The 57,671-nt window shown below is 29.9% G+C and carries 39 protein-coding genes, 1 other RNA gene and 1 other annotated feature (1 of these 41 running past the window's edge); of the genes, 5 read left to right on the forward strand and 35 right to left on the reverse strand.

Features of this window, described 5'->3' with window-relative positions; translation table 11 throughout:
- Positions 1 to 56: 56 nt before the first annotated feature.
- The 4 genes from ACX6CF_RS03695 to ACX6CF_RS03710 form a co-directional block, all read right to left on the reverse strand.
- Positions 57 to 1,004: a DnaJ C-terminal domain-containing protein gene (locus tag ACX6CF_RS03695; RefSeq protein WP_458783952.1), complete on the reverse strand. Its 948-nt coding sequence runs from the start codon at positions 1,002 to 1,004 to the stop codon at positions 57 to 59.
- A gap of 35 nt (positions 1,005 to 1,039) precedes the next feature.
- Positions 1,040 to 1,711: a hypothetical protein gene (locus tag ACX6CF_RS03700; RefSeq protein ID WP_458783953.1), complete on the reverse strand. Its 672-nt coding sequence runs from the start codon at positions 1,709 to 1,711 to the stop codon at positions 1,040 to 1,042.
- A 245-nt stretch (positions 1,712 to 1,956) separates the two neighbouring features.
- Positions 1,957 to 3,447, reverse strand: a complete 1,491-nt coding sequence (thrC, locus tag ACX6CF_RS03705) for a threonine synthase (protein ID WP_458783954.1) — start codon at positions 3,445 to 3,447, stop codon at positions 1,957 to 1,959.
- A gap of 126 nt (positions 3,448 to 3,573) precedes the next feature.
- Complete coding sequence (locus ACX6CF_RS03710; protein WP_458783955.1) at positions 3,574 to 4,401, reverse strand: cell wall hydrolase; 828 nt, start codon at positions 4,399 to 4,401, stop codon at positions 3,574 to 3,576.
- 566 nt (positions 4,402 to 4,967) lie between these two features.
- Here ACX6CF_RS03710 and ACX6CF_RS03715 point away from each other — a divergent pair.
- The gene (locus tag ACX6CF_RS03715) at positions 4,968 to 5,762 is read left to right on the forward strand and encodes a hypothetical protein (protein ID WP_458783956.1); all 795 of its coding nucleotides are present in this window, start codon (positions 4,968 to 4,970) and stop codon (positions 5,760 to 5,762) included.
- Positions 5,763 to 5,840: 78 nt separating this feature from the next.
- Here ACX6CF_RS03715 and ACX6CF_RS03720 read toward each other — a convergent pair whose 3' ends face one another.
- The 11 genes from ACX6CF_RS03720 to rnpB all read right to left on the reverse strand — a co-directional run bounded on the left by ACX6CF_RS03720 (position 5,841) and on the right by rnpB (position 20,628).
- Positions 5,841 to 6,800, reverse strand: coding sequence for a D-2-hydroxyacid dehydrogenase (locus ACX6CF_RS03720; protein WP_458783957.1), 960 nt, complete (start codon positions 6,798 to 6,800; stop codon positions 5,841 to 5,843).
- A gap of 346 nt (positions 6,801 to 7,146) precedes the next feature.
- Complete coding sequence (locus ACX6CF_RS03725) at positions 7,147 to 8,919, reverse strand: NADH-dependent [FeFe] hydrogenase, group A6 (protein ID WP_458783958.1); 1,773 nt, start codon at positions 8,917 to 8,919, stop codon at positions 7,147 to 7,149.
- Between the two features lie 11 nt (positions 8,920 to 8,930).
- On the reverse strand, positions 8,931 to 12,017 hold the full coding sequence (gene nuoF / locus ACX6CF_RS03730) for an NADH-quinone oxidoreductase subunit NuoF (RefSeq protein WP_458783959.1): 3,087 nt from the start codon (positions 12,015 to 12,017) through the stop codon (positions 8,931 to 8,933).
- Between the two features lie 17 nt (positions 12,018 to 12,034).
- Positions 12,035 to 12,529, reverse strand: a complete 495-nt coding sequence (locus tag ACX6CF_RS03735; RefSeq protein WP_458783960.1) for an NADH-quinone oxidoreductase subunit NuoE family protein — start codon at positions 12,527 to 12,529, stop codon at positions 12,035 to 12,037.
- A gap of 42 nt (positions 12,530 to 12,571) precedes the next feature.
- A complete protein-coding gene (locus ACX6CF_RS03740) occupies positions 12,572 to 12,877 on the reverse strand; it encodes a hypothetical protein (RefSeq protein ID WP_458783961.1) in 306 nt (101 codons plus the stop codon).
- Positions 12,878 to 13,519: 642 nt separating this feature from the next.
- On the reverse strand, positions 13,520 to 14,638 hold the full coding sequence (locus ACX6CF_RS03745; RefSeq protein WP_458783962.1) for a GerAB/ArcD/ProY family transporter: 1,119 nt from the start codon (positions 14,636 to 14,638) through the stop codon (positions 13,520 to 13,522).
- Entirely contained in the window at positions 14,625 to 15,800 is a 1,176-nt protein-coding gene (locus ACX6CF_RS03750) for a Ger(x)C family spore germination protein (protein WP_458783963.1), read from the reverse strand. Before ACX6CF_RS03750 ends, ACX6CF_RS03745 begins: the two co-directional genes overlap by 14 nt.
- Positions 15,790 to 16,887, reverse strand: a complete 1,098-nt coding sequence (locus tag ACX6CF_RS03755) for a GerAB/ArcD/ProY family transporter (protein WP_458783964.1) — start codon at positions 16,885 to 16,887, stop codon at positions 15,790 to 15,792. The genes ACX6CF_RS03750 and ACX6CF_RS03755 overlap by 11 nt, the downstream gene beginning before the upstream one ends.
- Before the next feature lie 23 nt (positions 16,888 to 16,910).
- On the reverse strand, positions 16,911 to 18,470 hold the full coding sequence (locus tag ACX6CF_RS03760; protein ID WP_458783965.1) for a spore germination protein: 1,560 nt from the start codon (positions 18,468 to 18,470) through the stop codon (positions 16,911 to 16,913).
- A gap of 171 nt (positions 18,471 to 18,641) precedes the next feature.
- On the reverse strand, positions 18,642 to 20,135 hold the full coding sequence (locus ACX6CF_RS03765) for a polysaccharide deacetylase family protein (protein WP_458783966.1): 1,494 nt from the start codon (positions 20,133 to 20,135) through the stop codon (positions 18,642 to 18,644).
- A 139-nt stretch (positions 20,136 to 20,274) separates the two neighbouring features.
- Positions 20,275 to 20,628: RNase P RNA component class A (rnpB, locus tag ACX6CF_RS03770), an RNA gene on the reverse strand.
- Between the two features lie 359 nt (positions 20,629 to 20,987).
- Here rnpB and ACX6CF_RS03775 point away from each other — a divergent pair.
- Genes ACX6CF_RS03775 through ACX6CF_RS03785 form a run of 3 tightly spaced genes read left to right on the forward strand, consistent with a single transcriptional unit; the run spans position 20,988 to position 23,625 of the window.
- Positions 20,988 to 21,479 carry a huntingtin-interacting protein K gene (locus tag ACX6CF_RS03775; protein ID WP_458783967.1) on the forward strand — a complete coding sequence of 164 codons (492 nt, stop codon included), beginning with the start codon at positions 20,988 to 20,990 and terminating at the stop codon, positions 21,477 to 21,479.
- 12 nt (positions 21,480 to 21,491) lie between these two features.
- On the forward strand, positions 21,492 to 22,178 hold the full coding sequence (locus tag ACX6CF_RS03780) for a response regulator transcription factor (RefSeq protein ID WP_458783968.1): 687 nt from the start codon (positions 21,492 to 21,494) through the stop codon (positions 22,176 to 22,178).
- Entirely contained in the window at positions 22,168 to 23,625 is a 1,458-nt protein-coding gene (locus ACX6CF_RS03785; RefSeq protein WP_458783969.1) for a sensor histidine kinase, read from the forward strand. The genes ACX6CF_RS03780 and ACX6CF_RS03785 overlap by 11 nt, the downstream gene beginning before the upstream one ends.
- Before the next feature lie 58 nt (positions 23,626 to 23,683).
- Here ACX6CF_RS03785 and ACX6CF_RS03790 read toward each other — a convergent pair whose 3' ends face one another.
- The 11 genes from ACX6CF_RS03790 to ACX6CF_RS03840 form a co-directional block, all read right to left on the reverse strand.
- Positions 23,684 to 25,348: a uridine kinase family protein gene (locus ACX6CF_RS03790; RefSeq protein ID WP_458783970.1), complete on the reverse strand. Its 1,665-nt coding sequence runs from the start codon at positions 25,346 to 25,348 to the stop codon at positions 23,684 to 23,686.
- A 47-nt stretch (positions 25,349 to 25,395) separates the two neighbouring features.
- Positions 25,396 to 26,196, reverse strand: a complete 801-nt coding sequence (locus ACX6CF_RS03795) for a Nif3-like dinuclear metal center hexameric protein (protein WP_458783971.1) — start codon at positions 26,194 to 26,196, stop codon at positions 25,396 to 25,398.
- On the reverse strand, positions 26,187 to 26,876 hold the full coding sequence (locus ACX6CF_RS03800; RefSeq protein ID WP_458783972.1) for a tRNA (adenine(22)-N(1))-methyltransferase: 690 nt from the start codon (positions 26,874 to 26,876) through the stop codon (positions 26,187 to 26,189). Before ACX6CF_RS03800 ends, ACX6CF_RS03795 begins: the two co-directional genes overlap by 10 nt.
- A 75-nt stretch (positions 26,877 to 26,951) precedes the next feature.
- The gene (rpoD, locus tag ACX6CF_RS03805) at positions 26,952 to 28,028 is read right to left on the reverse strand and encodes an RNA polymerase sigma factor RpoD (RefSeq protein ID WP_458783973.1); all 1,077 of its coding nucleotides are present in this window, start codon (positions 28,026 to 28,028) and stop codon (positions 26,952 to 26,954) included.
- A 35-nt stretch (positions 28,029 to 28,063) separates the two neighbouring features.
- Complete coding sequence (gene dnaG, locus ACX6CF_RS03810; RefSeq protein ID WP_458783974.1) at positions 28,064 to 29,836, reverse strand: DNA primase; 1,773 nt, start codon at positions 29,834 to 29,836, stop codon at positions 28,064 to 28,066.
- 245 nt (positions 29,837 to 30,081) lie between these two features.
- Positions 30,082 to 31,128, reverse strand: coding sequence for a deoxyguanosinetriphosphate triphosphohydrolase (locus tag ACX6CF_RS03815; protein WP_458783975.1), 1,047 nt, complete (start codon positions 31,126 to 31,128; stop codon positions 30,082 to 30,084).
- A 197-nt stretch (positions 31,129 to 31,325) separates the two neighbouring features.
- On the reverse strand, positions 31,326 to 33,305 hold the full coding sequence (gene feoB / locus ACX6CF_RS03820) for a ferrous iron transport protein B (RefSeq protein ID WP_458783976.1): 1,980 nt from the start codon (positions 33,303 to 33,305) through the stop codon (positions 31,326 to 31,328).
- Between the two features lie 120 nt (positions 33,306 to 33,425).
- Positions 33,426 to 33,689, reverse strand: coding sequence for a FeoA family protein (locus ACX6CF_RS03825; protein WP_458783977.1), 264 nt, complete (start codon positions 33,687 to 33,689; stop codon positions 33,426 to 33,428).
- Positions 33,690 to 33,779: 90 nt separating this feature from the next.
- Positions 33,780 to 35,207 (reverse strand): DUF445 family protein, encoded by a 1,428-nt coding sequence (locus tag ACX6CF_RS03830; RefSeq protein ID WP_458783978.1) that lies wholly within the window; start codon positions 35,205 to 35,207, stop codon positions 33,780 to 33,782.
- 113 nt (positions 35,208 to 35,320) lie between these two features.
- Complete coding sequence (gene ppdK, locus ACX6CF_RS03835) at positions 35,321 to 37,942, reverse strand: pyruvate, phosphate dikinase (RefSeq protein ID WP_458783979.1); 2,622 nt, start codon at positions 37,940 to 37,942, stop codon at positions 35,321 to 35,323.
- 345 nt (positions 37,943 to 38,287) lie between these two features.
- On the reverse strand, positions 38,288 to 39,676 hold the full coding sequence (locus ACX6CF_RS03840; protein WP_458783980.1) for a glycine--tRNA ligase: 1,389 nt from the start codon (positions 39,674 to 39,676) through the stop codon (positions 38,288 to 38,290).
- 70 nt (positions 39,677 to 39,746) lie between these two features.
- Positions 39,747 to 39,923 (reverse strand) — a binding site (T-box leader).
- A gap of 242 nt (positions 39,924 to 40,165) precedes the next feature.
- Between ACX6CF_RS03840 and ACX6CF_RS03845 the strand changes: the two genes are divergently transcribed.
- A complete protein-coding gene (locus ACX6CF_RS03845) occupies positions 40,166 to 42,397 on the forward strand; it encodes a glycoside hydrolase family 3 N-terminal domain-containing protein (RefSeq protein WP_458783981.1) in 2,232 nt (743 codons plus the stop codon).
- Positions 42,398 to 42,504: 107 nt separating this feature from the next.
- Here the strand turns inward: ACX6CF_RS03845 and ACX6CF_RS03850 are convergent, their stop codons facing one another.
- The 9 genes from ACX6CF_RS03850 to recO all read right to left on the reverse strand — a co-directional run.
- Positions 42,505 to 46,944 (reverse strand): LamG-like jellyroll fold domain-containing protein, encoded by a 4,440-nt coding sequence (locus tag ACX6CF_RS03850; protein WP_458783982.1) that lies wholly within the window; start codon positions 46,942 to 46,944, stop codon positions 42,505 to 42,507.
- A 292-nt stretch (positions 46,945 to 47,236) separates the two neighbouring features.
- On the reverse strand, positions 47,237 to 48,997 hold the full coding sequence (locus ACX6CF_RS03855) for a sensor histidine kinase (protein ID WP_458783983.1): 1,761 nt from the start codon (positions 48,995 to 48,997) through the stop codon (positions 47,237 to 47,239).
- Between the two features lie 119 nt (positions 48,998 to 49,116).
- Positions 49,117 to 51,399 carry a glycosyl hydrolase family 95 catalytic domain-containing protein gene (locus ACX6CF_RS03860; protein WP_458783984.1) on the reverse strand — a complete coding sequence of 761 codons (2,283 nt, stop codon included), beginning with the start codon at positions 51,397 to 51,399 and terminating at the stop codon, positions 49,117 to 49,119.
- Positions 51,400 to 51,423: 24 nt separating this feature from the next.
- A complete protein-coding gene (locus tag ACX6CF_RS03865; RefSeq protein ID WP_458783985.1) occupies positions 51,424 to 52,278 on the reverse strand; it encodes a carbohydrate ABC transporter permease in 855 nt (284 codons plus the stop codon).
- Positions 52,279 to 53,157: a carbohydrate ABC transporter permease gene (locus ACX6CF_RS03870; protein WP_458783986.1), complete on the reverse strand. Its 879-nt coding sequence runs from the start codon at positions 53,155 to 53,157 to the stop codon at positions 52,279 to 52,281.
- A 93-nt stretch (positions 53,158 to 53,250) separates the two neighbouring features.
- Positions 53,251 to 54,675: a carbohydrate ABC transporter substrate-binding protein gene (locus ACX6CF_RS03875; RefSeq protein ID WP_458783987.1), complete on the reverse strand. Its 1,425-nt coding sequence runs from the start codon at positions 54,673 to 54,675 to the stop codon at positions 53,251 to 53,253.
- 233 nt (positions 54,676 to 54,908) lie between these two features.
- Entirely contained in the window at positions 54,909 to 56,501 is a 1,593-nt protein-coding gene (locus ACX6CF_RS03880) for a response regulator transcription factor (protein ID WP_458783988.1), read from the reverse strand.
- An 84-nt stretch (positions 56,502 to 56,585) separates the two neighbouring features.
- Positions 56,586 to 57,374 carry a hypothetical protein gene (locus tag ACX6CF_RS03885; RefSeq protein ID WP_458783989.1) on the reverse strand — a complete coding sequence of 263 codons (789 nt, stop codon included), beginning with the start codon at positions 57,372 to 57,374 and terminating at the stop codon, positions 56,586 to 56,588.
- Positions 57,375 to 57,406: 32 nt separating this feature from the next.
- Positions 57,407 to 57,671, reverse strand: partial view of a DNA repair protein RecO gene (gene recO, locus ACX6CF_RS03890; RefSeq protein WP_458783990.1) — the final stretch only. Its footprint extends 476 nt past the window's final position; only the last 265 of its 741 coding nucleotides appear in the window; the start codon falls outside the window, past its right edge — the gene reads right to left on this strand; the stop codon is at positions 57,407 to 57,409.

A 57,671-nucleotide genomic window follows, 5' to 3' on the forward strand; every position in this document is an offset into this window, starting at 1 on the left:
AGATTATACAATTAGATGAGCGCTCGTAAAAGGGTGCTCATCTAATTGTATAATCTTTATCTAATTTCCCATTCAGATATTTCTTTCCATTTCTTAAGCAATTTAATTTCTTCTCTGTTTAACTTCTCTGGTATTACTATTTTAGCTACGAAATAAAAATCTCCTGTCTTTTTCTTGCCTTTTAGCCCTTTATTCTTTAATCTGAATTTTTTTCCTGATTGTGTTCCCTTAGGTATTTTAATTTCTAATTTTTTATCTAAAGTACTAATCTCTATTTCCGCTCCAAAAGCAGCCTCCCATGGAGCGATATTCAGATCTTTATATATATCGTACTCAATAAGTTTGTAGTCCTCATCATCTACGATATGGACTTTTATTAATAAATCACCCTTAGGTCCTCCACTATAACCACCATTACCTTGACCTTTTAATCTTATTTTTTGCCCTTCAATAATACCCTTAGGAATTGTGACATCCAATTGATGTCTATTGCCCTTATCATCTCCTATAGTAATCTTCTTAGTTGAACCATGATAACTATCTGATATGGATATATCAAGTTCTGCCTCAGCATTCTGACCTTTTACTGCCCTTGTCTGTTGTTGCCTAAATCCACCTCTACCGGATGTAAAACCTCCAAAATTACTAAATCCTTTAAAAGAACCTCTACCACTATTACCAAATCCATTTGCTCTAAATATAGAGTCAAAAACAGATTTCAATATATCTTCATCACCTGTCCATGAACTAGTATCACCTGAATAATATCCACCACCATTTTCCCATTGGCTTCCGAATTGATCATATGCTTTTTTCTTTTCAGGGTCCTTCAATACATTATATGCTTCATTAATCTTCTTGAATTTTTCTTCTGCTTCTTTTGATGTATTAGAATCCGGATGATATTTGTGAGCTAATTTTCTATATGCCTTCTGTATATCTTTATCTGTTGCTTCTTTTGAAACACCCAGTGTTTTATAATAATCCTCTACGCTATTTGGCATAACACGCACCTCCTATTAATAATAACCATACTTCTTTATAAAAACAAATTAAGATTATTCAAATGTTGACAATATATTTTATCAATGTTATAAAAAACATCTTCTTGGTTATAATTATTAAAATAATAATTAAGAGAATCGTCAATCATTAATAAATAACAACTTAAATACTCTGCTATAGATTCATCATCCAATTTTTCTAAAGGTATTCCCCTTAAAAACTCTCTGATAAATCTATTATTAGAATTAGTATATGTCCTATTGATTATCTCCCTCTTGTATATCTCAGGAAATCTTTTCTTATCAATACTGCATATACCTTTAAAAAACCTTTCCAGATGCTCATTAAGGTCTTCTGACTTGGATCTTGAGTTAATCTTAAGAACAACATATCTTTCCTCATTATTACCAACATAGAACTCAAAACTGTATCTGATACTAGGTTTATATTTATACTTTATAAAAGTACCGAATTGTAAACTCCCGTAATCATTTTTGGACTTCACTTGAATACTTTCCGTCTCAACTAATCTAGATATCTTATTCATAATATTAGTTACCTTTTGTTGGGGAGTCAATAATCCAATCTTTTCAGCTAACATATCATTGATTAATTGCGATCTATTGGTATTCTTAATATATGCCAATCTATCAATAGCCTCAACAATCTCATCAAACATAACTATGCTATAAATACTTTTCTTCATATTAATCAAACCCTTCTAATAGCATTATAATATGCTATCATGTTTTTATAGTATACCATGTTAAATAAATTGTCAACCGTTTTACACAAACTAACCAACAACTTTTATTACCTTACATGTACCACCGAAGGGTATAAGTGTTATTAATCATGCAGACCGACCGCTTCTCAGGGTAAGGCAAGTGATTATTAACACTTATACCCTGACCTACACATTGCCCAATAATAGAAAAAAGCTAGCATACGCTAGCTTAAACCCAATATCTCTTTTACAGTTTCTTTCATCTTATCTTTATCACATATTCCCTTATGCCTTACCTCGGCACCTATGATATCCTTAATAGCTTTCGGAATCTCTACTCCTGTAAGCTCATTCATCTTTTCAATCAACTCAAAATCATCATACTTCTCATAGCTTTCATCAACAGCCTTCATTACACTACGAGTAAATTTATAAGGACTTGCTGTTGACGCAATAACAGCTTTTCTATTATCACCAGTATCAATTTTGTATTTTTTATAAACCGAACTACCAACTGCCGTATGTGAATCAATCAAATATCCTGACTTATCAAAGACTTCCTTAATTGCATCATACGTCTCATCTATAGTAGCATAATTTCCATAAAAATCCTTTAATCCTTTTTTCATATCATCAGATATTTCATATTCCCCTTTACTTGATAAAGAAGTCATAAGATTATTAATGATACTTTCCCTGTTACCAGATATTTTATATAATAACCTCTCTAAGTTACTAGATATTAAGATATCCATGGAAGGTGAGATAGTCAATACAAATTCTCTTTTCCTATTATATACCCCTGTATTCATGAAGTCATACAACACTTTATTATCATTGGATGCACATATTAATTGGTGAATTGGCAATCCCATATTCTTAGCATAATACGCAGCTAATATATTACCAAAATTTCCAGTTGGAACAACAACATTAATATCCTCACCCATACTAATATCTCCATTAGATACCATTTTGGTATAAGCATAGAAATAATAAACTATCTGTGGGATTAATCTACCTATGTTAATTGAATTGGCTGATGAAAATCTATACCCATTACTATCCATTAATTGGGCAAACTCAGTATTATTAAATATTTCCTTAACTCCATTTTGGGCATCGTCAAAGTTTCCTTCTATTCCTACTACATATGTATTGTCTCCTTTTTGGGTAACCATCTGTTGCTTTTGAATAGGACTAACCCCATCTTTAGGATAAAATACAATAATTTTAATTCCTTCCACATCAGCAAAACCCGCTAAAGCAGCTTTACCAGTATCTCCCGATGTAGCTGTAAGAATAACTATTTCATTATCAATATTCTGCTTCTTGGCAGAAACCTTCATTAAATAAGGTAAAATAGATAATGCCATATCTTTAAATGCTATGGTAGATCCATGAAACAACTCTAAGTAATGAGCTCTGTTTTTTTTAACTATTGGAGCAATCTCTTTTGAGTCAAACTTATCATCATAAGCATTGTTAATACAATATTTCAGCTCTTCTTCAGTAAAATCAGTAAGATATAACTTCATTATTTCATAGGCTAATTCTTTATACTCAAGACCTAACAAATCTTCTAAAGGTTTATCTAATTTAGGAATCTCATCAGGTACAAATAGCCCTCCGTCACATGCTAACCCTTTAATAATAGCTAATGATGATTGTATATTACTTTCACCACCACGTGTGCTTTTATATAATGTATTCATTAGTTTCATTCCTTTTTATGATGTTTTTTAAGATTATATCATACTATTTACTTTAACACAATACAATAAAAGAGACAAAAAATAGGCAATCCATGGATTGCCTATTTTATATATATAAATATTTATCTACTTAAAAAATTCGTGAACTCCATGTTTGTATACTTTGGTAAGATTATTATCAAACCAACTCATAGCTTTTTCTGAAGCAAAACATCTTGCAGCAAAGTATAATGCACCTTGTGAGTAATCTTCACCACTAAAAGCACTCTCAACAGCTTTTTTTGTCTTGTCAGAGACTTTTACAGAGAAGTATCTACCATCAGTAATAGGTGAAAACTGTGCTCTACCATTACTACTTTGATGTACAACATCATAAATGTTATTTGGGAAGTTCGAACTTTTTACTCGATTCATTACAACATTTACTATTAATATTCTTCCAATTAAATCCTCACCAGTAGCTTCTGCTTCAACAATCCTTGTCAAAGCTTCATAGTCTTTGGCAGAAATATTTACTAATTGATTTTCTTGTTCCTTTGGTTTATAACTTGCTGTATGTAGCTCTTTTCTATCGCTACTTTCCTCTGGCTCTTTCATAGGTAAAACTTTTTGTTTATTACTACTTTCTAGTTTTTCTTTGTTATTTTTCTCTTGTTGCTCTTTTAATAATTTACCAAGACTAATGACAAACTGGTCAGTCCCTAAATCAAGCTCAACAACAGATTCCTCATCTTCAATAGACTTAGCATCCGAAACATCTGTTTCTTCTTCAACATTTCCTTCTAAAGCAGCTACTACATTAGTATGCGATCCAAAAAACCCATTAACTCCTAGATATAATACAGTTATCATAACACAACCTGTAATTATAATTAATCCATTGGTATATGCTTTTTTTGGTATATGCTTTATCGAGGAAAACATGTCCTTAAGAAGATTCTTTACTTTAAACATAATTTTTCTCCTTTTTAACTATAGACAATTTCATAAATTTAAGACTGTCTTGCATGCATATGAAATTGAATTTTTTAACAAGCTCGTAATAATTTCTTAACATTTTGCTTGTCATAGCGATTATAGTAAAACTTACATAATGTGTCAACTAACATCTATATAATTTGGTACATTTTACGTTTGTTCAGAATATTCAGTTATTATTTTCATGCACTTTTTCTTTATTTACTATTTTTTCCAATTATTTTTTTGTTGATTTTAACACACTTTAAATTTTTTTTGTGTAAAATATCAAATTCAATTTTGTTACTAATTATATGTATATTTTTATGACTTCCAATATTTGCTACCTATTTTAGGCAATTCATTATTGTATTATTTTGTATTTTATTAATATAATATAATAACAGTCTTCATCCGATATATATTTTAATAAGTTGATTAATTATATATGGATTTTTACATGCAAAACATCTTATTATTTGTATTATTTACATTATTTATTATTTTATACATCAATAGTCAAACAAATATATATTTTTGTTATAAGAAAGGATTAATAATTCATGTCATTATTGAAAGGTGTTTATACAGCAACTAAAAAAAACGGAACTATTTATTATAGATCTTCCATAACTCATCAAAACAAACATATTAGTCTGGGAAGTTTTCCTACAGAATTATCTGCACATAAAGCTTATTTAGAAGCTTGGAACCTAATTAATGGTAAAATGGATATCTATGATTACACCGATTCAAATTTGTTAACATATCATAAGTTTATTGTTTTAATTAATTTTAGAGATAATAAATACTACGTTAAAAACCCTATTTATCTTCACAAATATTATTTTTCTTACTTTCTTGACCAGTCAACAGAGTTAATTTTTGACGTAGATGATTTATTTTATTACTCTAATCATAAAATTTTTAAGAAGAATGGGTATTTATTCGTTAACGACTATGGAATGCAAATAAATATTCTTTCCAGATATGGTATAAAAAATTTCGCAGTTAATCAAAAAGATTACTACTTTAAAGACAGTGATAGTAATAATCTTAGATATCATAATATAATAGTAATCAATAAATACTATGGGGTAGAAAAGATAATTAAAAATGACAAGGTAACTTACCTATCTAAGATACATATTAATGGATATACCAAAATCGGTACATTCAAGACAGATATTGAAGCTGCCATAGCATACAACAAAGCTGTTGATTTTATTATTGCTAACAATATATCATCAAAAAACTATAGCAAGAACTATATATCAGAAATTAATTCCAAAGAAGATTATCTTGAATTATATGATTCTATTAGACTCCCTAAAAACATTGTATCTCTAAGGAAGTAAATTATTGACGCTAAAAAGGAGCTTATTAAACATTAATATTTACTAATCACCAATGTTTAATAAGCCCCTTTATGTTAATTAATCAGTTACAATATTTCTTGGTGTTCCTTTTTGAAATGATTCAATGTTCTCTTTAACTTCAACAACTACTCTTTTTCTTGCTTCTACACTTGCCCAAGCAATATGTGGTGTTATTAATAGTTTCGTACTATCTTGTATACCTAATAATGGATTATCTTTATTGATAGGCTCATGTTCTAATACATCAAGCCCTGCACCAGCTATCAAGTCTTCATCAAGTGCTTTTGTAAGATCAAGTTCATTAACAATTTTTCCTCTACCTAGATTAAGAATTATTGCTGAATCTTTCATCTTATCAAATTCATCATAACTTATAAGATTATCCGTATTCTCATTAAGGGGCGCATGTATTGATATAATATCTGAAGAAATCAGTAAATCATCTAAATCAACTCTTTCATATTCTTCATTATCATTCTTACCAGATGTAGAATAATATATTACTTTACACCCAAAACATTCAGCTATAGTTGCAACTTTTTTACCAATAGTACCAAGACCAATAATTCCCCACGTTTTACCAACTAATTCATTATATTTTTTATCATAATGAGTAAAAATCTTATCATTAACATACGTACCTGATTTTACATATTTATCATAATAGGATAACTTCTCATAGAGATAAAATAATAATGCGAAAGTATGTTGTGCCACACTATCGGTAGAATAGCCTACCACATTAGATACAACTATTCCATGAGCATTAGTATAGCTTTTATCAACATTATTTGTTCCAGTTGCAGTCAAGCAGATTAATTGCAGATTCTTAGCATGTTGTAGATTCTTTTCATTAAGAATTGATTTATTAGCTATAATAACATTTGCCTCTTTAATCCTATCTATAACTTGATCCTTAGAAGTAAATCCATATATATCTACTTCCCCTAGATCATCAAAAACTGTTAAATCCAAATCATCACCAAGTGTATTAGCATCCAAAATAACTATTTTCATAATATACTCCTTTTCATAGTTTTTAATTACTTCATTATATTTACCATGATACTATTTAAAATTCTATAAATCAATAATTATTAATTATAAATTCAACTACCTATGATGGATATTAAATATCTTATTGACATATATAATAGATTATCTATATATGAGGTGAGAAACAAACTTCTTAATCATTTAAATGATCAAATTGACACTTATATCTTGAAAGGGGTATCACTAGCGAGCAGGCATTAGAAATGGCAATAAAAGAAATGGGTAATCCAACTTAAATCGGGAACGAACTAAATAAGACTTTGTATTAAAAACAGGCACTTTATCGTCACAAGTACCTGTTTTTTATTTATTTGACTAACTCATTATACAAACCACGTGTCACATAATGAGTATGTAATAATTCATGGGACTTATGTCCAAGTGGTTTACCAAGATAATCTTCATACAGCTTAACAATAAAAGGATTCTCATGAGACTTTCTCAAATTCTTGCCTTCGTCCTCTCGATAAATTGCTTCCATCCTTTTTTCTCTTACATCTTTAGTTGTTGGTCTAGGTTGCCCTCCACCACTAAGACATCCACCAGGACAAGCCATGATTTCTATGAAATGGTAAGGAGATACACCATCTTTTATCTGCTGAAGAAGTATTTTTGCAGCAGATAATCCACTTGCAACAGCTACTTTTACTGTTTGACCTTCAAATGGCTTATACTCTTTTGTAGCTTTCTCAATAAATAATTCTCCTTCTTTTATAGATGAAAGACCCATTACCTCTTTTACATGTAAATTTTCAAATGGCAATTCATTACCAGTCAAAATCTCAAAAACTGTTCTTATAGCAGCTTCCATAACTCCACCAGTAGTACCAAATATATCTGCTGCTCCAGTTGAAATCCCAAAAGGATTATCAAATTCTTCATCTGGAAGATTATTAAAATCTATGCCTGCACTTTTTATCATTTTTGCACATTCTCTTGTTGTAAGTACAGCATCAACATCCTTTTCCATCTCTTCTCTAGTTATTTCATATTTCTTAGCAGTACAAGGCATTATTGATACTACATAAATATCTTCAGGATCTACATTTATCTTCTCAGCGTAATATGACTTTGCAAGAGCTCCTAACATCATATGCGGTGATTTACATGATGATAGATGAGCTAATTGTTCTGGGAACCTGTTTTCAATATATTTGATCCAACCTGGACTACAACTTGTTATCATAGGAAGAGCTACTTCTTCCCTATTAACGAATTTTCCAAGTCGTTGTAATAACTCGTTACCTTCTTCTATTATAGTAAGGTCAGCAGCAAAATTAGTATCAAATATATCATCAAATCCTAATTCTCGAAGTGCTGAAGCCATTTTACCAGTAACTAATGTTCCTGGTTCATAACCAAATTCTTCACCAAGAGAAGCTCTTACAGCAGGTGCTGTCTGAACAATAACTCTCTTCCCCTCTTCGTTCAACATTTTCCATACATCTTTAATAGAATCTCTTTCACTAAGAGCATCTACTGGACAGACCGTAGTACACTGTCCACAATATGTACAATTGATATCATTAAGATTCAATCCTTCAGTAGGACCAACAAATGTATTGAATCCTCTGTTTTGATTGTTAAGAATTCCAACCCCTTGAACTTCATTACATATAGTTACACAACGCCTACATAAAACACATTTTGACAAATCTCTCACTATACAAGGATTATTGTCATCTATGTAACATCCTGACATTTCACCTTCATAACTATTATCTGTAATACCTAATAATTCTCCTAACTCCTGAAACTCACAATGTCTGTTTCTATCACAACTTAGACAATCTTTTGGATGATCTGACAGCATTAACTCATAGATAATTTTTCTAGCTTGTCTTACTTTCTTAGTATTAGTATGAACTACCATACCATCTGTGACTTTGGTCATGCATGATGCTTGAAGAGTTTTTGCTCCTTCTACTTCTACAGAACATATTCTACATGAACCATTCTTATGAACATTTTCAAGGTAACAAAAATTAGGAATTAGAATACCATTCATTTTGGCAGCTTCTAAAATTGTAATATCCTCAGGTACTTCAAATTCTTTATTATTTATTGTTATTCTTACCATTACTACTCCTCCTATCTTTTGTCACATCTTAAACATCTCATGGATTCTGCAATAGCATTAAGTCTATGGAATCCTTTTGATATTTCTTTAAAGTTATTTTTTCTTTCTTCTGATGATGCATTATCCATCTCAAATCTCATATGCTCAGAAACCCTTACATCAGCGTCTGGTTTTGGAATCTCTATATCCTTTCCAGTGTTAAGAACTCCATCTCCACCTAAAAACTTATCTATAGAGATAGCAGCTTCTTTACCATCAGTTATTGCCCATATGACAGTATCTGGTCCTCTTACTACGTCACCACCTGCAAATACACCATCTATATTAGTCATCTTACTCTTATTATCTACAACAAATGTACCCCATTTAGTCATTTCTACTTCATCTTTATTAATGAAAGGAAGATCTGAATGTTGACTGACAGCAGGAATAATCATATCAAATTCCATATCAAAAGCTGAACCCTCAATTATTGTAGGTCTCCTTCTTCCAGTTACATCAAAATTACCTTGCTCTAATCTGACCAATTTTATTTTCTCCACATGGTCTTCTCCTATAATCTCTATAGGTGATACAAGTGTATGAATAATAATACCTTCTTCAAGAGCTTCTTCTACCTCTCTTCTCTCGGCTGGCATATCCTCAATATTTCTTCTGTATAGAATATGTATCTCAGGTGCACCTAATCTAAGAGCAACCCTTGCAGCATCAATTGCAGTGTTACCTCCACCGATTATTGCCACTTTCTTACCAACCTTGACATCTTTACCTTTATTGACATCTTTTAGAAAATCAAGTCCATGATATACTCCGTTCAGGTTTTCGCCTTTAACATTAATTTTATTAGAGTATTGTGTACCAGTTGCCACATATATTGCATGGTGTTCTTGTCTCAATTTATCAAAATCCACATCAATACCGACTTCAATATTAAGTTCTATTTTGACGCCAGCTTGTTCAATGGTCTTTATCTCTTTTTGCAATATATCTCTTGGTAAACGATATTCTGGAATACCATATCTCAATATACCACCTGCTGTATCATGAGATTCATATACAGTAACATCATAACCTAATCTTGATAGATAATAACCACAAGTAAGACCAGATGGTCCTGCTCCAATGATTCCTATTGATTTCCCTTTTGGTGGGAATTTCAAATCGTCAAAAGGTTCATCAGATTCAAGAATAGTATCTGCTATATACCTTTTGAGATCTCTTATTGCAAGTGATTCATCTAATTGCTCACGCCGGCATTTACTTTCACAAGGATGTGTACATACTCTACCACAAACAGCTGGAAATGGATTATCTTTTCTAATTAGATTATATGCATCTCTTAATCTATTAGCAGCTATGAGGCTTATGTAACCTGGAACATCAACACCAGCAGGACAAGCATTTTGACAAGGAGAAATAAAAAGATCCGAACATACACCCGCACGACATTTTTTATCTCTTATATGTTCTTCATACTCTTCTCTAAATTCTCTAATAGTACTAAGTACAGGATTAGGAGCAGTTTGTCCAAGACCACATAAAGCAGTTTCTTTTATGGTCTCTCCAAGCTCTATTAATTTTTCTATATCTCCTTCTTCACCTTTACCCTGAGTTATTCTTTCAAGAATTTCTAACATTCTCTTAGTACCAAGTCTACAAGGAACACATTTGCCACAGGATTCTTCCTGAACAAATTCCATAAAAAATCTCGCTACATCAACCATACAGTTATCTTCATCCATGACAATAAGTCCACCAGAACCCATAATAGCTCCTTTTGACTTCAATGAATCATAATCTATAGGAATATTAAGGCAATTACTAGTTAAACAACCACCTGATGGTCCACCAGTTTGTGCTGCCTTAAATTTTTTCCCATCCTTAATACCACCACCTATATCATATACGATATCGCCTAGTGTTACCCCCATAGGTACTTCAACAATACCCGTATTATGGATAGCACCTGCTAACGCAAATACTTTCGTACCACTACTTTTCTCTGTTCCAAATGTTTTGAACCAGTCAGCACCATATAGGATGATATAAGGTACACTTCCAAATGTCTCTACATTATTAATAATTGATGGCTTATCAAATAAACCTCGATCAGATGGAAATGGTGGTTTTTGTCTTGGCTCTCCTCTTTTCCCTTCTATTGAATTCATAAGTGCTGTCTCTTCACCACATACAAAAGCTCCTGCTCCAATACGAATTTCTATATCAAAAGAAAAACCACTATTCATAATATTATCTGATAATAGTCCATATTCTCTAGCTTTTTCAATAGCAATATTCAATCTCTCTACTGCTAAAGGATATTCAGCACGTACATATACATAACCCTTGTTAGCGCCTATTGCGTAACCAGCAATAGTCATACCTTCAATAACAGCATGAGGATCACCTTCTAGTAGACTTCTATCCATGAATGCTCCAGGGTCACCTTCATCAGCATTACAAATTACATATTTCGTATCTGATTTACTTTTTGCAGCGAATTCCCATTTTAGTCCTGTTGGAAATCCTCCTCCTCCTCTACCTCTTAGTCCAGAATCTTTGACAGCTTTCACAACTTCTTCTGGACATTTGTTTTCAAATATCCTACCAACTGCCCTATAACCATCCTTGGCTATATACTCATCAATAGAACTAAAATCAATTTGTCCACAATTATTTAATACAATCTTCTTCTGCTTTTCAAAAAATGGTATATCATTTAATTTATGTATATGTTTTTTCAAAACGTCATCATAATAACACTTATTTTCTACTATCTCTCCACCAATGATATGTTTAATTACTATCGCTTCCACTTCATCAGGTTGTAATTTAATATAGTAGATATTTCCAGGCTCTACAAGAAGTGATGGACCAAGATGACAAGCTCCTATACACCCAGTTTCAGTAATTAATACTTTTTCATAATAATTATACTTTTTCAAAGCTTCTACCAGAGCATCTTTTACTTCTTTACAATCTGAAGAAATACATCCAGCACCAAAACATACATGTAGATTATACTGATATGTTTTTATCATTTCATCAAATTGATCTTTTACTTTTTTCAAATCATTGATATTCAATATCTTTGCCATGACTTCATCTCCTTCAACTAATATTTCTCTAGTATTCCACTGAGTTTGTCTGGATTTACTTGCTTATATACTGTATCATTAATCGATATTGCAGGAGCTAAGCCACAAGCTCCTATGCATCTCATTACTTCTAAAGTAAATTTTTTATCTTCTGTAGTTTCACCTATACCAATGCCCAATATTTCTTGTAACTTATCAAGGATTTTTTTACCGCCTCTAACATAACAAGCTGTTCCAAGACAGACTCTTATAGCATACTTTCCTCTTGGGACAGTGGAGAAAAAAGAATAAAAACTTACAACACCAGAAACTTCTGATAGAGGCTTGTCTAATCCATCTGCAATTATTTTTTGGATGTTAATAGGTAGATGACCGTAAATTGTTTGAGCAATATGTAGAACTTGTATTAGAGACCCTTCTTTATTTTTATATTCTTCAATGAATTCTCCTATCATGGCTATTTTTTCTTCTTCGCTCATATCTTCGCATTGACATTTTTTCAACTTATCCATATCTACTCTCCTTACTACTATTTACTTGAAACAGTCGTGTTATTAATCTGTTTGTAATCTGATTATTATTTTATCAATATTTTTTAACTGTTTCTTTAATAGTTTGATTTTTTCTTCATGCTCTTTAATTGAACTCATAATAATCTGTTTTTTATTATCAAATTCTTGAAGCTGTGGTATTTTAAGCTTTTCGATTTTTTTGTTAATTTCAATTAGTTCTTTCTTGTAACGTTCCCAAGTACTTTTCAGATTCTTGTCATAGTCCCCTCCTTCAATATATTTTTTGATGCAATTGATGTCATAAATTAGTTGACTCTTTTTCTTTAAATAACTAATTACTTCCTCCATAAATCACACCCCTAGGTTTTTTTTGCAATAATTAATAAACCTTATTGAAATTTATAAAGTTCAAAAAAATTGCTTATATATGATGAATACCTTAATGAATAAAAACTCCATTTATTAATGGTATTCTAATCATCAAATAATTATGAATATCACTTGAGGCTCCCACGCTGTAAATATTACGGATTTTTAGCATTAAAGAATTAAATAATCTACTATATTATTGTATATAGACAAATAATTAAATATCATAGCTGAATTTTAACAGAAATATTATTGTTGATAATTATGTGAAATGACTTTAAGCATTATTAAAGTTAATTCAAGAGAGTTTTGTCCATTGAGTTAGAAATAATTAAGTTGCTATAAGTTTATCTAAGATAAATAAAAACTATTAATTTAAACACATACTATATTATATTAATCTACTAACAGTTTTAAGATAATATGACCATATAAACTAATTATATTAAGAATTAAATTCATTTTACTTTGGCATAGTGATGTAACAATGTATTATAACTATGCAATTGAAAATCATTTACAATTTTTCCCTTATGAAATAATAATGATATTACTAGTATAATACAATTTTAAATATTTTCCAAGTAATTATTATAGAATTTTGAATATTATTTATATATTTCAATACTTTCTAACTTTTTTTAATAACATTTTTTTTAATTTAGTTAATAAAAATAGTAAAACAGGAATAACACCTTGCATTATAATAAATGGTAATATAGCAATATATGTTATTTCATATTTCAACATAGTAAGATTATCCCATAGTACATATGATAAGATTACCAATAATACACCAATTGGAAATGCTAGAAATTTAAATTTTTTGATTTCTAACCATTGCCCTATAGCTAGAGTTGCACAATAATGAAATACTGCTATCTTTATAAATACTCCAGCAATCCACATAAACATTATTATAGAATCTAATCTCTCAATAAATCCTACACTAATGTATCTAGCTAATGACAAATAAGGATATGTTAAATATTCTGTATTTCTTCCAAACGTAGCAACAATACTTGCATTAATCAAAGCTCCTAATAAACCAATTATTATTATAGCAATCATAGATAATTTTCTCACCTTATCAGGCTTATTAATATACGGCATGAACATTGCAATAACAAAAACTTCTGTAAACCATAATAGATTTCTATATCCCCCTAATATTATGGGCTCAATGCCATTTTCAAACACAGGTAACATATTAGTGAAATCCATATCTTTTATTGAATATAATATTATAGCCAAAATCGATATCATAAAAACAGGAAATATCATCTGATTTACCCTTATAATCACTTCCAGTCCTTTGTAAACTCCATAAATTGAAGGTAAAATAATACCGATGATAAAAAATAATATAGGTGTTTCAATCATGAATGCACCAGCTAATAACTCTGCAAATTCTCTTAAAATAAAAGTATTAATATATATAAAATGGCAACAATAAAGAAATCCTAAAATTTTGCTAGGAATCTTACCTATAATATCTCCACTATATTGAATTATCGTTCTATCTTTGTACATGGTTCCTAATTCTGTAATCACATATACAACTAATAAACCAAGTATTGTAGTTATCAGTACTGAAATCCAACCATCTTGTTTAGCTTCTTTATAAGTTATGGTAGGTAAATATAATATTGCTGTAGGTGCAATAGTCGTAATTATAATTCCAATTACACATCTATATGATATTTTTCCATCTTCAAGCATTACACTACATTCCTTCACTTTTTCTACTCTTTGAAATAAGTCCTGTCCTTTTTATTTCCATATCTACATTAATTTCAACAGGTATTGATACAAAAACATCTTCCCAATATTCTTCTATAACCTTCCATAACTTAGGGTTCTTTTTATAAACTGCTTCTCCAAATTCAAAAATATCCACATTAAATTCTTTACCTTTTTTTATACATTCTTCCATTTTATTCTTAATTACTGATTCTGTGTGTTTTTCAATCTCATTAATTCCTTCACCTTTAGTTATATCCACATATTCATTTGATTGCGCTATTTTTCCTTGGGCTGACACATTCAATACCATTTTTTCTAAAACATTATTCACGATTACTGGTTCTGCTCTTGTTCTAGACCGTAGAACTTCTATAATAACAGGATCATATTTTTCATCTGGATAATTAAATTCAGTCATACACCCATTAATTTCATCTAATACCCATAGTAATCCTCTAGTTTCAGTCTCGTTGAACCATCCTACAAGTTTGTCCTCTTTAAATATACCTGTATCATTTAATTCTAGATTACTTGTATTTTCAGTAGTTTGAATGGTATTAATACCTGGAATAAATGAACTATTATTCTTTTCTGAACTCATCAGAAAGTAATTACGCAAATCAACTTTTACACTTTTCCCAACATCATGAGAATTTTTCAGCATATCTTTAATGTTATAGGCTTGAATAACCTCTAAATCAATTGTTTCAGCCATAAGAATATCCTTTGCATTACCTTTTGCCACTAATATTAAAGTTCTTTGTCTAATTTCATTATCTCTTTCCAATACATCAAGAATTGAGGATATTCCTTTTTTTGCAAATTCCTCACCAATTACAATAACGCTTATATGTGACCAATATCCCCTTCTACCTGTCTGAAGAAGAAAATTTCTGTTAGCATCAATAAGTGAATTACCTATTACTTCTACATTTTGAGTAGGTCTTTCAGCTCCTCTTTTTCCAGACTGAGATTCTATCTTCATTTCTCTATGAAGTATAACTTGCATAGTTAATAATAATTTATTATCATCAAGATTATCAACACCTATACCAGATAAAATGGTAATATCATCTAATTCTCTTTTACTCCAACAGCCAGATAATAATGATACTTGTAATATGATACATAAGATTAAAATCATTTTATTTCTCATTATGAATGAATCTCCTCTTTATCTTTTCTATAACAATCAAAACAGTGGGAATACCAGCTTGAACCATGGTATTAAAAGGAATATTTATTAATTTAATACTTTCTTTTAATTCTGTTAGACTTCCCCATAAAGTATTAGATAATATAATGAGCATTGCACCTACAGGAATAGAAAGAATACGATAATCTTTAACATTAAATAATTGACTTATAGCAATGACAGCACAATAATGCAGAACTGCTATTTTTATAAATACTCCACCTATCCATAAAAACATAATAATAGAATCTAATCTCTCAATAAATTCTACGGCACTTATATATCTAGCAAATGATAAAAATGGATAGTTCATTAATTCAACTTCTTCTCCAAAAGTTATCACGATACTAATATTAACTAAAACTATCAGTAAACTTACTATTACTATAGCTATATACGTCATCTTACCAGCTTTCTTTGGTATATTAATAAAAGGCATAATAATTGTTAAAATAATCGTTTGACTGAACCAGCTTATTTGCCTAGAAGCACCTTTTAATATAGGCTTGTATCCCTCAGCTAATATTGGTTGTAGTCTACTAAAATCCATATCATTTATCCCTAACAATATAATTATTAATACTGCTCCTATAAATATCGGAAAAATGATTTGTGCCGTTCTTCCTATTACTTCTATGCCTTTATAGACTCCGAATATCGATGGTAACATTATACCTATAGTAAAAAATAATAAGGGTGTCTCTGGCATAAATGGACCAGCCAATACCTCAGAGAATTCTCTAATGACTGTTGCATTAAGATGAATGTATAAAATACAATACAAAAAACTTATTACTTTACCAGCATATTTACCAACTATAGCTTCACTATATTGAATGATTGTTTTACCTTCAAACATTTTATTAAGATTAATAATAATATAAGCAATAAAAACAGCATATACGGTTACTAATAAAATACTAATCCAACCATCTTGCTTGGCTTCTTTATAAGTTAAAGTAGGTAGATATAAAATAGCTGTAGGCGAAATGGTCATAACAATTATACTAATCAGTTGCTTATATGAAATTTTCCCTCGCTCAATCATTATATGCCCCTTAATAATATTATTTACTTACTTTTATTTATAAATCTATCGCTTGATGATTTGTTGGTATTCTTAGTGATTGCTTGAGGTCTTGAGTTCATCATCCATAATGGTACACGGATTAAAGTATCTTTCATGTCTTTGTTATTTCTAGGTCCCATAGGAGACATATATGGAGCACCAAAGGATCTTATACTAACCAGATGCAATAATAAGAAAATGGTACCTATCAACATCCCAAATAAACCTCCTGCCGCACCTAGAATCATAAAAGCAAACCTAAGTATCGTAATTGAATCATTAAGGGAATATATAACAAATGTAGCAATACCTGTTAGTGCTGTAATCATAACTGCAGGATTGCTCACGAACCCTGCTCCTACTGCTGCTTCACCTAAAACAAGTGCACCAACTATGCTCAAAGCTTGCCCTATATGCTTTGGCATTCGTACTCCTGCTTCCTTCAATACCTCAAACAATATTGACATAAGCAATATTTCTATAAATGCGGGAAAAGGAACTCCTTCTTTAGATGCTGCCATTGTAATAAAAAGATGCGTAGGAAGCATTTCCTGATTATAGGTCTGAGCTGATATATAAAAACCAGGTAAAAATATTACAATAATAATGGAAAGTACTCTTATTATTCTAGTAAATGTTGCATACCAAGGTCTTGTATAGTAATCTTCACTCGTCTGTATATTTTCAATAAACATAAATGGTATTGTTAATGCGATAGGAGAACCATCAACCAATATCACTATCCTCCCTTCTAATAATTTACCCGCAGCCTGATCTGGTTTTTCAGTATTACCAATGGTTGGGAATAAACTAAAAGGTTCATCTTCAATTAATTGTTCTATATAACCCGAATCTAATATTCCATCAATATCTATTTCATTAATTCTCTTTTTTACCTGATCAACTATTTTATCATCTGCAATACCTTTAATATAGGCTATAACTATGTCAGTCTTAGTATATTGTCCACAATTGACTTTATCAAATATTAATAATGGTGTTTTGATCCTTCTTCTTATGAGTGCTGTATTTGTCAATAAAGTCTCCGAAAATCCTTCTCGTGGTCCCCTAACAACAGAACCAATTATAGGTTGACTGACTCCTCTATCTTTCCAATCTCTAGTATCCAGTCTAAATCCAGTATTATATCCTTCAATCAACATAACTGATTCGCCTGATAGAATAGCATCAAAAGCAGTATTCATACAGTCTATTGTCTTAATATCTACCATAGTGATAATGCTCTTTTTTATATATTCCAAAAAGTTATCTTTTAATTTTATATCTATGTGCATTACTCTTTTAAGCAAGTCGTAATCTAAAAGACTTTGATTGACTAACCCATTAATTGATATAACTACAGCTGGAATACATATTTTACTACCTACATTGATTTCACGATAAATAATATCATGACTGTTTCCAAATTGATTTTTAATATACTTTAAATTACTTTGTAGATCAGTCGAAATTTTCCTGTTAGTGTTGTTAATATTTTTAGCTTTATCCTTACTGATATTTTTTGCACTTTTATCTATTAATTTTCTTATATATTTATTCATGATTTTCATCCTTACCATTTTATATATCTATTATTTGGAAAACCATAATAAATATTCCAAAAATTAAACATATCATAAAAAATTAGGTATCTTACAGCTGACTGTATTGTTAAAAAGGGGCAAAATAAAAACCCTGAGTCAATAACTCAAGGTTTATCTTAATAATATATCTTATTCAAATTTAGGTCTGTTTTTATCATATACATAATCTATATCAAATAAATCTTCTAATTGTTTCGGTCCATAATGCATCTTATAACCATCTAGATTACATCTATCCATAAATATGTAATCATCGTTGTATCTAAGAGTAGCTCCTCTTCCACCTACACACCAAAATACCTCAAACCCATATTTTTGTAGTTCTTTAAAACGTTCATCATCTTTTTTGACAGATGCTCCATATGGATAAATAAATAGATTAGTCTTACCTATAATTGGTATAACTTCATCATTCCATTGTTTTGTATCTTTTTTAACTCTAGTGATACCTTTATCTTGAAAATTAATATGTCCATAACTATGTGAACCTAATCTCCAACCAGTTTCTTTTAATTTATCTGCAATAGCTTTAGTAGTTTTAAAATCTTTTTCAAAAGTTGGTGAATCGAATAAATCAATCCTGTAACCCATTATACCTTCATATCCAGTAAATGCTATAACTCCTTTTGCACCTCTGTAAGAAAAATCAGGATGTTCTTCAACAAAAACATCTGTTATAGGAACACAATCGTTATCCCTAGCTATCAATTCTCCACCATCTGGTCTTTTAGTCAAAGTTGCAACATTACCATTTTTATCTAGGACTAGTCTATCAGCAAATCCGTCTTTTTCCATATATTTATAATAATTCAAATCGTCTAATGATAAAATAATAGGTTTTTTACCTTTTGGTAAGTATAAATCCTTTTTCTTCATAACAGGTTTATCATTAACGTATTCTGTTTCATATAACATGTTAATATCAATCAAAATGTAGTCTCTTTCATACATTTGTTCCAACATCTTTTTATATTCTGAAACTGTAGTCATCCAATAATTATAACCTTTTTGCATAAAATCTCCATCAAATGCTAATTCAGTATATACAATTAGTGAGTGGAAAAATATATTCCTTATTTCTCCTTCATACAGTACAAGTTCCGCTTTTTTTGTATTATATTCAGCTAATTTCTCTTTAACTATAGTAGAATCATTAGTGTAAGAATTAATTTCTTCAAGTTTAGCAATGGCTTCATCATAAAAATACCCTAATGCTAATTTTTCTGCTTCATCCATATATGCACTGAGAATTTCTTTCTTTTTTTCTACTGCCTTATTATAATTTTCTTCATCTTCGTTAATTACACTACTTAAGAATTTGTAACTATCCAACCATTGTTTTAGTTGAAATTTTTCTTCACCTAGAGCATAGTTATTCTTAGAATCATTAATACTCTCCATTTTGCTTGAGAGCTGGGTAATAGAAGCTGTCAACTTGTTATCACCAATATCTTGGTAGAACTCATTACATTCTTTATAAGATAACTCACCCTTACTAAATTCTTCAACTAGAAACTTATACTCATCGTCATAATTTTTAACTTCTTCTTTGTTATTTTTACAAGACACACTAATGCCTACAATAAAAATAATCAAACTTACTACAAAAATCCTTTTGTTCATATACTTCCCTCCTAGATAAGGATTAAAATCCTTATGAAAATAAAGCTTGACAACACTAAATACACCTTATTAATTCATTATTGCTTATTAAAATTCATTATAAAAGACTTACTTGATTAAATCAATAAGCCTTAATAATTGTATGAGCAAGCCGATGAGCCGAGTTCTGTCATGAATGGTCATCTATCTCGACTTACTGTCACCAGTAAGCTCTAGCAACCTACCCAAGAGCGTGACGGGTTACCACTATATGCTCTTCTATGCGGTTTTGCTCCAGATGGGGTTTACATATGCCCCTTTTGTTGCCAAAAGGGCGGTAAGCTCTTACCTTACCTTTCCATCCTTACCAAGTAAAACTTGGCGGTTTATTTCTGTTGCACTATCCTTGGAGTCGCCTCCACCAGACGTTATCTGGCATCCTACCCTATGGAGCTCGGACTTTCCTCACATACAGCCTTTCGGCATTAGTATGCGCGACCATTTAGCTTACTCACTCAGTAAATTATTATATCCTTATATATTTTATTTGTCAAATGCCATTTTTTATAAATATGCACTATACCATAAATGGTTAATTCTTTTGTAATATGTTGTTAATAATTAGTTTACAGGGATTTTATAGAAAAATAAACGTTAAACGGGTTTCATTTTCTCTTTAATTGATTTATAATATGTATATCATTTTAATTCCAATTAAAATTAATTAAATTTTAATTACATATTAAACTAATAATAATAATAATTTTTTATAATATTATTAAAATGAAATGTCATGTAGTTCTAAGGAAATCGATTCTATTCCATATGCTTAACAGTAGAACTTTCCTAATAATATAACAAAGGAGGTATAGCATGGTTATTAAAGATAATGATATTGAATATATTCTAAGACAGTTGAATATAAGCTATGCTGATGCTGAAAAAGCTCTTATAAAATCTAAGGGTGATTTAAACAAAGCATTGAAGTATTTAAATAAAAAAAAGAATTCTGTTTGGCGTAGAGCGTCTAGTAAGATAAAAGATATTCTCGTTGATATATTTAAATATAAATTAATTATCACTAGAAGAAATGAAACATTAATTAATTTACCTATTTTATTAATAATATTTCTTTTATTCTTTTTACGCATGAGATATATTTATCTAACTTTTATTGACCTTCTATTTTTATTATTAATTATTATTTTAACAGATTGTAAAGTTGTGATACAAAAGAAAAATGAATATTCACAAGCTGATAACGTAATCAAACCAACTAATACTCCTAAAAAAACTGATGATATAATTTCAACATTAGAAGTAACTGAAGATGATGATTATAATGAAGTCAATATAGAAAATTAAGAGGTGGTATAAATGACTAATAAGATTTTAATAGTAGAAGATGAAGCTAAGATAGCTAGATTTTTAGAGCTTGAATTGAAATACGAAGGTTATGAGGTTGATATAGCATGTAATGGTAGAGAAGGTCTTGAAAAAGGTTTGAAATCAGACGTAGATTTAATTATACTTGATTTAATGTTACCAATATTGAGCGGAATAGAAGTTTGCAGAAGAATAAGACAAACCTCTAATGTACCAATCATTATGCTTACAGCAAAAGATGATGTATCAGATAAAGTAATGGGACTTGATATGGGTGCAGATGATTATATAACAAAACCTTTTGCCATTGAAGAGCTTTTAGCTAGAATGCGTGTTGCTCTAAAAAGGAAAACAATCAAAAAAATGTCAGATGATTCCTTATTGGTATTTAAGACTTTAACCCTTAATAAACAACAACGTCAGGTTAAAGTCAATGATGATGAAGTTATTCTGACTAAGAAAGAATTTGAATTACTTGTTTATTTATTGGAAAACAGAAATATAGTTCTTAGCAGAGAAAATATTCTAGAAAAAGTCTGGGGTTTTGAATACTATGGTGATACAAATATAATTGACGTATATATACGATATCTTAGAGGTAAAATCGACCAAAAATATAGTATGGACATGATTCATACGGTAAGAGGGGTAGGATATTTAATAAAAGATGATGAATAAATTTCTAGTTTTATTGAAAAAAATTGTGATTAATATTTTAATTCTACCTTATACTATACTGAAATTTATTAATTATATATTTAATAATAATATAAGAAAAGTTAAATTCTCTATTAAAAGAAAAATTACTTTTAATTATATAATGTTATATTTAATTAGTTGCATTTTCACATTATTAATCGTTATTAGTGGATATTTATATTTAGAATATAAAATCTTTATACCTAAGAAAATATCTATTGATGAAGGATTATTAAGAGAATGTACTACTGATCTGGAAATAAAAGATACTATAAAGACTATTGCCGTCTATAGGGATTCAGATATTATTGTTACAGGACTTAATGACACTATAGTCTATGCAAGCGATGATAATATATTTGATATACCTTATCCTGAAACAAAATTAAATTTCTTTGAATTCATAAAACAAAATGAAAAACTACCGTATAAAGATATAATCTCTATCAATGGTAAATTTCATAAAATATTTTATTATTTTAATATATATTCATTTTCTAAGAAAGTAAACATTCTAGCCCTTCTTGTAAGCTCAGGTCAGCTATTTGGCTTATTCATAATTTGGTTATTTGGTTCCCTAAAAAGTAAAAAGGTCTTAAAACCAATATATACCATGACAACAATGGCAAAGGATATCACTATATATAACATGGACGCCCGATTGAATATTGGTGAAGCCAAATACGAATTAAAAGATTTAGCCTATACATTAAACAAAATGCTTGATAGCCTCAAAACAGATTATACTAAACAAAAAAGATTTGTTTCCGATGTATCTCATGAACTAAGAACCCCGATTTCAATTATTGATGGTTATGCTAGCATGTTACAAAGATGGGGTAAAAAAGATGAAGAAGTTCTTAATGAATCCATTGAAGCTATTAAAAACGAAGCAGAAAACATGAAAGATTTAGTTGAAAATTTACTGTTTCTTGCTAGACATGATAATCAAACATTAATATATAACAAAGAAAATTTCTATATTGACGAGTTGTTGAATGAAGTCATAAGAGAAACAGGAATAATTGACAAAAAACATATAATTGAACATATGATAGCACCAAACGTATTAATTTGTGGTGATAGAAATAGATTGAAACAAGCCATCAGAATATTTGTTGACAATGCCATCAAATATACTCCACCATCAGGAAAAATAATTTTAAAATCTTATAAAACTGATTCAGATATAGGTATTAGCATAAAAGATACAGGTATAGGAATAAATCGAGATGATTTGGGTAATATATTTAACCGTTTTTATCGTTCTGATAAATCAAGAACCAGACAAACAGGTGGACATGGTCTAGGACTATCTATTGCAAAAATTATTATTTTAGGACACAAGGGTAAAATCAAAGTAAGAAGTAAGCTAGGAATTGGGACCGAAATAATTATTACCATTCCAACATCCATTCCTAAATAAATATATTTAGGGGGATTGTCTCTATTACTTACCAGTAAAAGAGACAATCCCCTTAGTTCTATCTAAAACAACTTCCACCTACAAATTCTCTGATCAAGGAATTTCTAGGAATCTTTTCACTACTTACACCTAAGAAATAATCTAAGAACTTGATTAGTCTTTTTGCTTCTATATATTCTGGTTTATCTTTTGATATACTAAACAATAATGGCTCTGCATACTGTTTCAGCACCGCAAGCTCATAAACTAATGCTGAGTTAAACATGACATCAGCTTTCTCTTGATAAGGGAAGATATATAATTCTTCGCCTTTCCTAACTGATGGCCACATTGCTATGGTTTTTTCAGCGTTAGCACCTCTATAAGTATTATCTCTAATAATCCTTCTAAGTAATCTTGCATCAGTGGTCGGTATTCTGTTGTGATTATCAACATTCAGTTGAGTAAGAGCACTAATATAGATTTTGAACATATTATCTTTTGGAATTCCTACTGATAATTTATCGTTGAGGCAATGAATACCTTCAACTACCAATAAATCATTCTTCTCCAACTGTAGAACTCTACCATTATACTCTCTTTTTCCAACTCTAAAATTAAATTCTGGCATTTCAACAGGTTCACCATTTAATAACTTCATCATATCTGTATTAAACTGTTTTACGTCTAATGCTTCTAAACATTCAAAATCATAATTACCATTTTTATCTCTAGGTGTATCCTCTCTGTTCACAAAATAATTATCTACTGATATAGGATGAGGCTTTAATCCATTTGCTTTTAATTGAATAGATAATCTATGAGCAAATGTTGTTTTACCTGATGATGATGGTCCCGCAATGAATATTATTTTCTTTTTCTCTATATCTTTCATAATAGTATCAGCAATAGCTGCTATCTTTTTCTCTTGTAATGCTTCTGCTATTAAAATAAGTTCGTTAATCTTACCTTCTGATATTTTATTATTAAGCGCTCCTACTGTTTCTACATCCATTATTTCTCCCCAGTCAGAGGACTCTTTTAATGTCTTAAACAATTTTTGTTGATTATTGAATGGTGCAATATCAGTAGGCTTATTTCTACTTTGGAATTGTAGTATAAAACCATCCTCATATTTTAGCAAATCATAATTGTTAAGGTAACCTGTACTAGGAACCATATATCCGTAAAAATAATCTTCAAAATCCTCTATTTTATATAAATTAACATTTGATACTCGTCTATAGTTGAATAATCTTACTTTATCATCCATAAAATTTTCATCAAATATTTTTATTGCCTTATTAAGACTCACTGTTCTTTTCAAGAACGGAACATCTTTTTTAACCAATTCATCCATTCTATTCTTAACTTCAATCAAAAATTCTTCTGTTACTTCATAACCTTTTAATTCACAATAGAATCCTCGACTTAGGGAATGATGTATTATTACTTTTGTAGAAGGACCTCTTCCTAATATATCATAAATTGATTTTATCATTAAAAATGATACGCTTCTAAGATATGTCCTGTAACCATCTCTACTTGTTAAATCTAAAAATTCTAAAGAACAATCTTCATTTACATGACTACGTAATTCCTTTAATTTATTATTTATCAATGCTAGTACAATAGGTGCTTTGAAGTCTTTTTGATATTTTTTGCTAATCTCTAGTAAAGAAACACCTTTTTCTACATGTCTTTTTCTATCATCTGGTAATATTATTTCTACTAAGTTTCTCAAGTTAGTACCCCCATTCGTAAATTTAATTTATTGCCTCATATAAGTTCTTATTTAATAATAAAAGGATCTTTATTTATTTTACTAGTAATGATTTCTAGGTGATCTCCAAAACATTGTCGTATATACTGTGTAAACATAGGTAATACAATATTTTCAGTACCAAAATGCCCTGCATCTATTAAAGCCATCCCTTTTTCTTTGTATTCTACTGCATCATGATATTTGATATCACCAGTGATATAAACATCCGCACCATTTTTATATGCAGTATCAGCAAATTCCATGGAACTTCCTGGACTTACAGCTACTTTTTTTATTTTTTTATCCAAGCTACCTATAACTCTCACACTCTTTATATTAAGCATTTCTTTCACATAATAGCTTAATTCTTCTAATGTCATTTCCTCTAGATAACCGATTCTCCCTGTACCACATAGATCAAGAACATCAAAGTTATTGTTAGATTCTAGTATATCGCTATCATTCAGTTGTAGTTTGTCAGCTAATAAAACGGATAATCCCTCACTAGCAGAATCAAGATTAGTATGAGCAGAATACACGCAAATATCATTCTTGATCAACTTAATAAGCTTTCTACCAATAACGGTAGAAGTATTTACATGTTTTACACCTTTAAAAATAATTGGATGATGAGTTATTATCATATCTACTTTATTATTGATTGCTTCATCAACAACATCTTTTGTTGCATCTAAAGATATCAATACTTTATCTATTGCCTGATTACTATCACCAACTAAAAGGCCTACATTATCCCAGCTCTCAGCTAATTTGGGTGGAGCTAATTCTTCTAATTTGTTAATTATTTCTTCACATTTTACAGACATTCCAACACCTCTTCTAAAATGTTTATTTCTCTTATTATCTCTTGTTTTCTATTTAATGCATTTTCTGTATTTTGCTTATTAAGAATTTCTAATACTTGTGTATATTTATTTTTCTCTACCTGCAGTTTTAATTTCAGTAATGGTGCTTTCTCTTCTATTAATATTTTACCATATTTATAGCCCATAGTATCATATTTTTTTTCTTTTCCTTTTACTGCAGATATTATATTATAATATTTTCCTTCTTCTTTAATTAATTTTTCCCCTATTATCGAGAAATTTAATTCATGTATTTTTTTTCTAACAACCTCTACATCTGAATGTGGTGACAATATTAATTTATGAACACTACCTACGATATTAGAACCATCATCTAAAATTCTTTCAATTAGTGTACCACCCATTCCAGCAATTATAATAGTATCAACTTCATTTTCCTTCATTTCTCTTAAGCCATCAGATAATCTAGTCTCTACATAATCTCCTACATCATAATTTTCAATGTTCTTTTTAGCTTTTTCCAGTGGTCCTTTATTTATATCCAAAGCTATGGCATATTTAATTCTATGTAGTTTTGCTAAATAAATTGGTATATATCCATGGTCTGTGCCTACATCCCCTATCACTGAATCATTATCCACCATATCACTAATAGCTTTTAATCTCTTCGATATTTCCATATTGCCTCCTTACAGATATTATTAAAAATCACCACTTAAAGTACATTAGTTCTGTACATTATGTGGTGAATGAAATTACTCTAGATAATCTTTTAATTTTCTGCTTCTACTTGGGTGTCTTAATTTCCTTAATGCTTTTGCTTCAATCTGCCTTATTCTTTCTCTAGTAACGTTGAATACTTTCCCAACTTCTTCAAGAGTTCTTGCTCTTCCATCATCAAGTCCAAATCTAAGTCTAAGTACTCTCTGTTCTCTATCCGTTAGTGTATCAAGCACATCTACCAACTGCTCCTTTAATAGCGTAAATGCAGCAGCATCGGCTGGTATAGGAACATTTTCATCTTGGATGAAGTCACCAAGATGGCTATCTTCTTCTTCTCCAATAGGTGTTTCTAGAGATACCGGTTCTTGGGATATTTTTAGTATCTCCCTTACCTTATCTACAGGCATATCTAATTCTTCAGCAATTTCCTCAGGAGCAGGTTCTCTCCCTAATTCCTGTAACAATTGTCTTGAAACTCTTATCAACTTATTAATAGTCTCAACCATATGCACAGGAATCCTTATTGTTCTAGCTTGATCAGCTATAGCTCTTGTTATAGCTTGTCTAATCCACCAAGTTGCATAAGTACTGAATTTATAACCTTTTCTATAATCAAATTTCTCAACAGCTTTAATAAGTCCAAGATTACCTTCTTGAATAAGATCAAGGAATAACATACCACGACCAACATAACGTTTAGCAATACTTACAACCAACCTTAAATTTGCCTCAGCTAATTTTTTCTTAGCTTCTTGGTCACCAGCTTCCATCTTCATGGCCAAGTCTACTTCTTCTTCTGCTGATAATAATGGTACTTTACCAATTTCTTTTAGATACATTCTTACAGGGTCATCAATATTAAGTCCTTCTGGTAAAGATAAATCCAATTCTTTAACTGGTTCTTGATCTTCTTCAATTAATCCTAATACATCGATACCCGCTTTTTCTAAAATATCATATACTATCTCAATTTTATCAGCATCATTCACTAATTCTCCAAAATGAGCTTCTATCTCTTTATATTCAAGAACATTCTTCTTTTTTTTGGCCAAATCAATTAAGGCTTTCATTTTTTCCTCAAACTTACTTAAATTTCCTTCATTCGCCATAACGCAGGATCCATCCTTTCCTTGTGTTTACTAGTCTAACCATCCTTAAGAGAAATATGCAATCCTTGTAATTCTCTTTTTGCTAAAATAAGTTTTTGTAATTCATTTGTGTTACTAATAACACGAGAATTAGCATCAATATTTGCAGCTTTTATTAGTTTGACATTTTCATTTATTATTTTTTCTAACTGGAGTTTATTTTCAAATAATATACTCTTATTAAAAATTCCAGCTAGTTTTTTTTGTTCCTCTAATTCCATAAACTTATTTATTATAACTGCACATTCTATTTTTTTGCTATTTTCATAGGCTTCGTAAACTTCCTTGGCAACCTTTTCATAAAATTCGTTAAGAAATTCTGTTACTTTTAAATATTTTTTAACTATCTTATAAATATCATAATTATTAGCAACTAATGTTAATATACTCTTTTGTGCCAATATTATACCATCTTCCGAATTCTTGTTTTGTTGTCTATTTATTTTTTTTATTTCTTGTCTAGAAGATACAATCCCCGTATTCTTACCAGTTTCTATAACTAATTTTTCTAATAATTGTTTTTTGGTGTTATATTTTTTGGCTATTGCTTCTAGGTAATTATCTCTTTCTATATCACTTTTTAATTCTAGAAGTTTCAAGGCAACCTGTTTATGAAATTTCGTTCGGTTATCAGGATCTTCTAAATTGTAATTATTTCCCATTTCTTCAATTTCAAACATGAAACCTGATGTAGCATTATCGATTAGCTCTATAAATGCTTCACTTCCTTTGTTTTTAATGAATTCATCAGGGTCTTTATAGTCTTTGACTCTCAGTACCCTTACTGACAATCCCTTTGACTTTAGTATTGGAATAGCTCTAAGAGCAGCTTTTAATCCAGCTGTATCACTATCATATGATATTACAACATTATCTGTATATCTCTTAATCAATGCAGCTTGTTCAATAGTAAACGCTGTCCCTAATGAAGCAACTACATTAGTTATACCCGCTTGATATAATGAAATAACATCCATATAACCTTCAACTATAATAATGTTTTCTTTTCTGGATGAACGAGCTAAATTAAGACCATATAGATTACGTCTCTTATCAAATAACTTTGTTTCTGGAGAATTAAGATATTTTGGATTGAAATCACCTAATACACGACCTCCAAACCCTATAATTCTATTATGTACATCGAATATAGGAAACATGACACGATTCCAAAAACGGTCAAAATACTCTCCTTGAGATTTTTTCTCTGGAATAACCAACCCTGATTCAAATAGTACTTTATCATCATATTTTTTACTTAGATATCTATATAAATCATTTCTAAATATATTAGAATAACCTAATCCAAATTTTTTGAGTGTTTCTTCATTAATACCTCTTTTATAAAGATATTCTAAAGCAGATTTACCTTTATCAGATTTCAACTGATAATAAAAATATCTAGCAGCAACTTTATTGATTTCTACTAGTTGATGTTTAAAATCCATCCGTCGTCTAACTTCATCAGAAACTTCTACTGTTGGAAGAGTAATATGGACTCTATCTGCTAAGTATTTAACAGCTTCCACAAATGAAAAATTCTCGTATTCCATAACAAATGTATATACATTCCCTCCTGCACCACAACCAAAGCAATAATACATCTGTTTATCACTACTCACTGAAAACGAGGGAGTCTTCTCATTATGGAATGGACATAATCCAAAATAGGTATTTCCCTTTTTATTCAATTGTACATATGATGATATGACATCTACAATATCATTTTGTATTCTTATTTCTTCAATTAATTCTTCTGGATAATACATATAGAATTAAACTCCATTTCCTTAATTGTAATATCTTATCAATATTGTATTGTTATATTGTTATTTTGCACACCCTATTATTTTTCGACATACTTTTTAAGATTCCTTTAATAATTTTAATTTTTGTTAAATATGTTTAATTATTGATATGTTTTTACAAAATCATTGTCAAACTACACAAACAATTCGTGGTTATGATTAATATCTAATTAAGATGAAATATTTATTATATTATAATAAGTGTTCTACATTTCTTTCCATGAAGCAGGTATAAATAATTTTGAAAAGATATTTATAGAATATCTATCCGTCATTCCAGCTATATAATCACAAACAACTCTTTCTATATGTTCACCATTTTTATCAATCATATCTTGGTACTCCATAGGTAACAATTCCTTGTTGATTATAAAATATTCATATAACTGTTTTAACATATTATGAGCTTTTAGTTCATGTTCTTTTGCTTTTGATCCTACATATACATTTTCAAACATGAATTTTCGTAAACTGTTCATTGATTTTTCCATATCTTCACTCATGATAATGTCATTTTTATGTATACTGTTCTTTACAATATCATGTATCATATTGTTGATTCTTGCTCTAGATGTCGCTCCTAAAATATCCGTATATTCTAATGGCAGATCCTCTTCACATAGAATCCTGGCTCTTATTGCATCATCGATATCATGATTTATATAGGCTATTTTATCCGCTAATCTCACTACTTTACCTTCTAGCGTACTTGGCTTACCTGATGTTGGATGATTAACTATTCCATCCCTTACTTCCCATGTCAGATTCAGCCCTTTACCTTTTCGTTCTAATTTCTCAACAACCCTGATACTCTGTTCATTATGTTTGAAACCATATATACAGACTTTGTTAAGTGCAAATTCTCCAGCATGTCCAAAAGGCGTATGACCCAGGTCATGCCCCAATGCTATTGCCTCAGTTAAATCTTCATTAAGTCTAAGTGCTCTTGCTATAGTTCTTGAGATCTGTGCTACTTCCAACGTATGCGTTAATCTCGTTCTATAATGATCTCCTTCAGGAGATATAAAAACTTGAGTCTTATGTTTTAATCTTCTAAATGCTTTTGAATGTATAATTCTATCTCTATCTCTTTGAAATTCCGTTCGTATATCACATGGTTCTTCTTTTTCTTCTCTTCCTCGCGAATTTCTACTTTTCATTGCATATTTATCTAAAATAGTATCTTCCAATTTTTCTTGTTCAACTCTTAAACAATCTATATAAAACACCTCTTTCTTTAGTATAACGTACATTAATATTAATTATTAAAAAAACTATTATAATTATTATATACTGCATTTTTTATTAAAATCCTCTTATTTATGTGTTTTTTCTTTTTGGTACAATTTTATAGTATATATAGCAAATTAGGCTGTCTCATAATCTTTTTATGTCAATATCCTAAAATATAGTCATAAAAATACATTATGAGACAACCCAGTTCAATAAGTTAAATAAACAAACTTCCTATTTGATATACAATCATCGCTACTATCCATGCTACAACTAATTGATATACAAATGAAAATATTGTCCATTTCCAACTATTTGTTTCTTTTTTAATTACCCCTAGTGTAGCAATACATGGTGTATATAATAGTGAGAAAACCATAAAGGAATATGCACTAAGCTTAGTAAAACCTGCAGATATCAACTTAGTTGACAACTCTAACATATTACCATCTGAAACCATGTCTCCTATACCATAAATAACAGTCATTGTACTTACAACAATTTCTTTCCCCATTATACCAGCAATTAATGATAAAGCAGCTTGCCAATTACCAAATCCTAAAGGTTTAAATACTGGAGCTATAACTTGTCCAATTGACGCTCCCATACTTGTTGTAATATCTGTTTTACCTGACAAATTAAATTCTAATAAAACCCATATTACTATAGAAGCAACAAAAATTATTGTACCGGCCTTAACAATATATCCTTTTACCTTTTCCCATACGAATATAAGAATAGTACCAGGTGAAGGTTTTTTATATGCTGGTAACTCTAATATTAATGGAGCAGTTTCTCCTTTTGAAAGAGTTTTCTTAAATATTATAGCAATCAAGACAGCTACTATAACACCAAGAAAATATAATGAAAATGCAATTAATATTTCATTTCCCGGGAAAAATATATTTGAAAATAATATATAAATAGGTAACTTAGCACTACAAGACATAAATGGTGTTATTAGTATTGTAGTTAATCTATCTCTTTCATCTTCAAGAGTTCTGGCTGTCATTATCGCAGGAACTGAACATCCAAACCCAAGAATCATTGGTATAAATGCTTTTCCGCTAAGTCCTAATTTTCTCATGAATTTATCCATTATAAGCGCAACTCTTGACATATACCCACTATCTTCTAATATGGATATCGCTAAAAACAAACATGCAATATTAGGAAGGAAAATCAGTATTCCCCCTACTCCTCCTATAATACCATCAACTATTAGTGATATTAACCACTCAGCTGCACCAATGGATGTCAATAAATCAGCAATACCATTACTAAGAACTTGAAAACCTACATTAAGTAAACTAGCTAAAAAATTTCCCACTTTGAATGTAAAAGCAAAAACAAGCAACATCATAGAAACAAATATAGGAAGCCCTGCCCATTTATTAGTAACGATTTTATCAACTTTATCTGAGTATGTTTCATCTTCTTCATAAGTATTAGTTAAAATATTATTAATGAAATTCGTAATATAATCATATTTCCTTTTTGCAATCTCTTCTTCATAATCATTTTCACTTTTTATATTTAACTTACTACATATTTCGCTATCATTCTCAATGACTTTTAGGGCATACCACCTTAACGTATTATTATCAGCATCTTGTACTTGAAGTTCATTTTGTAACTTATCTATTTGTTGTTCAATTTGATTACCATAATTCAATTTAATTGGTACATAATCTTTTTTATTATTAGTTACATGTATAACCTGCTGTAATAAATCATCCAAACCTACCTTTTTAGTAGCTACAACTTCCACAACTGGTACATTCAATTGTTTAGCTAGTTTAGAAATATCAATTATAAATCCCCTGTTCTTAGCAACATCCATCATATTAAGTGCAATGATAACCGGCTTACCAAGTTCTATTAATTGAAGGGTCAAATATAGATTTCTTTCTAAATTAGATGCATCAACAATATTAATAACTACATCAGGATCATTCTCTAATATATATTCTCTTGTAAGGATTTCTTCCATGGAATAAGGGGAAACGCTATATATTCCAGGTAAATCGACAAGTGTTATTTTATTATCATCATATGTTATTGTTCCTTCTTTTTTTTCTACAGTAACTCCAGGCCAATTTCCAACTTTGTGTTTAGCTCCTGTAAATGCGTTAAATAATGTAGTTTTTCCACAATTAGGATTTCCTACAAAAGCAACTCTTATATTACCATTCATTGACATATCCCTTTCTGTAAACATACAAAAAGACACTTATAAAAGCATCTTTGTAGACTATCAAGTTATTTTTAGCTTCAACATAAATATGGTAAGCTTTGCTTCATGATTCAATTATTTTTAACAGGCATTACCAACAGCTTTAACATCATAAATTTCATTTTCAGTTGGTATAACAATTATCTTTTCTGCTACTGTTTTACCAATTACAACTCTTGAACCTCTGATATTAAGAATAAATGAGCCACCTGTATTATTAGATATAACTTTTATTCTGGTTCCTTTTGTTAATCCCATGTCTTGAAGACGTTTTTTCATTCTTTGCTCTTGTACAATATCATTTACAACGAATATCTGTTTATTAGAAGCTTTATCTAATGTCATATAATCAACTCCATTCAGTGATAATGATTATCACTTGTATTAATTATATCTTAGATATACCCAAAAGTCAATATGATATCATCAAAAAAACTACAATAGAACCGCCAAAAAAGAAATTATAAATCCCAATAATCCACCTAATAAAGTAATAGCATTCAGCTCTTTTTTAGCAATAGATAATATGATATCTTCAAGCATCTTAATATCAAATAAATTAAGTTGTCTCTCTATGATTGCACTTAATTTCACATCCTTAATCAACTTAGTCATATGATTATTAACAAATGCGCTATATTTATTAAGAATAAAAGTGTCTATTTCTTTTTTATCATCTTTACTGACGTTGATATTGCTTGTCATCATTTTATTAAAAAAAGCATCAATTATACTTTTAATAGCTTCTATTGTTTTATTATTTACAAGTATTTCTTCATAACTATTATTAACCAACTCCATGATTTTAGATTCAAAATTATCGCCAACCAAATTATCAACTAGAGTATATAGATTATCATCTTTGACTCCAATAACATTCGTAAAATCAAGTCTAGACAGGGTTTTTGGTATATAATTTGCTAACCAAGCTATTAAATCTTGTCTTGAGTCATCAGGTAAAATCTCCCCAATAGGTTTATTAGTTATTTCATCTATTTTTAGGTTTACAAATGAATATATTTCATCTTTTACTTCTGGTTCCCCAAGTTTTTCTTTCAATTTTTCAACTATTGTATTATAAATACTCTCTCCATTAACAAACATGGCTCCTAAAGCTCCAACTTTTTCTTTTATAGTTGCATCAATTAAGCCAACAACTCTTTCTTTCAACTTCTCGTTTTCGAAGATTTTCGTGTCTTCTGCAAAAACATCAATATAATTATTTACTAATTTTTTTATATTATTAATTAGTTCATCATCAATTATATCATTAATAGTTGAATCTTCTCGAATTATACCCGATAAGAAATCAGATAATATTTCCCTGGTTTTTTGATTATCTATTACATCTTGATATTTGTGATTTAATTCTTCTTCGCTTATTATATCAGTTATTTTAATTTTTTTTAGACCTATACTTATTTTCTCACTTATTGCTTTCTGTAATTTTTCCTTTGTACTTTCTTCTTGTAAAAGATCAAATACCCTTCTAACTAAAATATCCTCCAATTTACTAAATACTGGTTTATTATCATTAGTTAATAGTATTTGTTCTAGATTAATATTTCCCTCATTATTATATAGATTATCATTTATTACTTCTAAAATATGCTCCTTTGTTGAATCTTCAAGTAGTTCATTTATTATTATTTTATCTGTCAATAAATAGTCTTGAATTACTTCACCAATAGATTTAGCTACTCTTTCTCTCTCTTTCGGTATTAATCCAGGTGTAAACGGTAATCTAATACCCATAATCCTTTTTTCAGTGTAAGGTCTAAATAACATTTTAATTGCAATCCAATTAGTAGAATATCCTATTCCAGCACCAATTATTGGAGCAATTACTATTTTCATATCCATAGAATAACACACCTTTATATTTATTATAATTATACACTATACCATAGTATAACAAAAAACCGTCAGTTCAACTGACGGCTTTTTTAAGGAACTAAACTAGAATTCCTTTTATATTAATTATTTAAAGCAGCTTGAGCCGCAGCTAAACGAGCGATAGGTACTCTAAATGGTGAACAAGATACATAATTTAATCCTAATTTATGACAGAATTCAATTGAAGCAGGATCTCCACCATGTTCTCCACAGATTCCTAATTTAATATCAGGTCTTGTAGCTTTACCTTTTTCAACTGCCATCTTAACTAATTGACCAACACCAGTTTGATCTAATTTAGCAAATGGATCTGATTCAAATACACCTTTTTTGTAGTAATCTTCTAAGAATGCACCTGCATCATCACGAGAGAATCCAAATGTCATTTGAGTTAAGTCATTAGTACCAAATGAGAAGAATTCAGCTTCTGTGGCAATTAAATCAGCAGTTAATGCAGCACGAGGTATTTCTATCATAGTACCAACTTTATATTGCATATCAATACCAGCTTCAGCTATTACAGCATCAACAGCTTTTACTACTATATCTTTAACATATGCTAATTCTTTGATTTCTCCAACTAATGGAATCATAATTTCTGGAACTATATCGTATCCTTGCTCTTTCTTAACTTCAATTGCTGCTTCAACAATAGCTTTTGCTTGCATTTCAGCAATTTCTGGATATGTTACAGCTAAACGACAACCTCTGTGACCAAGCATTGGATTGAATTCATGTAATGAATCAACAGTAGCTTTTAATTCGTCAAAAGTGATTCCCATATCTTTTGCTAGAGATTTGATATCTTCTTCATCATGAGGTAAGAATTCATGTAGTGGTGGATCAAGAAGACGTACAGTCATTGGCATTCCTTTTAAGGCTTCATACATACCTTTGAAATCGCCTTTTTGAATTGGTAATAATTCGCTAAGAGCAGCTTTTCTTTCTTCAATTTCTTTTGCAACAATCATTTTTCTCATTTTTGCAATTCTATCTTCTTCAAAGAACATATGCTCAGTACGGCAAAGACCAATACCTTCTGCACCAAATTCAACAGCTTTTCTAGCATCTCTTGGAGTATCAGCATTAGTTCTAACTTTTAAAACTTTAACTTCGTCAGCCCATGCCATGAACTGCTCAAAATCTCCTGAAATTTCAGGATCAACTGTCTTAATATCATCAATGTAAATATTTCCTGTTGAACCGTCTAATGAGATATAATCTCCTTCTTTAACAGTTTGTCCAGCAACAGTAAATACTTTGTTTTCTTCATCAATCTTAATATCTGCACAACCAGATACACAGCAAGTACCCATTCCACGAGCTACAACGGCAGCATGTGATGTCATACCTCCACGTACTGTTAAGATTCCTTGTGAAGCATACATACCTTCAATATCTTCTGGTGAAGTTTCAAGTCTTACTAATACAACTCTTTCGTTTCTCTTAGCAGCTTCAGCTGCATCTTCTGCAGTAAAGTATACCTTACCAGCAGCAGCTCCTGGAGATGCTGGTAAACCTTTAGCTACTACGTCACCAGCTTTTAGAGCAGCAACATCGAAGTTAGGATGAAGTAATTGATCAAGTTGTTTTGGCTCAACTTTCATTAATGCTTCTTTTGGAGTCAATAATCCTTCTTCTACTAAATCAACAGCAATCTTTAATGCAGCAGCTGCTGTTCTTTTACCATTACGAGTTTGTAAGAAATATAATTTACCTTTTTCAATAGTAAACTCCATATCTTGCATATCTTTATAATGATTTTCTAAGTTAGTAGCTATTTCCATGAATTGTTTATATACTACTGGCATATCTTGTTCAAGTCTTGTTATAGGTTCTGGAGTTCTAATACCAGCAACAACGTCTTCACCTTGTGCATTTAATAAGTATTCTCCATAGATTCCAGATTCACCAGTTGCAGGGTTTCTTGTAAAAGCAACTCCTGTTCCTGAACTTTCGCCCATATTACCAAATACCATTGTTTGAATATTAACAGCTGTTCCCCAGTTTCCTGGAATATCATTCATTCTTCTGTAAATGATAGCACGTTCATTATTCCATGAACCAAAAACTGCTTCTACAGCTGCCATTAATTGTTCCTTAGGATCTTGTGGAAATTCTTCACCTAATTGTTCTTTATATAAATTTTTGAACGCAGCGATTACATCTTTTAAGTCATCAGCTGTTAAATCTAAATCACTAGCATATCCTTTTTGTTCTTTGATATCATCTAAAACTCTTTCAAATTTTGATTTTTGAAGACCTTTAACAACGTCAGAAAACATTTGAATAAATCTTCTATAAGAATCGTATGCAAATCTAGCATTTTCTGTAGCTTTTGCAAATCCTTCAACAGACACATCATTCAATCCTAAGTTAAGTACTGTGTCCATCATACCAGGCATAGATACTCTAGCTCCAGAACGAACGGATACTAATAATGGTTGGCTGTTATCACCAAATTTTTTATTATTAATTTTCTCAACTTGTACTAAAGCGTCTTCAATTTGTCCTTTAATCTCTTCAGATATACTTTCACCATTATCATAATAATTAATACAAGCTTCTGTTGAAACAGTAAATCCTTGAGGAATTGGTAAATCTAGCTTAGTCATTTCTGCTAAGTTAGCACCCTTACCACCAAGAAGGTTTTTCATTGATGCATCAGCTTCACTAAACATATAAACATATTTCTTGCTCATTAAATATACCTCCTGATAATCTTTTCTTTAATTATTTATATTAAAAACCTGAGGTTAAACCTCTTAGTTTTTATGTCACTTATTAAAACACAAATAAATATTAATGACCTTATAATAAATTATGACCAAATTGTATAATTTTAACAATTTTTTCATTGATATAACTGTAAATAATTCATTAAATTTTATTTGCTAAAATTTTACTAATATGTCAGTCCGACATATATTATAACACAAAAACTTAAAATAAGTAGATTTTTTTTTGTTTTTTTCTACTAATATATAGATTTTAACCAATTGACTAATAAAGTATCTCTTTAATGTTTTTTTTTGTGTAATTTTATGTTAAAATGTTATTCTTTTTCCTAAATAATTTAGTAAATCATCTATTTTAACTCTTTCTTGTTCCATTGAATCTCTATCTCTAATAGTTACTGCTCCATCTTCCAAAGAATCGAAATCAAATGTTAAGCAATAAGGAGTTCCAATTTCATCTTGTCTACGATATCTTTTTCCGATACTACCTCTATCATCATATTCAACATTATAATGTTTACCTAACATAGCATACACTTTTTCAGCTTCTTCAGATAATTTTTTAGACAATGGAAGAACTGCTACTTGTACAGGTGCAATTACTGGATGAAAACGTAAAACTTTTCTAACATCACCATTTTCCAATTCTTCTTCGTCATAAGCTTCACATAAAAATGCTAGTGTTACTCTATCTGCACCTAGTGAAGGCTCAATACAATATGGGACATATTTTTCTTTTTTAACATCATCAAAGTATGCCATATCAGCACCAGAAACTTCTTGATGTTTTGCCAAGTCAAAATCAGTTCTATCGGCAATACCCCATAATTCTCCCCATCCAAATGGGAATAAGTATTCTATATCAGATGTTGCATTACTATAATGAGATAATTCTTCCTCGCTATGATCTCTTAGTCTCATATTTTCTTCTTTTATACCAAGAGACAATATCCAATTGACACAGTATTTTTTCCAATACTCAAACCATTCAAGGTCTGTTCCTGGCTCACAGAAAAATTCTAATTCCATTTGCTCAAATTCTCTTGTTCTAAATGTAAAGTTACCTGGAGTAATTTCATTTCTGAATGATTTACCTATTTGACCTATACCAAATGGTATTTTCTTTCTAGAAGTACGTTGTACATTTTTGAAGTTAACAAAAATACCTTGTGCTGTTTCTGGACGTAGATAAACAGTATTTTTAGCATCTTCTGTTACACCTTGGAAAGTTTTGAACATTAAATTGAATTGTCTAATATCTGTAAAGTTTTTCTCTCCACAAGAAGGACAAACAATACCTTTTTCATCAATATAGTTTTTCATCTTTTCATTAGACCATGAATCAACAGCATCTTCTATTTCAAGATTATTATCTTTCATATAATTTTCTATCAATTGGTCAGCTCTAAATCTTTCTTTACAACTTCTACAATCCATTAAAGGATCATTGAAACCACCTACGTGTCCTGAAGCAACCCATACTTGTGGATTCATTAATATAGCACAATCAATTCCTACATTGTAAGGACTCTCTTTAATAAATTTTTGCCACCAAGCTTTTTTTACATTATTTTTTAATTCTACTCCAAGAGGTCCATAATCCCATGTATTAGCCAATCCACCATAGATATCTGATCCCGGATAAACAAAACCTCTAGCCTTTGCAAGCGCAACTACTTTTTCCATTGTCTTTTCCATAATTTATACATCCTTTCTATACTTATTAATATTATTTTTTACACGTAAAAAAAGACATTCTTCTATCCCCAAAAGGGACGAAAGAACATCTTCCGCGGTTCCACCCTACTTGATGTGATATAATCACATCCACTTACTTATCTGTTCAAAAGTGCCATTCATTAATTATATTCTGTTCAGCTTCCACCTTCCTGAACTCGCTCTAAGAATTCTTTAATTAATTACTTACCTTCATCAATACAGAATCATTATATAATTTCTATATAGTAATATTTCAATTAAAATATATTTTGGTAAAACTGTCTATATATGAGAAAAAGTATATCAAAACAGTCTTTCTATGTCAAGGATAATTATTAATTAACTTCATTAATTCTAAGCAAATAAAACAAGTAAAATATATTCATTCTTTTGTAAAAAAAATCTATTCATTTAAATCTTATTACATATTATACTATCAACTATAAATTTATTGAGGAGGCAACGAATTTGGAAACATTACAATACGAACAAATTGTTAAATCTATGAATCTAGATGAAAAAATCAATCAACTTTCTATGGTACAAGGTAGAGACTTTCTACAAAATGGTGAGTTTTCAAAAGAAAAGGCTGATATTATTCTAAAAAGCGGTAGTATCGGAGCTATACTTGATCCCAAATTACCTACTGAACAAAATGTAAAAGTAATAAACGCTATACAATCTTATATTATTGAAAAAAGCCTCTATAATTTACCTGCTATTGTAGTAGCAGAATGCTTACATGGTTATATGGGAGTAAATGCTACTATCTTTCCTCAAAGTATTGGTATGGCAAGCTCTTGGAATGAAGAATTAGTTAAAAAAGTGGCAGAAGTTATTGCCCTAGAAAGTAGTTCTGTGGGCATTAATCAAGGACTCGCTCCAGACTTAGATTTAGCAAGGGAACTACGATGGGGTCGGGTTGAAGAAACTTACGGTGAAGACCCATATTTATGCGAACGTCTTGGTATAGCATATATTAATGGGTTGCAAGGAAAAAAGCAAATAGATGATCAACATATCGGTGCGACTGTCAAACACTTTGTTGCCCATGGTAGTCCCGAAGGTGGTGTAAATCTTTCACCAGTGTATACCGGACCACGTCAATTAAGAGAACTTTATTTACCTCCTTTCAAAGCAGCTATACGAGAAGCTGGAGCTATGTCTGTCATGAATGCATATAGTGAACTAGACGGAATCCCAATAGCAGCTTCAAAAGAAATTATGACAGACTTACTAAGAGATGAATGTGGATTCAATGGTTATGTAATCGCTGACTTTGGTAGTATAGATATGCTACATCATTTTCATAAAACAGCAGAAAATTTACAAATGGCAGGTATTCAGGCATTAGAGGCAGGAATTGATATAGAAGCACCGTTCCAATTATGTTATGGTTCAAAATTAAAAGAAGCTGTAGAAAAAAATATTTTAAAAGAAAAAGTAATTGATAAAGCAGTATTAAGGGTATTAAAAACAAAATATCGACTTGGATTAAATAATTATAAACCAAAAGATATAAAAACAGCAATAGATACAATCAACTGTAAACATCATCAGATTTTATCTCAACAAGCAGCAGAAGAATCTATTGTTCTCTTAGAAAACAATGATAATATTTTACCATTAAGTAAAAATATAAGAAGTATTGCTGTTATTGGACCAAATGCTGATTCAGCTCAGTTAGGTGACTATACTATTGAAAAAGCAACTGTGGTAACACCTTTAGAAGGTATTAAAAAGCAAGTTGCTCCATATACAGAAGTATATTATTCACAAGGCTGTGATTTGTATTTACATGAGGATAAAATAGATGAAGCTGTAATAATAGCTGAAAAAGCTGAAGTTGCAATAATAGTAGCTGGTGGAAGTAGTATGGTAAATTGTGGTATAGGTTGGGAATACGAATCTTTAGGCGAAAAATTCAAAGAAAGCTATGCAACATGTGGAGAAGGCTTTGACAGAACAGAATTAACATTACCTGGTAAGCAAAAAGAACTTATAGAAGCTGTATCTAATACTGGTACACCTATTGTTCTTGTACTTATGAATGGAAGACCTTATAGTATTCCATGGGCAAAAAATAAAGTTAACGCATTGCTAGAAGTATGGTATCCTGGAGAAAAAGGTGGTACCGCACTTGCTAATATTCTTTTTGGTAAAGTTAATCCTTCAGGGAAATTACCTCTTTCCATTCCTAAAAAGACTGGTCAATTGCCTCTCTACTATAACCATAAACCATCAGCTAGAGGCTTTTACAAAGATCCTGGGTCTTTACAAAAACCTGGAAGAGACTACGTTTTTTGTGACACTGAACCTCTCTATCCATTCGGATACGGTAAAAGCTATACACATTTTGCATACTCAAACTTGAATGCAAAAATAAATGAACACAAAAAAGAAATTAATATTGAAGTTTTAGTAAAAAATATGGGGCATAGAACAGGTCAAGAAGTAGTACAACTTTATGTCAATGATTTAATAAGTTCAGTTACTACACCAATCAAAAAATTGATAGGATTCAAAAAAATATTAATTAATCCAAAAGAAGAAACAAAAGTATCCTTTACAATTCCTTTTGAAAGGCTCAGTTTGTATAACAGAGATATGGAACAAGTAACAGAAGCAGGTGATTTTGAATTGATGGTAGATACACTTAATTGTTCTATTAATATTAAAAATACATATTACATTAAATAATATTATATAAATTCTAAGTAAAGATATTAAAGTATTAATAAAAACAAAAGCATTAGTTACGATAAATTCACCTGTAACTAATGCTTTATTTGTTTTACTTATTTAATCTAATATGCGTAATAACACTTTAGTCCATTTAGAGAATAATTAAATTCTTTATCCTCTATAATTTCTTGTTGAGTTAATTCTCTATCATATATCCGTACCTCATCAATATAACCTCTCCATTTACTGGTTAGATTTGCATCTGATCCAATATGAAGTTTTGTATCTGTAGATATAATATTTCCTGTCCCATTTGCTGTACCATCTAATTCACCATTGATATAAAATTTAATTGCTTTTGTTGTTGCAGAATATGTTGCTGCTATATGTATCCACTCATCACGAGGAATAGTAGAATTCCCAACAACACATGCTCCTCCTCCGACAAATCGTAATTTATCAGTATTTGTAATGTCTATCATATATCCACTATTTGTGTTTATTATAGATTTATCAATAATTCTTGTATAAGTACTTGGTGCAGCTGATGGTTTATAAATCCATGTTTCTAGCGTAATCCCATCCACTGGAGCATTAAGAGATAGTGAATTTTCAGCTTCTAAACAGCACTGACCATCAAGATGAATAGCCTTTCCTATTACACCTTGTACCTCCATTACATTATTAATTGAAAATGCATCATTACCGTTATCAGAAAGATCTATATATCTAGTAGGTTCCTGTGGTAATTGAATATCTCCTACATTATATGCCCTGAATTCCTGTATGCAAGGCTCTGCTATTGCACTATCCATTATTAATCTTAATCTTGTAGTAACTATAGCCTCAAAATTAATTTCCTTCATACCACCCATATTTGTTCCAGAATAAACAACTTCCCATTCATTGTTATTCCAATATTGGATTCGATAACTTGTAATATTATTCTCTTCTTCAGATAATACAATACGATTCACTTTTGTTTCATTCTTAAAATTCAGTTGCAGCCATGCACCACCCGTTTCATTTTTAGCTGCCCAATATGTTTTTGTTGTAGTATCTATCGCTCTTATTGGTTGAACATCATATTTAAAAGTAAAATCCCCATTTATATGTAGATGTGTCCAATCTCCTGGTATATTCCCTACTCGATATGAAGGATACTGTCCATCTAAACTTATCGGCTCTGAATTTGATGAAGCAGTCACTTTTGCAGTTACTGCAAGATTTGGATCTGCAAATAATTTAAATTCAGAAATAGAAGGTTGTAAATTTGCTGAATTAACCATAAATCTTATCTTATTACTTCTTACAATTGGAAATACATTAGTCATTCCTGTACCAATAGATGTACCAGTATAAGTAGTTTTCCAACTATCTTCATCCCAATATTGTATCTCATATGAAGTAATATTATTACCTGACTCAATTATTTCCACTCTGTTAATATCAGTTTCTCTTTCAAAATCAACTTCTAACCATTCATTATTCGTACTATTAGGAGTCCATAATGAAGAAATATCATTATCTATTGCATTATCAGCAATATTATTATTTGAAACCGATGATACTGTAATTGCTTTATTCACTGCAAGATTAACAGGACCAACAGGTGGTGTATTACCGTTACAAGGCTCTAATACATATGGTGTTTCAGATAATGTTGTTAATAACACAGCATCATCAATAACATTAATGCAGTCTATAAATACCCTGCCAGAAGTAGTTAATTGATAACGCTCTACTTTACTAACATCATTCCAATTTGATGGTAGTTTCCATATACGAGTATTTCCATACTTGCTATAAACATATATTTTTTTACTACCATCAACTGCTGGAATAAACCTATCTGTTCCATCTGCAATTAATACTTCTTTATCCCTTAATGAAAAATTATTAGTTAGTTTATCTACTTTAGCAATCAAACTATCTCCCCATAGAACCTGATAACTATTTGTAGTTTCTTTATACTCTTGAAGTTCATAGTTCGTCATATACCCATTAGTCATAGTATATAAATATGTATCTTCAGTAAGTTCCTTTTTCGTATCTCCTGTAGCAGTGTTCCCATTTCCACATCTTGCCCTAGATGATACCATATAAGACCATAACTTATCATAAGCTTCACCTTTATCTAACGAGAAAGTTTCTGTACCGTAATAATTATTTTGAAGTATTGTCTGTCCTGCATTAATAAAATGATCAATAATACTGTCTGTTGCATATCTTTTAAATATAAACCCACCATTTATTCGTTTCTCTGGTGTATAATATTCTGTAGTAGCAAAAGTTCCATTTTCCTTCCATTGATCAATTTCCATTTTCTTAGCATATCGTTCTTCTGCCACACCATATCCTACATCTTCACTGGTATTATCAATCATAACATCCTGATATATAATAGTAGGTGCCCAATAGTTGCCTACAAAATCATCTATTCTCTTTAATGCAGTACCATTACGAAAATCCTTGTAATGACTAATAAACCATGCATTAAATCCAAAAACATTTGATCCGTATGAAAGTTTTTTTATCCCCCATGAACTCTTTGCTAAAATTTTGTCACGAAGTTCACTATTGTAAGCATTGCTAAATTCAGTCATATCTGATTGATTGACATGAAATGACAAATCACCATTATACTTTGCCATTTCAGAACGCCCCTTATCCAACGCTTCACGTCCACCTAACCCTGGATTCACCTGTTGTTCTGACCAATCAGGCCAATTCCAATCATGTCCTCTTCCCTGCCAACCTGCGCATTCATAACTTTGATAAGCTAATCCATCTGTTAAATAATAAAATTGTCGTTGTTGAGCTGCTAGAGTATTAAATGGGCTGTATGTCTGAGTTGCAGTATTAGAAGTTTTCTTTGCATCTTTAACGAAAGCTACCTGCACATGAGTCCAATTACCTCCATTTTTAAAGAAACGCTTTAAATTTTCTGGCATTTGGGGTAACTGTTCTCTCAACCACAATGCTCCATCCTGCCAATCAATAGTGTTGTTATTATTATTATCTGAACCAATATATGTTTTGCTTTCGAACCATATACCGGGTTTATAATTATCTTTTAATCTATAATAATACTCCCTATCATAGATAGAAACACATTTTATTCCACTTATGTCTTGTACTTTTACTTCAAAAGGAATATCAAAAGCCGAATTACAATAAGCTGCTCCTACCGCCTCATTAGTATAAAGGAAAGCCCATGGCGTTACTTTATTACCTGTAGATAATGAAGATAGGTTTTCTATAACATCTGTTACATTATGTGTTCCATTATCAGCATACCATGCGGCACTGCTTCCTATCTGGTCATTTTTCACTGTCATTATAGGTGTAGTAATTCTAATAGTTCTTACATCGGATTCTCCATCACCAGTAATATTAGTAATTTCCCTTACTAATTGGTTACCTTCAAGAATAAAATTATAGTGAATAGATACATTTAAATCAGAAATATTCACTTCATAATCTGCTAATGCCCCATTAGAAGTAAATGATGTAACCTCTGCATTATAATCAGTACCATTTATATTAATCTTTGGAATTGTTGCTGTATCTGCTCCAAAAAGCGTAGCCCCATCTGTATTCGACTTATACATTAGAGGTTGAGGAAAATTTTTATCTATGGTAACTGTAATTGATTCATTTACAATATTAATAGTTTGGTTTATACAAGATATAGTCCATACTTGTTGTTCTCCTTCTGGAGATGTTACTGTATAGATGACAGGATTAGTAAAATCCTGTATTTCTCCTGATTCAGTATTGATAGTTGCACCCTCTGGTATTCCAATGTTGGTTACTAAAGAAGTAATATCTATGCCTAATTCAGTTTTAAAATGTATTGTATGATTTTCTTTATCTATATTTGCTTGTCCCAATTGACCTGGAACAGAAAATGAAGTAATATAATTTTTTACAAGCTCCTGTTGCACAATATCATCAAACCAAGAATCTGAAACAGACCACTCTACAAATCCCACTTTTCCAGACCCTTCTTTTAAAAGATTTAACTCTCCTTGATATATTTGATTATCATCAAGCCATATTATAAAATCTCTCCCAATATATTCTATTTTTACCGTATGCCATGCATTTAAATCATTTATTGTATGTTGAAAAAGTATGTCATAATTATCGGGATCTTGAAAAGCATCTTTACGTTCTCTAATTCTCCAATAACCATCATTTTGATAGCCAAACCATATGTAATCATTAGGCGATTGATATCTAATTACCCCTCCACATCTACCTTCTGTACCTGGTTTTAATTTAAATTCATAAATACCATCTTCAATATTCATTGAATTATCATCAATTATCATCGATTCACCACTAGTTTGATTAATATGTACTTTTCCATCTTGTACTGATTTTGTGACATTATTAACACCATTAATTATTAAATTGCTTATATCATTATCATCAAAATTCTCAGTATAAACTTGTCCTGAAGCATTAACAGTTAATGAAACTCCCTGTATTATTGCTATTATCAAACTTAAAACTATAACATATGATGTTACTCTACAAATTCTTTTTTTCATGCAATACCTTCCCCTTTCCATTACTTATTTTAGTAAAAGTTATTTTGTTATGATATAACCAAAATTAACCTCCCTAATTATATGGATAATGAAAGTATATGATTTTATATTATTTATGTAAATACATTTTTTTTACAGGTATATATATTTTTTTATTTACTCATTTATTTTTTTCTATAAAATATTTATTAATTTTACTAATACTAAGAGATATCAAACCATGCATATTTAGGTCTGCTTTGAAATAAATTATTTTTACTAATATATAGATTATTTCGTTTTATATGCCAAATTAATTATTCATAATTGGGATAGTAATTGTAACAGTTGTTCCAAGACCTTTTTCTCCTTTAATGTACAACCCATATTCTTCACCAAAAGTTAATTTTATTCTATCATTCACATTACAAATACCTATACTCGCAAACTTCTCCTTCTTTTTTTGCTCATGTTTCAAAGTTTCTAAAATTTTATTTTCATCTAATCCACTACCATTATCTTTAATAATTATGTTTATTTTATCATGTTTTCTATAACAGGTTAATTTTATATTTAGTGTATAATCAATATTATTTTGGCCATGAATTATTGAATTCTCAACTATAGGTTGTAATAAAAATTTTAGTATTTTACATTCCATCAGTTGGTTATCAATATCATATGTAATATCAAAAGAAGTACCATATCTAATCTTTTGAATAATAATATAACTTTCTAAGTTTTTCAATTCTTCTCTTATACTAATTAATTCGCTTTTTTCAATAATTGTACTTCTAAGTATTTCTGCTAAAGCACCTAACCCTTTACTAACACTATTTGCTTGACTAATCATTGCAGTCCATTTTAATGAATTTAAAGTATTAAATAAAAAATGTGGATTTATTTGTGCTTGTAACATCTGAATCTCAATTTCTCTTTTTTCATTTTGTTCTTTTTTTACTTCATTTATTAATCTTTCTATTTGTACAACCATATTTTTAAAATTCGTTGTTAAATAGCTGATTTCGTCATTTCCATTGCAATCAATTTCAATATCAAATTTTCCTTTTTGTACATCCTTCATATGACTTACAAGCTTATTCAGAGGTCTCCATATAATCTTAGATATAGTAATTGATAGAAATGCGATGACCAGAATACAGACTATACTTACCCAAATAATATTTAACATGATTTCATGTGAATCCTTATTAAAATTAAAATATGGTATTGTACTTACTAAGAACCATTCCTTATTATTTATAGGCATATTGGGAATTAAATATTTTTCTTTGTCAGTTTCTAAAGTAAATACGTTTTCATTTTCTTTATCATGTTTTAGAAGTTCCTCAATTAGATTTTGTTGTTTATATTTTTTACCCATCTTTACATCTGTACCTATAGATGATATGACCATCCCATGAGAATCTATAATAAACACTTCAGATTTTTCTCCTAGATTAATATCTTTGTAGATATTTGTGAATAACTGCTCATCAAGTGCTATAAAAAGATATCCTATTCCTTTTTTGGTTTTCTCAGATTTCAACTTTCTATAAACCAAAATATTACTTTTGTTATTAAGAAAAATATATGACCAACCTATTTTTCCATCTAGATCATCTGCCATTTTAGCAATACTTTTCAACTCTTCTTTTTTGAATTCACAATAACCATAATTATATAAAAACTCAAAGTCATTAGTCACTATCTCAACATCATTCAAATATTTAAGTATTTGATATCTACCAGTGAAATAGTCTGTTATATTAACAATATTATTTCCTTTTGTGACAAAATCTAACTCGTTATAATTTTGCAGACTATATTGAACTGGCTCCATTAATAATATTTCATCACATATCATATTAATAGAGTTAATATTAGACTCTATATTAATTGATGTTTCTCTAAGTATTTGTTGAGAATATTTCATTGTCTTAGATTTTATAGCATCAATTGATTTATAACATGAAAAAATTCCAACTACAAGAGTTGGAGTTAATGCTAAAATAAAAAATGATGCAATAAGTTTATTTTTTAGTTTTGCTCTTGACATACTTTTTGTATTCAATTCAATCAATCTCCTTATATAAGATGTCACATTTTTATCTAAATTATATCTTATTGCATTTTTCTTTTCAACTTGCTAAAACCATATGTTTTGTCACATAAATATTTATTACAATCATTTCAGTTCTTAGCGGTGACATAACATACTTCATCTTTTATTAATTCAATAGTAAAATTTTCATTACAATTACAATTAATTTCCTCTACACATTTCTGTCTTTTAATAATAATCTTATTTGAATTGAACTTATTCTGAACCACATAATTGCCAGCATTTTGAGCTACAAGGTGAATAAATTCTACCTCATCATTTTTTATTGATGAGGATATCAATATTCCTTTCATACCTCTAAAACTACTGAAATCTGCACCATTCTTCCTCCATGACTCAGGTATAGCTGGAAAAATTCTTATAATACCATCATATGTTTGCAGCAACATCTCCTGCAATGCATCTGCTGCACACATATTAGCTTCCAATGTGAATGGACGATAATGCCATTGAGTTATACCACATTTATTGAAATCTCCATTTAGATTAAAACCATTTTGCGAGCAAAAAACTTCCCAAAAGAGTTTCAACTGATATGCTGCCCCTTCTCCATTACATTGTCTTGCATAGAATTCAGCCATCCAAGGGAAAGAGAATCCTACCCAAAGACCCGTACCTAACAGTTCTAGATTATTTATGGTTTCATCAATAATCTGTTTATCTCTACCTCCCGAATGATAATTCAAAAGATCTAACGGATATAGTGCCATTGCATGTGCATGATGTCTATGTGATTCATTTAATGATTCATCAGAACTTAACATCAGAACATTGTTTTCATTAACAGCTAATTCTGGTAAAGAGTTTAACTTCTCTTTCCATTTATCTTTCTCTCCATAATTAAGTATATCTGCCATTTCATACAATGTTTTGAATAGATATATCAATAATTCCAGATCATAGTTACTATTTGGTGTTAGCCAAGCTTCATAATTATTATCATGAATTTCAGGAGAACTTGATAATGGAAGTAATAATTTACCATTTGAATCTGGTACAAGCCAATCAATTATGCAAAGTGCTGTATCTTTCAAATATGGATACGCTTTGTTCTTCAAGAAATTAATATCCCCTGTATATTCCCAATGTCTATCAAACGCCTGACATAACCATATCTGGTTGGTGAGATTATAACTGTACATAGCCCAACCGCCAATTGGTGTACCATCAAGTGTTGTTGTAGAAGGTAAACATAATCCAGACGAATCAAAAAAGTCTTTTGCAAATTGACGTGCTGCAGGTACTAAATCCCATAAGTAATCTATAAAGGATTCACCTTCTTCAATATGATTAGCTTTTAGATAATGCCAATAACTCATTTGTGTGTTTAAGTCGTGGTGATAATCACCTTTCCATGGGGGTAATTGACCATCATCTGCAGTCCAAACCCCTTGCAACGGCATAGGAGGTGCATTCTTTCTAGAACATGAACCAAACAAATAATTATTTAGATACCACATTTTTTCATATTCTTCATTTGGCAGATTAATAGAACTCTTATTCCAAAAACTCTTCCACCATTCTTCATGTTCTATAAGCGCTTTATCAAAACCCATTTTCAATATACTAAGAATTCTATTTTTAGCATCTTCAATCCAGTTTTCTCCATCAATATTTGCAGCAATATGATACACAATATCAATACTATCTCCAACCTTTTTTTGTACCATAAAAATACCATATTCCAAATTTTCAACAGTCTTCTGAATAAAATACGTTATATCATCACTCTCTATATATTCAGTGGGAGGATACTTCAACTTATTTAGTGAACCTTTAGATATATGTCCATCCAATTCATTTTTTTTATCCATCTCCTCTGATAAAATTCCAAATTCAGGTGCATTAAGCCTTATTCCTTTAATACTTTCTAAATCTCTAATATGTATATACCCAATTTTCTTTGTTGCATGAAGAAAAGTTTTGATGGAAGACTTATTTGTACTATCATCCATTCTAATCTCTGCAACTCCATTGTATAAATGCAAACAGCTATTAATATTCCCCATATTTTTCCCATAATCAATTTCAATCTTTCCAGCAGGTATTTTTGTAGGTGTAGCCCTTTCCCAACTATCTTCATATTTTTCTTTAATAGCTTCTTCATCTTTATTCTTTACAAGTTCAATCAGCTTCTTATATTTAAAATCATCACTTAGAGTTTCTGGTGCAAGTCTATTGTCCCATAAATCACCTCTATCAAGGCTAAAACGAAGTGGAGAACCATCACCCCAAATCAAGCAACCTGATAATCCATTACCTAATGGAATAGCTTCATCCCAATTCATAATAGAGTTACTAAAACACAAATCACAATATTCTTGTGGTAATCTATTCAAGTTTTTATTCATAGTTAATATCCTTTCTTTTATCAATTATCCTTTTAGTCCACCTATGCTTACACCTTCAGTAAGTTTTTTTTGTGTAAATACATAGAATAATAATGTAGGTATCATAACTATCGCTAACCCAGCAAACAACGCTCCCCAATCAGTTGCATATCTCTGAATTTCCATAAGATTAGCAAGTCCTACTGACAAGGTTTTTTTGGAACTGGAAGATATGAATGTAAATGCTAAGGGAAATTCATTCCAAAACCCCAAAGCACTAAAAATTGAAACTGTAACTACTGCTGGTTTAACCATAGGTACTATTATTTTCACTAATATGCCAAAATAATTACACCCATCTATCATTGCAGCATCTTCATAATCCTTAGGAATACTCTTCATAAAACTTATAAGCAAGAATATTGTAAATGGTAGACTAGTAACTGCATAGATAACACATAACACTAATCTATTATTCAATAAATGAACCTTATTCACTAATAAAAATAATGGGACTAAATATATCATTACTTGAATGAATAAACCAGCTACAAAAATATTTTTTAATGTTTTTGAAAACATGAATTTGAATCTTGCTAAAACATAAGAAGTTGGAATTGCTAACACTAATAAAAGTGTTAAGGATAAAACAGTGATAAAAATGGAATTCAAGAAATAATCGCCCATATTAGCTTTTGTAAAAGCATTAATGTAATTTTGAAAGTTCAATTTATTTGGTAGTCCCCATGGGCTTGTAAGAATTTCATTACTAGATTTTACCGAACTATATATACTCCAAAGCATTGGAAATAAAGTAATAACAGTATATATCATTAATACTAAAGTAATAATAAATCTCGTTATATTTCTTCGCCAATTAAAATCTTTATTATCAGACATTTAATCTCTCCTTTCTGTCAGCCTATTACTTACTAATGCAAGACATACAGTGAATATAAAAATGACAACTGCAATTGCCATTGCATAACCAAAGTTTGCATTTTGAAATGCTTGATTATACATATATGTAAGAAGTACTTCTGAACTTTTATTTGGTCCACCTGCTGTCATTACTCTGCAAAATATAAAACTCATATTCAACGTAGATGAAATCATGAATATTATTGTGGTACGAATAACTTCCCATAACATAGGAATTGTTATACTAAAAAACTTTCTTATTCCGCTTGCACCATCTACAGTCGCTGCTTCATATAATGCTTTTGGAATACCATCTATACCAGCTATATACATTACCATATAGTAGCCCACTGCCTGCCAGACCATAGTCATGACTATAGCCCACATTACAACTTGTTCATCTCCTAGCCAAACTTGTTTTAGACCTTCTAGTCCAATGGAATCAAGAAATGAATTCAATATTCCCATGGTAGGATGATATATCTGGCTCCATAATATAGAAATAACAACTAGTGCCAGAACATTTGGAAAGAAGAATACTGTCCTATAAAAGTTCTTACCTTTTAACTTGAACTGAGTTAGTATCGCTGCAAAAAACAATGATAAAACCATAGTAATTATGGGTACAGTTAAAATTAGAAATATTGTATTTTTGAAAGCTATAATTAACGTTCTATCTTTAAAAAGATCTGCATAGTTTTTAAATCCAATAAAAACAGCATTTTGCGATATACCACTCCATTGATAGAAAGACATAGAAAAAGTCTTTATAGTTGGATAAATTACGATTAATGCAAATAATGTGAAAGTAGGTATGATACATGTTGCTATGAATATATTCTTTTTTCTGCTTCTCATTTTCTTCACCCCTTAGTATTAAGTAATTAAGTGAGGGTAATATACCCTCACTTATATTCAATAGAATTTACCTTAGTCTCTAGAAATAAATAATTACTCTCCCATGGCATCTCTTGTTAATTTATTAGTTTTTTCAATAATATCTATCCATTCTTCAACTGTCATGGTTTTATTAATAATACTGCTTAATGGATCATATATCTGTGAAATCGGATTTTCATTTACTCCCTGTGGAATAGGAGTCCAGTTAAACACTAATGGTTTAGCACCTTTGTCAAATATTGAATAAGTATTATATGTCGCATCTGAAAGATATTCTCTACACATATCAGCAGCACCTTTTACTGCCATGACTCCTTTTGTTTTTTCACCATTCAATTTTACACTTTCATCTGTATATAGGAACTTCAAGAATTCTTTTGCAAGTTCAGGATTTTTTGCCTCTTTTGGTATATACATTTGTTCAATACCTGCCTGAATGTACATTTGATCACTATCATCAAATGTTGGAACACCTAGAAAACCAAATTCAAATCCATCTTCTCTTGGAGCTTCTGCCATTTCTCCTTCAAACCAGCTTCCATTAGGAACAAACAATGCATGTCCTAACATAAACTCTGTTTGACTTTGAGTATGATTCATTGCAATGGTTCCCTCTAATAAATAATCATTATCAGCTATTGTCTGGAATATGCCTAGTGCCTTTTTGGCTGCTTCACTATTCCATGCTCCCTCTTCAAAGTTAAATACCTTATTAACAGTGTCCAATCCACCTGCAGAAGCTATAGAAGTTATTAACATTGATTCAATATACGATGGATATATACCTTGATATGTAAATAATGATCTCCCCTCAGCCTCAGCTTTCTCACCATAAGCAAAAAATTCATCCCAAGTTTTAGGAACTTTCCAGCCTTTATCCTTAAAGAGATTTTTATTATACCAAAGACCACATGGAGTATAATTAAAAGGTGCAAGATAAATCTTACCATCTTCATATGGAGAACACATTTTAGTTTCTAAAAATCCATCATTAATAATTTCTTTTAGAGCAACATCTTTGTCAAGAGACATATCATCAAAAACAGATGTGATATCCAATATTCCTTGATCTTTTATAAGCCCCATAGTGACACCTGATTTTTCATTTTGATTAAGATATATAAAATCAGGTATTTCCCCTGAAAGCAATCTAGGTCTAAGCAACTCACCAATCTGTGGATTGGCTTCCACATTGACCTTAACTCCTGGATAAGCAGTCTCAAAATTAGCTACCACTTCATCCCAGAATTCCCTTCCGAATCCACCCTCAAAAACTGCGATGTTCAATTCTTTATTCTTGAATTCTTTCTCATCATCATTAGATTGATTGTCTTTATCAGTAACAGTTAAATCTGTCTCAACTACCTTATCCTTTACACCATCCTTTTCATTATCACTTGCACATCCTACCAACAATGAAAAAATTAATGTCAAAGAACATACTAAACTAATAATCTTCAAAAATTTGATTTTCATTTTGTTTCCTCCCTTTTATATTTATTTTTATAACAATGCTATAATAACAAGCTTTTGCTCATTTTAAAATAGATTATGTTTACAAATGTATAGATTATTATTTCTAATTTTATTATATATGGATTATTTTTACTTTTATAAGTACATTTTTATATTTTATTTCTTACATAATAGAAACCCCCTAAATAGATAATTTATATCTACTTAAGAGGTTAATTATTATATCTCATATACTATTTATACACTTTATTCTTATATTGACTAGGACTCATACCAACATGTTTTTTGAAAATCCTATCAAAATAAAATTGATCACTAATTCCCACGGACTCTGCTACCTCTTTAATCATATTATCAGTATTTCTAATGATTTCTTTAGCTTTTTCTATTTTCATATGATTAATAAATTTTATTAAACTCTCACCAGTCTCGTTTTTGAAAATTCTACTCATATAACTTTCATTCATATTAATTTTATCAGCAATAATTTTCAAACTGAGTTTCTTATCTAAATTTTGTTTAATATACTCAATTGCCATTGATACTTCTTTTCTATATTTGCTATTATATATATGTTCTATTCTTTTGCAGATTTCTTCCATTAGATTAGTAATATTCTGTCTATATTCTTCAATTGTTTCTGAATTTTGCAACATGTTTTTATTAGCATCTATGTATAAAATATCTTTTTCTCCAATTTCCACAAGAATACTTCCTAGATTATCAATAATTACTGACATTACTTTTTTGAAATGATAAGGGTTCCATTTTTCTGTCTTAGCTTTCTCAAAGATGTCATCAAATATATCTATATTCTTATCTATTTCACCCATTCTTAGATTTTCTTTTAATTGTATTAATACACTTGAATAATCCTGTTTCCCAATAATATTATTATAATTTATATCATTAAGTTTAATAATTGATTTGTGACCAAAATAGAATTTATAATTTATAGCATTTCTACATTTTTGAACCATATCTGCTATTTCAGAACTATCGCATATGTTACCTATAGCAATACTTGAAGTTACATTCAAATATGTTTGTATCATTTCGGAAATATCATATGATAATTTTTCCATTCTTTCATCTAAATTATTCAATGCATTATTAACTGGCATTATAACAACAAAATCCCTATATTCTAATCCTATTATCTCTCCATCATAAGTATCTTTAACTACTTCATTTATTATATTTATTACAGACATCTCAAACAGTTTTTTATCTTTTATTCTTCTTTTAATTTCAGGACTTCTCATTTTGTCAATAAAAACGAATAAAACAAAGTTTCCTTTTTCATTAAATCTAATATCTAATTTACGGATATTTTCTGTTATCTCTCTCTTAGAATATTTATTCATTATAAGATTTTTTAGAAATGATTCTTTTACAATTAAGTTATTCTCTGTTATTTCTTCTACTGCCAAAGACATTGTTTTATCTTTATCTAATTGATAAGTAATCTGTTTTAAGGATTGTAAAAATTCTTCTTCTTCAATTACTACCTTAAGTAAATAATCGCTAGCTCCCATTTTCATTGCTTCTCTAACTAAATTATAATCGTCATAATTACTTAAAACAAGTATTTTACCATTGTACTCTTTATCTTGTAGACTTTTAATTAACTCTATCCCATCCATATTTGGCATTTTTAAATCAGTTATAACTATATCAATTTTATTATTATTGATTAGCTCTAGAGCGTTAATCCCATCTTTTGCTTCTCCAGCAATTCTAAACCCATTATCTTCCCAATTAATTATAGTTTTTAAAGCTATTCTAACAATTTTTTCATCATCGACAATTAAAACATTATACATCTTATTCTCACCTTCATAATTTTAGTCATATATAAGTAAAACTATTTATCACATTGGCTTGATCAAGAATAGCGATAATTAACTTTAGATATCCCCTTTTATCTTATTCCCGCATATTTTACAATATATTGCATCATAATCATTTTTCTGACCACAGTAATAACAGTCAACAGAGCATTTTTTATTAGATTGCCATTTAATACTAAGGTAGACAGCGTAACTAACTATTAATAGTAACAACGCCCATAAAACCCATTTGCTTATTCCAGTTTTGGATTTATATAATAGATAATAAGTACCGTGGTCTTTAAAATAAATAGTATCTTTCTTTATGATTTCACCTTGCTTGCTTGCATATATAATTTCACCATCAACTTTTATTTTAGAATTATTACAGTCTAGTCTGATTAAATTATATTTTTTATTATCTTGCAGCTGTTCTTCGGTTATCTCTTCACCACTTAATACATTATACAATATGTCCTTATCTTCAAATTGGTCATAATCTATATTATTATTATCCAGATAATCTTGTAAAGAATCATGAAATATATTTGTTTTAAGAACCCTATCCAAATCATCTAACTCTTCAAAATCAAAAGTAATCCTTATATTTTCTCCGTACAATTCTATGTTCTTTATTTTGACATCTATCTCTTTATGCTTTATTAATTTATTCTCTATAAAGTCTTTAAATTTATCTTTATCGTAATCCTTATCATTTTTTTTTATGAGTGTTACTTCAACATTATCATCATCTATTTCATAAAGAAATTCTCCAGCAATAAAATCTATTTTTTTAGAAGTACATCCAGATAAAAAAACACACATAATAATACTAAATATGGGTATAAAAAATTTTAATACTTTCATAATAAATTCTCCTTAAAAAAATTTTTATCATACTATAATTTCAACAAAAAATCTAAAGATTTAAATTTATGGTTAAGATGATATTCAATATATTTTTTCATAATCATTGTCAATTCATATTTAATGGTTGCATCAATCTGAAAGCTAAATAATTTATCTACTGACGTAGAAAGAATATACCTCATAGTATAAATAGTAGTATTATTTATATTCGAAACAAATTTCTGTTCATTAGAGCAAGTTTTACAGATAATGCCTCCAAGCTTAATACTAAAATAATAATTCTCATAATTCTCA

Source organism: Vallitalea sediminicola, from assembly GCF_054408565.1.

Bases quoted from the DNA above. Each gene is read 5' to 3' on its own strand.
- ACX6CF_RS03710 (WP_458783955.1), bottom strand. From the start codon at position 4,401: ATGTTTAAAGTAAAGAATCTTCTTAAGGACATGTTTTCCTCGATAAAG.
- ACX6CF_RS03800 (WP_458783972.1), bottom strand. From the start codon at position 26,876: ATGGAAATATCGAAGAGATTAAAAGCTATTAGTGATATGGTGGATAAT.
- ACX6CF_RS03860 (WP_458783984.1), bottom strand. From the start codon at position 51,399: ATGAATAAAAACTTGAATAGATTACCACAAGAATATTGTGATTTGTGT.
- ACX6CF_RS03795 (WP_458783971.1), bottom strand. From the start codon at position 26,196: ATGTCTGTAAAATGTGAAGAAATAATTAACAAATTAGAAGAATTAGCT.
- feoB (WP_458783976.1), bottom strand. From the start codon at position 33,305: ATGAATGGTAATATAAGAGTTGCTTTTGTAGGAAATCCTAATTGTGGA.
- ACX6CF_RS03865 (WP_458783985.1), bottom strand. From the start codon at position 52,278: ATGTCTGATAATAAAGATTTTAATTGGCGAAGAAATATAACGAGATTT.
- ACX6CF_RS03885 (WP_458783989.1), bottom strand. From the start codon at position 57,374: ATGAAAGTATTAAAATTTTTTATACCCATATTTAGTATTATTATGTGT.
- ACX6CF_RS03760 (WP_458783965.1), bottom strand. From the start codon at position 18,470: ATGAATAAATATATAAGAAAATTAATAGATAAAAGTGCAAAAAATATC.
- dnaG (WP_458783974.1), bottom strand. From the start codon at position 29,836: ATGTATTATCCAGAAGAATTAATTGAAGAAATAAGAATACAAAATGAT.
- ACX6CF_RS03830 (WP_458783978.1), bottom strand. From the start codon at position 35,207: ATGGATATGAAAATAGTAATTGCTCCAATAATTGGTGCTGGAATAGGA.
- ACX6CF_RS03785 (WP_458783969.1), top strand. From the start codon at position 22,168: ATGATGAATAAATTTCTAGTTTTATTGAAAAAAATTGTGATTAATATT.
- ACX6CF_RS03850 (WP_458783982.1), bottom strand. From the start codon at position 46,944: ATGAAAAAAAGAATTTGTAGAGTAACATCATATGTTATAGTTTTAAGT.
- ACX6CF_RS03765 (WP_458783966.1), bottom strand. From the start codon at position 20,135: ATGAACAAAAGGATTTTTGTAGTAAGTTTGATTATTTTTATTGTAGGC.
- thrC (WP_458783954.1), bottom strand. From the start codon at position 3,447: ATGAATACATTATATAAAAGCACACGTGGTGGTGAAAGTAATATACAA.
- ACX6CF_RS03735 (WP_458783960.1), bottom strand. From the start codon at position 12,529: ATGGATAAGTTGAAAAAATGTCAATGCGAAGATATGAGCGAAGAAGAA.
- ACX6CF_RS03815 (WP_458783975.1), bottom strand. From the start codon at position 31,128: ATGTACGTTATACTAAAGAAAGAGGTGTTTTATATAGATTGTTTAAGA.
- ACX6CF_RS03720 (WP_458783957.1), bottom strand. From the start codon at position 6,800: ATGAAAATAGTTATTTTGGATGCTAATACACTTGGTGATGATTTGGAT.
- ACX6CF_RS03715 (WP_458783956.1), top strand. From the start codon at position 4,968: ATGTCATTATTGAAAGGTGTTTATACAGCAACTAAAAAAAACGGAACT.
- rpoD (WP_458783973.1), bottom strand. From the start codon at position 28,028: ATGGCGAATGAAGGAAATTTAAGTAAGTTTGAGGAAAAAATGAAAGCC.
- ACX6CF_RS03740 (WP_458783961.1), bottom strand. From the start codon at position 12,877: ATGGAGGAAGTAATTAGTTATTTAAAGAAAAAGAGTCAACTAATTTAT.
- ACX6CF_RS03870 (WP_458783986.1), bottom strand. From the start codon at position 53,157: ATGAGAAGCAGAAAAAAGAATATATTCATAGCAACATGTATCATACCT.
- ACX6CF_RS03825 (WP_458783977.1), bottom strand. From the start codon at position 33,689: ATGACATTAGATAAAGCTTCTAATAAACAGATATTCGTTGTAAATGAT.
- ACX6CF_RS03695 (WP_458783952.1), bottom strand. From the start codon at position 1,004: ATGCCAAATAGCGTAGAGGATTATTATAAAACACTGGGTGTTTCAAAA.
- ACX6CF_RS03700 (WP_458783953.1), bottom strand. From the start codon at position 1,711: ATGAAGAAAAGTATTTATAGCATAGTTATGTTTGATGAGATTGTTGAG.
- ACX6CF_RS03755 (WP_458783964.1), bottom strand. From the start codon at position 16,887: ATGATTGAGCGAGGGAAAATTTCATATAAGCAACTGATTAGTATAATT.
- ACX6CF_RS03780 (WP_458783968.1), top strand. From the start codon at position 21,492: ATGACTAATAAGATTTTAATAGTAGAAGATGAAGCTAAGATAGCTAGA.
- ACX6CF_RS03750 (WP_458783963.1), bottom strand. From the start codon at position 15,800: ATGAGAAATAAAATGATTTTAATCTTATGTATCATATTACAAGTATCA.
- ppdK (WP_458783979.1), bottom strand. From the start codon at position 37,942: ATGAGCAAGAAATATGTTTATATGTTTAGTGAAGCTGATGCATCAATG.
- ACX6CF_RS03875 (WP_458783987.1), bottom strand. From the start codon at position 54,675: ATGAAAATCAAATTTTTGAAGATTATTAGTTTAGTATGTTCTTTGACA.
- nuoF (WP_458783959.1), bottom strand. From the start codon at position 12,017: ATGGCAAAGATATTGAATATCAATGATTTGAAAAAAGTAAAAGATCAA.
- ACX6CF_RS03880 (WP_458783988.1), bottom strand. From the start codon at position 56,501: ATGTATAATGTTTTAATTGTCGATGATGAAAAAATTGTTAGAATAGCT.
- ACX6CF_RS03725 (WP_458783958.1), bottom strand. From the start codon at position 8,919: ATGGTAAGAATAACAATAAATAATAAAGAATTTGAAGTACCTGAGGAT.
- ACX6CF_RS03840 (WP_458783980.1), bottom strand. From the start codon at position 39,676: ATGGAAAAGACAATGGAAAAAGTAGTTGCGCTTGCAAAGGCTAGAGGT.
- ACX6CF_RS03775 (WP_458783967.1), top strand. From the start codon at position 20,988: ATGGTTATTAAAGATAATGATATTGAATATATTCTAAGACAGTTGAAT.